We start from the raw sequence: 55,981 nt of genomic DNA on the forward strand, positions 1-55,981 counted from the left end.
AGCCGGGCTGGCGGACCCGGCGGGCCGGGCGCCGCGGGCTCGGGCACCGGGCCGCGCACCGCCGCGAACGCCGGCCGGGTCGACGAGAACGCGCCCGTGGTCTCCTTCCCGTTCCACGTGCTCCCGTTCCGAGAGTTCACGGTCACCGGGGCGGGACGCGCGATCGCGCCCGACTACCTCGGCGTCGCGCTCGCCGAGCTCGCGACCCGGTACGGCGACGCCCTCCCGCCGGTGTACCTCACGAGCCTCGGAGCAAGCTTTCCCGACCAGGTCGACGGCCGCGGCGCCGTCGACGACCCGGCCAGGATCGACTACCTCGCCGAACACCTCGTCGCGGCGCTCAACGCCGTCGCCCCCGGCAAGCCGGCGGCGGCGGTGGATCTCCGCGGGGCCTTCGTCTGGTCGCTGCTCGACGGTTTCGAGTGGACCGCGGGATACACGCAGCGGTACGGCCTGGTGCGGGTCGACTTCGCGGACCCCGAGCGGAAGCGCACGCCGAAGTCCTCGTACCGCTGGCTGCAGCAGGTGCTCTCCGCCCGCTGACCCGCCCCGGGCATCCGTTCGGGGGAGGGTCAGGGGGTGCGGCGGCGGAGCGTGATCGAGCCGAGGACGACGGCACCCACGATCCAGGCCCCGATGATGAGCAGCTCGCCGCCGATGTACGCGGCGTCCTGCGAGTCGGAAGCGACCGCCTGGAGTGCGTCGATCGCGTGCGAGAGCGGCAGCCAGTCGCTGATGATGCGCAAGGTCTCCGGAAGCTGCTCGCGGGGGAGGAAGATGCCGCCGAGCAGGATCTGTGGGAACACGAGCGCGGGCATGAACTGCACGACCTGGAACTCGGTGCGCGCGAACGCGCTCGCGAGGAGCCCGAAGGTCGTGCCGAGCACCGCGTCTGCGACGGCGACCGCGAGCAGCAGCCAGACCGAACCGGCGATCGTGAGGCCGCACACCCAGACCGCGTACCCGACCGCGACGGCGGACTGAATCACCGCGAGCAGCCCGAACGCGAGGGTGTAGCCGAGGATGAAATCACCTTTTCCGAGCGGCATCGAGAGGAGCCGCTCGAGCGTTCCGGTGCGGCGCTCCCTCAGGGTCGTGATGCTCGTCACGAGGAACATCACGATGAACGGGAACAGTGCGATCATCGCCGGACCGATCCTGTCGAACACGGGCGTGTCGGCGAAGATCCAGGCGACCAGGCCGATCAGGAGGCTCGGCACCACGAGCAGCAGCACGATCGTGCGGGGGTCGTGCCGGATCTGGGTGAGCACCCGCCCCGCGGTCGCGAGCGTGCGGCGCGGGTTCACCGGGCACCGCCCGTGCTGGTCGGCCCGTCGACGCCGGGGCCAGCGTCGCCCGGCGACCGGTCTTCCGGTGACGGATGCCGACGGATCAGGCTCAGGAATGCCGCCTCGACGTCGTCGGTCGCGGTCGAGGCGAGCAAGCCGGCCGGGGTGTCGTCCGCGAGGATCTCGCCGTCCCGCATCAGGAGGAGCCGGTCACAGCGGCTCGCCTCGTCCATCACGTGGCTCGAGACGAGCAGGCTCGTCCCCGCGGCCGCGAGCCGGTGGAACAGCTCCCACAGCTCCACCCGGAGCACCGGATCGAGCCCGACGGTGGGTTCGTCGAGCACGAGCAGCTCGGGGGAGCCGAGCAGCGCACCCGCGAGCGACACCCGGCTGCGCTGGCCGCCGGAGAGTGACCCGGCGAGCTGGCCGGCATACCGTCCGAGGTCGGTCGCGTCGATGACCCGGTCGACGTCGCTTGCCGGTGCACCGAGCACCGCGCGGAAGTACTTCAGGTTCTGTCGCACGGTCAGGTCGTCGTAGACGCTCGCATCCTGGGTGACGTAGCCGACCCGGTTCCGGAGCGAGACGGAGCCGGCCGGGCGACCGAGCACCGTGACCTCCCCGGACTGGACGAGCTGGACGCCGACGATCGAGCGCATCAGGGTCGTCTTCCCGCATCCGCTCGGCCCGATCAGGCCAACGACCAGGCCGCGCGGCACGGTGAGGCTCAGGCCGTGCAGCACCGGATTCCTTCCGCGGCGCGCGTGCAGGTCCTTCACGAAGACGGCAGGTTCGGACACGAGGCTCATACCAAGAATTATTCGCCGGTCAGACCCGAATGGAGCCTGGGTAGAGGGTGTTTCTTGGAGTCTGGTGGGAAGCGCATGAGAGTGTCAGGCCGCATCGTTATGATGGCAGCAACGTTCGTACGCCGCCGCGGCCCGCTCGCTCGCCCCGCTGAAACACAAGGAGACGCTGCCATGGAATGGCTCATCCCGTTACTCATCGTTGTTGTGCTCGTCGTCATCGTCGGAATTTACTTCTGGGCGACATACAACACCCTCGTGACCCTCAAGGTGCGAGTGGACGAGGCCTGGAGCGACATCACGGTCCAGCTCAAGCGGCGGGCCGACCTGATCCCGAACCTGATCGAGACGGTCAAGGGCTACGCGGCACACGAGAAGGCCGTCTTCGAGAACGTCGCCAAGGCCCGCGCCGAATCGATCAGCGCGTCGACCCCCGCGGATGCCGCCGTCGCCGAGAACCACATGCAGTCGGCCCTGCGCAGCATCTTCGCGGTCGCGGAAGCGTACCCGCAGCTCCAGGCCAGCCAGAACTACCTGCAGCTGCAGGCCGAGCTCGTCGACACCGAGGACAAGATCCAGGCGTCGCGTCGCTTCTACAACGGCGGCGTCCGCGAGCTCAACACGAAGATCCAGGTCTTCCCGAACAACCTGATCGCGAAGAACCTCGGCTTCACCCAGCGCGACTTCTTCGAGGTCACCGACTCCGCAGCCATCGCGGAGCCGCCTCGCGTCCAGTTCTAGCGGCAGGCCCAGATGTACAGTGCGATCGCGCGGAACAAGCGCAACACGGTCTTCATCATCATCCTGTTCCTGGCGATCATCGCCGGGCTCGGCTGGATCGCGAACGCTGTCTACAGCCCCAAGGGCAGCTACGGCATCCTGATCCTGACGATCGTCGTCGCCGCCGGGTACGCCCTCGTGCAGTACTTCGCGGCCGGGCGCCAGGCGATCGCGATGAGCGGCGGGATCCGGGTAAACAGTAAGGCGGAGCATCCGCGGCTGTGGAACACCGTCGAGAACCTGTCGATCACAACCGGAACGCCGATGCCGGAGATCTACATCATCAACGACCCCGCGCCGAACGCGTTCGCGACCGGTCGCGACCCGCAGCATGCCATTGTCGCCGCGACGACGGGCCTTCTCACCATCATGGACGACTCCGAGCTCGAGGGTGTCATGGCCCACGAACTCGGGCACGTGCGCAACTACGACATCCGGGTGTCGATGATCGTGTTCGGCCTCGTCGTCGCGGTCGGTTTCATCTCGGACATGTTCCTGCGGATGGCGTTCTTCGGCCGCAGTAACAACAACAACGGCAACCCGGTCGTGATGGTCTTCGGCCTGGTCGCCATGATCGTGGCGCCGCTTGTCGCGAGCATGGTTCAGCTCGCCGTCTCGCGCCAGCGCGAGTACCTCGCCGACGCCACGAGTGCGCTGACCACGCGGCACCCGGACGCCCTCGCGAGCGCCCTCGCCAAGCTCGAGACCTACGCGCGCCCGATGCAGAAGCAGAACACGTCGATGGCGCACCTGTGGATCGCCAACCCGCTCAAGCCCGGCATGATGGCGAAGCTGTTCAGCACGCACCCGCCGATCGAGGACCGGATCGACCGCCTGCACGCCATGGGCAACATGTTCTGACGGCTTCGCGTCAGGCGAGGAGTGCGGCGAGGTCCTGCGCGAGCGTGCCCCGCTGCACGACCGTGATCTCGGTGAGCCCCTGCCAGAGGGCGGTCGCACGCAGCACCGGCGCGAGGCGTTCGGCGGTGTCGGCCGGGGCATCCGCTTCGGCCCACGCCGCCTGCACCCGCAGCACCCCGGCCTGCCGGTCGTTCTTGAGGTCGACCCGGCCGACGAGGGTGTCGCCGAGCAGGATCGGCAGCGAGTAGTACCCGAAGACCCGTTTCGGCTCGGGGGTGTAGATCTCGATGCGGTAGTGGAAGCCGAAGAGGCGGAGCGCCCTGGCCCGGTCCCAGACCACGGGGTCGAACGGCGAGAGCACCGCAGCGGCGTCCAGGGCCCGCGGCAGCCGGGCGTCCCGATGCAGCCAGGCAACGCCGGGACCGCCACCCGGGCCCCAGCCGGGCACCGTGACGGGGATCAGTTCGCCGGCGTCCTCGAGCTCATGGATCGCGGCGAGGGTCGCCGGCGTCTTCAGCCGGAAGTAGTCGGCGAAGTCCTTCGCCGTCCCGATGCCGTGCGCCCGCGCCGACCGGCGGACGAGCTCGCGGTGCGCGTCGTCCCGGCTCACCGTGCGCTCGAGCAGTTCACTGGGCAGCACCTGCTCCGGCAGCGCGTAGACCCGCTCGAACCGGCTGCGGCCCGCTGTGACGACGTCGCCCCAGCGGAACAGCGTCTCGAGGCCGCTCTTGACGTCCGACCAGCCCCACCACGGGCCGCTGCGCTTGTTCGCGTCGTGCTCGATCGCACTCGCCGGCAGCGGGCCCGTGGAGGCGAGCTCCGCGAGCAGCCAGTCCAGCATCGGCCGGTTGGACTGCGACCACGCGCCCGGCGTGCGCGCCGAACGTTCGCGGAAGTCGTCCATCCGCCAGGCGAACAGCGGCCGGCTCTCGAGCGGCACGAACGAGGCCTCGTGCGCCCAGTACTCGGTGTAGCGGGCCTGCTTGCCGACCGCGAAGGTCAGCCGGTCGAGTTGCGCCTTGTCGTAGGCGCCGAGCCGGCTGAAGGCCGGCAGATAGTGGCTGCGCTCGAAGACGTTGACCGAGTCGATCTGCAACAGGCCGAGCCTGCTGATCAGGGCGTGCAGCTGGCGGATGCCCGGAGCAGCCGGGGCGGGACGCCCGAATCCCTGGGCGGCCAGGGCCACGCGTCTGGCGAGTGCGGGGGAGAGGGACTGGACCATTCCTCGACCCTAGCGAGGACCGGGGACAGCGACCGCTTCCGATTGCCTAGACTGGTCCGATGACGGAATCCGCGGGTAGGCCGGGCTGGAGCGCACTCCTCACCGGGCGGCGTCGACGTGCCGCCCCGAGCGGCCGGGAACCCGGCAGCGGGCCCGGCACGGGGGCTCGTACCGCAGACGGAAACGCGGCCGGTGCGCGGGCCGGTGCGGCAGCGGCCGCCGCCGTGTCCGCGCCGCCGAACGGCGTCGACGAGAACGTGCCGCCCGGCATCCGTCTCGCCGGTGCCTGGTCGTGGCGACTCCTCGCCCTCTTCGCCGTCATCGCCGTGTTCCTGTTCCTCGTCGTCCAGCTCCGGCTCATCGTCATCCCGTTGCTCATCGCCGTGCTGGTCTCCTCGATCGTCGCGCCCTTCGTGGCCTTCCTCGTGCGGCACCGCTGGCCCAAGGGCCTGGCCATCGCCGTCGCGGTCCTCACCACGCTCCTCGTGCCCGCCGCCCTGATCACCCTCGCCGTGACCCAGCTCGCCGGCGGTCTCGCCGGCCTCAGCGACCGGCTCGCCGGTTCGTACGGAGACCTCAAGGCGCTGCTGCTCGCGTCGCCGCTGCATCTCACGGAACCGCAGATCAACGACTACCTGCAGCAGGCGCTCGCGGCGATCCAGGCCGACAGCCAGGTCTTCCTGAGCGGCGCGCTCTCGCTCGGCACCTCACTCGGCCACGGCCTCACCGGGCTTCTGCTCGCGCTCTTCAGCCTGCTCTTCCTCCTGATCGACGGCCCCGGAATCTGGGCCTGGATCGTGCGGATCTTCCCCCGGCGGGCACGCGCGGCGATCGACGGCGCCGGGCAGGCCGGCTGGACCACCTTAGGCAACTTCGCGAAGGTGCAGATCCTGGTCGCGTCGATCGACGCCTTCGGGATCGGGCTCGGCGCCTTCCTGCTCGGGGTCCCGCTCGCGATCCCGATCGGCGTGCTCGTCTTCCTCGGCTCCTTCATCCCGATCGTGGGCGCCGTCGCGACCGGTGCCGTCGCCGTCGTGATCGCACTGCTGTTCAATTCGTGGCCGATCGCCCTCGCCATGCTCGGCGTCGTACTCCTGGTCCAGCAGGTCGAGGGCCACGTCCTGCAGCCGCTCATCATGGGAACTGCCGTCAAGGTGCATCCGCTCGCTGTGGTGCTCGTCGTCGCTGCGGGGTCGCTGCTCGCCGGGATCCCCGGAGCGCTCTTCGCGGTTCCGGTCGCGGCCGTGCTCAATGTCATGATCAACTACATTCAGGGCGGCAGCTGGCGTGCCGACCTCCCTGAGCTTCCGCGCGGTACCGGTTCGCCGCTCTGGCGGACCGTGCCGCAACGACCCGGCTTCACCAGGACCAGAAGAAACCCGTCAGCCACGACCACTACCGAAGGCATCTCATGACCAACCTGTCTCTCGTCGGGCCGAGCCTCGCCGAGTTCGAAGCCGCCCGCGCCGTGGTGTCCCAGGTCGCCGCCGTGACCCCGATGGAGAGCTCACGCTACCTGAGCGCGGTCCTCGGCGCCGAGGTACACCTCAAGTGCGAGAACCTGCAGCGCACCGGCTCGTACAAGATCCGGGGGGCGTACAACCGCCTCTCGAAGCTCACCGACGAGGAGAAGGAACGCGGCGTCGTCGCTGCCTCGGCGGGGAACCACGCCCAGGGCGTCGCGTTCGCCGCCCGCGAGCTGGGGATCAAGGCCACGATCTTCATGCCCGTCGGCGTCGCCCTGCCGAAGCTCCAGGCCACCAGGGACTACGGTGCGCACGTCATCCTCCGGGGCAGCACGGTCGCCGAGCCGCTGCTCGCCGCCGCCGCGTACGCCGCCGAGACCGGTGCGATCCTGATCCCGCCGTTCGACCACGCGGACGTGATCGCCGGCCAGGGCACGCTGGGCCTCGAGATCCTCGACCAGGTCCCCGACCTGCACACCGTGATCGTCCCGATCGGCGGTGGCGGACTCATCTCCGGCGTCGCGAGCGCGCTGAAGCAGAAGGCACTCCTCGACGGCCGCACGATCCGGATCATCGGCGTGCAGGCCGCCAACGCTGCCGCCTACCCGCCCTCCCTCGAGGCGGGGAAGGCGATCGAGGTGCCGATCCTGCCGACGATCGCAGACGGCATCGCTGTCGCCAAGCCGGGGCTGCTCAACTTCGAGATCATCCGGGACGTGGTCGACGAGATCGTCACCGTCACCGAGGACGACACCGCTCGCGCGCTGCTCGTGCTCCTCGAACGCGCCAAGCTCGTCGTCGAGCCGGCCGGAGCCGTCGCGGTCGCCGCGATCCTCGCCGGCAAGGTCACGGCGGACGGATCGACGGTGGCCATCCTCAGCGGGGGCAATATCGACCCGCTGCTGATGCAGCGTGTCATCAGTCACGGCCTCGCGGCATCCGGCCGGTACCTCACCCTGCGCATCATGCTGCCGGACCGTCCCGGACAGCTCGCGCGCATCTCCGAACTGCTCGCGGAGGCCCACGCCAACGTCGTCGAGGTGCTGCACACCCGGCACGGCGTCGGACTGCAGATCAGCGAGGTCGAGCTCAACGTCAGCGTCGAGACCCGCGGGCCGGACCACCGTCAGCACGTCGTCGACGTGCTCACCTCGGCCGGGTACGACCCCCAGATCGACTAGCGGTCTCGCCGCGGTCGCAGCGGATGCTGCTAGTTGCCGCCCCAGGTTTCGACCGCGAAGATCTCCACGGCGATTTCCTTGCCGTTCGGGGTCGTGTAGCTCGTCTTCGATCCGACCTTGAGGCCGATGATCGCGGCGCCGAGCGGGCTCTGCTCGCTGTAGACGTCGAGGTCGCTGTCGCCGGCGATCTCGCGGCTGCCGATCAGGAAGCGCTCCTCGTCACCGGCGATGGTGGCGGTGATCACGGTTCCGGGCTCGACGACGCCCTTGCTCTCGGGCGCGTGGCCCACCTCGGCGTTGCGGAGCAGCACGACGAGCGTGCGGATGCGCGCCTCCTGCTTGCCCTGTTCGTCCTTCGCCGCGTGGTACCCCGAGTTCTCCTTGAGGTCACCCTCTTCACGCGCGGATTCGATCTTCTTCGCGATCTCGATACGACCCACGGTGCTGAGAGCCTCCAGCTCGGAGGCGAGGCGGTCGTACGCCTCCTGTGTCAGCCAGGTGACGGTGGTTTCTGTAGTCATGGGTGGATCTCCTCCTCATGCTCGAGTCATGCGTGTAGTGCCGGATATGCGTGATCGTGCGGTGTCGTGTGCGTGCTTCCGGGCGGATCGCGGCAGGAAAACAACGCTCGCCCCGGCGAAGAACGTCGGGGCGAATACGTCAGTCTAGGTCAGCCAGCAGCGGTAAATCAATCCGGTGGTGGCCGGCTCGCTCGTCAGCAGCTGCTCCGTGAAGGTACGTGAATACTGGTCACTCGGCGGCAGGTCGATCACCTTCCACCCTACGACCGCGAAGCTCTGGTTGAGCGCCTCGACCGCGCAACTCGCCGATGCCCCGACCGGAATCGACGCCTCGAAGGTGACGGTCACGTTCCGCCCGTCCTGAACGACGTTGCGGATGTCCCTGGTTTCGAGCAGGGGCTGGGAGCCGCCCAGCCCGGCCCAGACGACCCACCCCACCAGGACGACGGCGAACACTCCGGACGTGATCCACAGGGACCGGCGGTCGCGCAGACGCCGGTTCGGGGCGCGGCCGTACCGGGAATCCAGGGTGCCCTCGCTGCGGGTACCGCTGTCGACGTTCCTGCTGCCGGTCACTCAGACTCCACACTCACGGTTCAACGATTAGTCTTGTCCCTAGGTTATCCGCCATTTCTGAGGAGTTCGATGACACTGCGCCTCCTGGCCGTTCATGCCCATCCCGACGACGAGTCGAGCAAGGGGGCAGCGAGCTACGCGTACTACCGGAGCCGTGGGGCCGAGGTCATGGTGGTGAGCTGCACGGGCGGAGAGGGCGGCAGCATCCTCAACGAGGCTCTGGCCGACAATGCCATGGCCCAGCGTGACATGGCCGGCCTGCGCCGGCTGGAGATGCGCCAGGCGCAACTGGCCCTCGGCATCGAGCACCGCTGGCTCGGATATCAGGATTCCGGCATGAACGAGGACGGTTCGGTCCCGGCTAATTCCTTCTCGACCATCGACCTCGAGTTCTCCGCGGAACCCCTCGTGCGGATCATCCGCGAATTCAGGCCACAGGTGCTGATCACGTACGACGAGAACGGCGGGTATCCGCACCCGGACCACATCCGCTGCCACGAGGTCTCGATGGAGGCCTACCGCGCCGCCGCCGACCCCGCCCGCTACCCGGACGACGGCGAGCCCTGGCAGATCGACAAGCTCTATTACGACCGCATCTTCAACCTCGAGCGGATCGACGCCCTCTTCCTCCTGCTCAGCGTCAAGGAACCCGAGTCGCCGCTGCTCGAACCACTCGGCGAAGCCCGGGACTGGATGAAGAACTACCCGGACCTGGCCACGACCCACGTTCCGGTCGGCGACTTCCTGGAGGCACGGGACGCGGCACTGCGTGCCCACGCGAGCCAGGTTTCCCCCACGAGCAGCTTCTTCTTCTGGCCGAATGACCTCATCCGTGAGGCGTGGCCGTACGAGGACTTCCAGCTCGTCGAATCGAAAGTTGACACGGTCATGCCTGAATCAGATCTGTTCGCCGGTATCCAGGACGAGGCATGAACGCCGTGTTCCCACTCTTCACCGACGCCGTGACGGGCTTCGTGCTCGCCAACACGCCGCCGCCCGAATTCAACCCCGACACCGTCACGCCGGGCCCCGCCGGCTTCCTGGCGATCCTGTTCGTCGTGCTCGCCGTCGTGGCGCTCGGTTTCGACCTGGTCCGCCGCATCCGCCGCACGACGTATCGCGCGGAGATCGCCGAGCGCCTGCAGGCCGAGCTCGCGGCGAAGAACGCGGCAGAGGCATCCGTCGCCGAGGGAACCGAGCACCCCCAGGCGTAGCCCCACGGGCAGGCCTCAGGGGTAGAGCGGATGCGTGGCGATGATCAGGATCGCCGCCCAGTGGCAGAGGAACGCGACCACGGTCAGGCTGTGGAAGATCTCGTGGAACCCGAAGACCCCGGGAAACGGGTTGGGCTTCTTGAGGGCGTAGATGACGGCGCCGACCGAGTAGCACAGGCCGCCGATCATGATGAGCGTCATCATCGCGGCGTTCGCCTGGAAGAAGTCGACGATGAACATCAGTGAGCCCCAGCCGAGCAGCAGGTACAACGGCACGTAGAGCCAGCGCGGGGCGGTGATCCAGAACACCCGGAAGGCGATGCCGAGAAGCGCGCCGCCCCAGACGAGGGAAAGCAGGAGCACCGACTTCGACGGCGGCAGCGCGAGCACCGTGATGGGCGTATACGAGCCGGCGATCAGCAGGAAGATGTTCGCGTGGTCGATGCGCTTGAAGACGAGTTTCGTGCGCGGCTTCCAGTTGATGCGGTGGTACAGCGCCGAGTTGCCGAACAGGAGCAGGGAGCTGATCACGAAGACGAGGCAGCTCCACTTCGCGGCCGGGCCCTGGGCGAGGGACAGCAGCACGATCCCCGCGACGATGGTGACCGGGAAGGTACCGGCGTGGATCCAGCCACGCCAGGTCGGCTTGAGGTCCTCGGGCCGGGGCGCCTCCGCCTCGAGCAGCGGCAGCTGGGCGATGAACTCGTCGCCCTGCTCCGCCGAAGGCTGTCCTGCTGTTGCGTTGTCCCCGGTGCTGCTCTCTGCGGCCATGCAGCCAGAATACGACAGCGAACATGCCGGAAGAAGCACGGGCTGTCCGAGTGGGCTAGCGTAAATACGTGCAGAAGAGGCAGGTCCCCTTGGCGCGCGACATCCTCTACCGGTTGTACGAGCGTCGACTTCGGCGCGGGCTGACGCCGGAGAACCTGCCGCGCCACGTCGCGATGATCATCGACGGCAACCGCCGCTGGGCCCGGCAGCTCGGACTCGAGTCCGCCGCACACGGCCACCGCGCCGGCGCGGCGAAGATGCGGGAGTTCCTGCGCTGGTGCGACGACCTCGGCATCTCGGTCGTCACTCTCTACCTGCTCTCCTCGGACAACCTCACCAACCGCCCGAGCGAGGAACTCGCCGAACTCACCAAGATCATCGCCAAGCTCGCCGAGGAGCTCTCGCGCCAGCGCACCTGGCGCGTCCAGCAGGTCGGCACGAAGAAGGGCCTGCCCGAGCCGCTGATCGCGGCGCTCTGCGACGCGGAGACCCGCACCGCCGGCAAGACGGGGATGCACATCAACCTCGCGGTCGGCTACGGCGGACGCACCGAGATCACCGACGCGATGCGCAGCATCGTCGCGGCGCACCTCGAGAACGGGCACACTCTCGCGGACCTCGCCGAGACGCTCACCCCCGAGCTCATCGGCCAGCACCTGTACACGGGTGGTCAGCCGGATCCCGACCTCGTGATCCGCACCTCAGGTGAACAGCGGATCAGCGACTTCATGCTCTGGCAGAGCGCCCACAGCGAGTTCTACTTCGTCGAGGCGCTCGGACCGGACCTCCGCCAGGTCGACTTCCTGCGCGCCCTGCGCGATTTCGCCAAACGCCACCGCCGTTTCGGAAGCTAGGAGACCGGATGACCGAGATCGATGCCTATGCCGCGGGATTCGTCGAAGAGCCCGGCTACCTCGACTACGGCCGCGTCGGACCGCTCTCGGCGACGGTGCTGGCCGAGAGCCTCGGCCAGACCGAGATTCTGTCCCGGGCCCGGTTCGGCAGCCTCGACCACCTCGTCCAGCAGGACGAGCGGATGCGCGAGGCCGTTGCGGCCGTGACCGGTTTCCGGGCCGATCAGGTGGTCTGCGAGCCGAACACCACGACGGGCATTATGCAGGCCATGTTCGGCCTGACCGGTGGCGTCCTGCTCTCGCCCGGCGATTTCCCCACCGTGCCGTACGCGGCCGTGCGGGCCGCGGAGGCGCTGCGCGTCGTGACCCCGATCTGGCTCAAGACCGAACACGGCAGGGTGACCCCCGGCGAGATCCGCGAACAGCTCACGCCCGCGACGGTCGCCGTCGCCGTCTGTCTCGTCGACTCCCGGACCGGGTTCCGGGTCGACCTCGACGGCATCCGCCAGGTGATCGGCGACCGTCTGCTGATCGTGGACGCGATCCAGGGCTTCGGAGTCACCGACGCGGCATACGAGATGGCGGATGTCGTCGCATCCGGTGGTCAGAAATGGGTGCGCTCGGGCTGGGGCACCGGTTTCCTGGCGCTGAGCGACCGCGCGGTCGAAAGGCTCGTCCCGGTCTTCTCGGGCTTCGCGGGCACGGACGTCGCCGAGCCGTGGGACGAGGTGCTGCCGCCGAGCCAGAGCGCCCGCGCATTCCGCGTCAGCAATGGAGACCCCATCGCGCAGGCGCGCTTCTCCGCCGCCCTCGAGGAAATTACCGTGACGGGCATTCATCACATCGAGGCCGCGGTCGCGGACAACGTCTCGCAGCTGATCGACCTCGCAGACGAGTACGCCGTGCCCGTCGTGTCGCCGCGCGACGAACGGGAACGGGCGGGGATCCTCGTGCTCGAGCCCAACCCCGCCCAGCTGAATACGCTCACGATCGCCCTGCACAACCACGGGATCACGGCGACGACCCGCGACGGCCGGGTGCGGCTCAGCGCCCACGCCGTGCTGAGCGTCGACACGGTGGACATGCTGCGCGGGGCATTCACGTCGTATGCGACGGCCGCCATTTACTGAGTCCCAGATGCCGTGCCCATTAACGTCTGGTGACAATGTGTGTGTCGCACTTCCGATATCCGGCCAGGGTAAGTAGCGTCGTGCTCATCAGGTACGGCGCCTGATCGAGACGGCCACATAAGTACGGCTCGAGAACCCCCGTGGCCAGCTCGCCAACACAATCCGCGCCTCTCGGGGCACGGGGTGGGAGTGGTTGTGACCGCTAATCAAACCGACTATCTGGGTTCGAACCAGACGGCTTCCGACACCAAGCAAACCGAGCGCACCTTTGTGCTGGACACCTCGGTGCTCCTGTCGGATCCCAAGGCGATCTTCCGGTTCGCCGAGCATGCCATCGTGCTTCCGGTTGTCGTGATCGCCGAACTCGAATCCAAGCGCAACGACCCGGAGATCGGGTACTTCGCCCGGCAGGCACTGCGGCTCCTGGACGAACTGCGGGTGAAGCATGAACGGCTCGACTTCCCGATCCCGGTCGGGGAGGGTGGCAGCCTGCGTGTCGAGCTGAACCACTCCAACATGTCGGTACTCCCCTCCGGCCTGCAACTCGGCGACAACGACTCGAGGATCCTCGCGGTCGCGATGAACCTCGCCAACGACGGTCTCGCCGTCACGGTCGTCTCCAAGGACCTGCCGTTGCGGGTCAAGGCCGCGTCGATCGGCCTGCTCGCCGACGAGTACCGCCACGAGCTCGCCGTCGATTCCGGCTGGACGGGGATGGACGAGATCACGCTCGGGTCCAACCAGATCAGCGAGCTGTACGACAACGAGGTGCTGAACACCCGTCTGGTGCAGGACATGCCGATCAACACCGGCCTCGTCGTCCACTCCGACCGCGGCTCGGCGCTTGGCCGGGTCACCGGCAAGGGCGAGATGCGGCTCGTGCGCGGCGACCGGGACCTGTTCGGTCTCAAGGGGCGCTCCGCGGAGCAGCGCCTCGCGATCGACCTGCTGCTCGACCCCGAGATCGGGATCCTCTCCCTGGGAGGGCGAGCGGGGACGGGGAAGTCGGCGCTCGCGCTCTGCGCGGGACTCGAGGCCGTGCTCGAACGCCAGCAGCACCGCAAGATCATGGTGTTCCGCCCGCTCTACGCGGTCGGCGGCCAGGAACTCGGCTACCTGCCCGGTGACGCGGGCGAGAAGATGAGCCCGTGGGCACAGGCGGTCTTCGACACCCTCGGCGCTCTCGTGTCCGAGAACGTGCTCGAGGAGGTGCTGGAGCGCGGGATCCTCGAGGTGCTGCCGCTGACGCACATCCGCGGCCGGTCGCTGCACGACGCGTTCGTGATCGTGGACGAGGCGCAGTCGCTCGAGCGCAACGTGCTGCTCACTGTGCTCAGCCGGATCGGGCAGAACTCGCGGGTGGTCCTCACCCACGACGTCGCGCAGCGGGACAATCTCCGGGTCGGCCGCTTCGACGGCGTCGCGTCCGTGATCGAGACGCTCAAGGGACATCCGCTGTTCGCCCACATGACGCTGACCCGCTCGGAGCGCAGCGCGATCGCCGCGCTCGTCACCGAGATGCTCGAGGGCAACGACCCGAACTAGCCCCCACCATCCGGCGACGGTGCCCTTTCCGGTCGAGAGTGACCCGCGGAAAGGGCACCCTCGACCGGAAAGGTAGGGGGACGGGGTGGGCTAGGCGGTGCGCGCGGGCGGACGCGTCATGCTGAGAAGGTCCAGGGCGGTGTCGAGCTGGGCCAGGGTGACCTCGCCGCGCTCCACGAAGCCGAGGTCGATGACGGCCTGGCGCACCGGAACGCCGTGTGCGACGGCGTGCTTGGCGACCTTTGCTGCGGCCTCGTAACCGATCACCCGGTTGAGCGGCGTCACGATCGCGGGAGAGGAGCCGGCGAGGGCCTTCGCCCGGTCGAGGTTGGCCTCGAGCCCGTCGATGGTCTTGTCCGCGAGCACGCGGGTGGCGTTCGAGAGCAGCCGGATCGACTCGAGCAGCGCGGTGCCCATCACGGGGATGGCCACGTTGAGCTCGAACGAGCCGGAGGCGCCGGACCAGGCCACGGTCGCGTCGTTGCCGATCACCCGCGAGCAGACCATCAGCACCGCCTCGGGGATGACCGGGTTGACCTTGCCGGGCATGATCGAGGAGCCGGGCTGCAGGTCGGGGATCTGCAGCTCGCCGAAGCCCGTGTTGGGGCCTGAGCCCATCCAGCGCAGGTCGTTGCAGATCTTGGTGAGGCTGACGGCGATCGTGCGCAGGGCGCCGGATGCGTCGACGAGGCCGTCCCGGTTGGCCTGCGCCTCGAAGTGGTCGCGCGCCTCCGTCACGGGCAGCTCGGTCTCGGCCACCAGGAGCTCGATGACGAGCTGGGGGAAGCCGGCGGGGGTGTTGATGCCGGTGCCGACGGCGGTGCCGCCCAGGGGCACCTCGGCGACGCGGGGGAGGGCGCTGCGGATGCGCTCGATGCCGAGGCGCATCTGGCGGGCGTAGCCGCCGAACTCCTGGCCGAGGGTGACCGGGGTCGCGTCCATCAGGTGGGTGCGACCCGCCTTGACGGCGTCGGCCCAGAGCACGGACTTCGCTTCCAGCGCGACGGCGAGGTGGTCGAGCCCGGGGATGAGGTCGTCGATGAGTGCGCTCGTGACGGCGAGGTGCACGGATGTCGGGAAGACGTCGTTCGAGGACTGCGAGGCGTTGACGTGGTCGTTCGGGTGCACCGGGCGGCCGAGGGTGCGGGTTGCGAGGGTCGCGAGAACCTCGTTCATGTTCATGTTCGAGGAGGTGCCGCTGCCGGTCTGGTAGACGTCGATCGGGAACTGGTCGTCGTAGAGACCGGTGATGACCTCGTCTGCTGCACCGGCGATCGCCTCGGCGATGTCGCCGTCGAGCACCCCGAGCTGCGCGTTGGCGAGGGCCGCCGACTTCTTGATGCGGGCGAGGGCCGAGATCTGCGCGGGTTCGAGGACGGAACCGGAGATCGGGAAGTTCTCAACGGCTCGCTGGGTCTGGGCGCCGTAGAGGGCGTCGAGCGGAACCTGCACCTCGCCCATGGTGTCGTGTTCGATTCGGTAGCCGGCATCTGCGGTTTTTTCCACCACTGTGTGTAAGACCTTTCGATTGTGAGACGGTACTGCCTGGCTCGGTGGGCCAGACGATTCAGACGTTTCCGACGACGACGTCGGGAACGGCCCGGCCTTCGAGCAGTCGGTAGTTGGCGCCGACGATAGCCAATGTACCTGCTGCGACGGCGTCGCTGATCACCTCGGACTGTTCCAGGAGCTCGGTCACGGTGTCGCGCAGGTGTTCCCTGCCCACCCTGAGCGCATCGATGCTCCCGGGGTCGGTCAGTGTCGCATCCGTTGCCGCGACCACGCGGTGCACGGCGGGCACGATCTTGTCGATGATGCGGCCGATGTGCGCGGGCAGGGGCATCGCGTCCGGCGCCTGCGCGTCGACGGCGGCCTGGACCGCGCCGCAGCCGTCGTGGCCGAGCACGAGGATGAGCGGAACCTTGAGCACGGCGACCGCGTACTCGAGGGAACCCAGCACCGAATCGGAAATGACCTGGCCGGCATTGCGCACGACGAAGAGGTCGCCGAGGCCCATGTCGAAGATGATCTCCGCCGCGAGGCGGGAATCGCTGCAGCCGAAAACCGCGGCGGCGGGGGTTTGCGCGGTTGCGAGCTCGGTGCGACGGTCGACGTCCTGGCGCGGATGCTGCGGCTCGCCATCCACGAACCGCTGGTTGCCGCGCTGCAGCCTGCTCCAGACCGCAGCGGGGCCCACCGCGTCGCCGGGTGCGGCAGCCTGGCTGATGAACACGTCTTTTCCTTGCCCGTTCACTGGGTCACCACCGGTCCGTTGGAGCTGATCTGAGGGGCGATCGCGGTTGCGAGTGCCGCGAATTCGTCGTCGTCGGCTGTTCCGACGAGCAGGTAGCTGCTCGTTCCCGCGCTCGTCACGAGGGCGTAGACGAAGTTGCCGCGGTCCTTCTCGGCCGCAGGGTTGCGGTAGACGTCCCAGGTGACGCCGCCGAGTGTGAGCGTCTCCGATGCGGGGGCGTCGTTCAGCTGCTGGCCGATCCAGGTCGGATTGGCGCCGAGAGCCTGGGTGAGGCCGATGAACTCGTTGCGCGGGGTCAGCAAGCCGATGTACCAGGACGGGATCTTGTCGGTGCCGCCGACACGCCATTGCGCGGCGTTCGCCCGCCAGCCATCCGGGAGAGCGGGAACCACGAGGGGCTCATCGATCCCGACCTGCACCTGGCTTGCGACGGCGGCGAAGTCGACGGTGCGGTCGACGGGCCCGTCGCTGCGGGGAACGAGGAGCACGAGCACGAAGACGGCGCCGAGCGTGGCGAGCAGGGACAGGACGAGGTTGTTGACGGTCTTGCGCGATCGGTAGTTCCGCGAGTTCGTCGCCAGGCGGTCGGCCGTCTCCTGGGCGGTCTCCGGCCGGCCGAGCTCGGCCACGACCCGGGGTGGCCGCTTCGCGGTGCTCATTCGGCGCTGGGGCCGGTCGAGGGAGAGGCGGAGTCCAGCTGGCGCGCGCGGGCGGCGTCAAGGCGTGCCTTGGCTCCGATCAGCCATTCCTCGCAGCGCTGGGCCAGTTCTTCGCCGCGTTCCCAGAGGGCGAGGGACTCTTCGAGGGTTGACGAGCCCTGCTCGAGGGCGCTCACGACCCGGACGAGTTCGTCCCTGGCCTGCTCGTAGCTCAGGGTGGCGATGTCGGCGGGAGCGGTCATGGCGTCCATTCTATTGAGTCCTGTCTGTCGTGTTCGGCTCTGTCGCCGGGTCTGCGGCGGGGCCGGCGGTGGCCGCGAGAGTCCCGCTGCCGAGCGTGATCCTGAGCCGGGTGCCGTCCGGAGCGTCGGCGGCGGCGCGCAGCACGTGGCCGTCCGGCACCTGCACGATCGCGTAGCCGCGGTCGAGGGTGCCCTGCGGGGAGAGTGTGCGGAGCCTCGACCGGAGCTCGACGATGACACCGGCGGATGCCTCGACGACGCGTTCCACGAGCTCCGTCCCTCGGGCCACGTAGCGGGTGAGGTCTTCGGCACGGGAATCGACGATCCAGGCCGTGGTGCTGAGCACGGGGCGTGACCGGAGCTGGCCGATCCGGTCGACCTCGGTCGCGAGGATTCCGGTGAGCCGGGTACTCAACCGGGCCCTGGCCTGCTGCACGCGGTTGAGCTCGTCAGAGACGTCGGGGACGACGCGCTTGGCGGCATCCGTCGGGGTCGATGCCCGGAGGTCGGCGACCTCGTCTAGCAGGGGCCGGTCGGCCTCGTGGCCGATCGCGCTGACCAGGGGGGTGTGGCAGGCCGCTGCGGCGCGGAGTACGCGTTCGTCGCTGAAGCCGAGCAGGTTCTGGAAGTCGCCGCCGCCGCGGGCGACGATGATGACGTCGACGTCGGGGTCGGCGTCGAGACGCTGGATCGCCGCGACGACCTCGGCAACGGACCGGTCGCCCTGCATGGCCGCGTATGCGAGGTGGAAATCGACAGCGGGCCAGCGCAACTGGGCATTGCGGATGACGTCCTTCTCGGCGTCGGAGTCCTTGCCGGTGACCAGGCCGATGCAGTGAGGGAGGAAGGGGAGCGGCTTTTTGCGGGAGGCAGCGAAGAGCCCTTCGGCGGCGAGCTGCTTGCGGAGACGCTCCAGGCGTTCGAGCATGTCGCCGAGGCCGACGTGACGCAGGTCGAAGACCTGCATGGTGAGCGTGCCGCCCTTGACCCAGTAGTTCGGCTTGACCAGGGCGATGACCCGGTCGCCCTGCTTGAACTCGTCGCTCAGCCGGGCCTTGACGGAGGACCACACGGTGAAGCCCACGGTGGCGTCCTCGCTGAGGTCCTTGAGCTTGCCGTAGACATTGCCGCCGCTGACGCCCCACTGGGTGATCTCGCCCTCGACCCACGCCGTGCCGAGCCGTTCGATGTACCCGCGGATCTTGTTCGCGAGCAGTGCGACGGGCCAGGGGGCCTCGAGGGTGGGTGGTGCATCGGTCATGAATCGTTCCTCCCACGGCCTGTCCAGTCACGCACCCATAGAATGAGCCGGTGACTATCAGCTCGGATTCAAGCGTTATCGGCCTCGGCATGCCCCGGATTCCCCGGGCACGCAACGTCCTCAAGGATACCCCGGTGGATGGGCCGAAACGGGTGCTGCTCGCGGCACCGCGCGGCTACTGCGCGGGCGTCGACCGCGCCGTGATCGCCGTCGAGAAGGCCCTCGAGCTCTACGGCGCCCCCGTCTATGTGCGCAAGCAGATCGTGCACAACGTGCACGTCGTCTCCGAACTGGAGAAGCAGGGCGCCATCTTCGTCGACGAGGTTGACGAAGTTCCCCGCGGCTCGCACCTCGTGTTCAGCGCCCACGGAGTGTCTCCGGCTGTCGTCAACGCGGCCGCGGCGCGCGGGCTGCGGGCCATTGACGCGACCTGCCCGCTCGTCACCAAGGTGCACCGCGAGGCCGTGCGCTTCGCGCGCGATGATTTCGAGATCCTGCTGATCGGCCACGAAGGCCACGAAGAGGTCGAGGGCACGGCCGGGGAAGCCCCCGAGCACACGACCCTCGTCGGCAGCCCGGACGAGGCGGACACGATCGTGGTGCGCAACCCGGAGAAGGTCGTCTGGCTGTCGCAGACCACCCTCAGCGTCGACGAGACGATGGAGACCGTGAGCCGGCTGCGTGCCCGGTTCCCGCTGCTCCAGGATCCGCCGAGCGACGACATCTGCTACGCCACCCAGAACCGTCAGGTGGCGATCAAGAAGATCGCCGAGGCCTCCGACCTCGTGCTCGTGGTCGGTTCGGCGAACTCGTCCAATTCCGTGCGCCTCGTTGAGGTCGCCCTCGAATACGGCGCCCGCGCCGCCTACCGGGTCGACTTCGCGAGCGAGGTCAAGCAGGAGTGGCTCGACGGCGTCGCGACGGTCGGAGTGACGAGCGGGGCATCCGTGCCCGAGGAACTCGTGACCGAGCTTCTGCGCGACCTCGCCGGTGCCGGCTTCGGCGACGTGCAGGAAGTGAAGACCGCGGAGGAGGACCTGCTCTTCTCGCTTCCGAAGGAACTGCGGAAGGACCTTGCGGGCAACAACGACGCACGGGCCCTCGGTGGGCGCGTGACGCGGACCGAATAGCGCCGATGCGGGTGGGGCGCCGTTCGGGCGCTCCCACGCGGATGCCTAGGGCTGGCTGTAGAAGTTGATCAGCGTCGGGTCTGTCGTCACGACAACCATCATGAATGCGAAGATCACCACGAACGCGATCACGGCGCCGATCAACGGAACGTAGAACGCCCGCTTGCCGCGAGTGAGGAGCAGAATCGATGCGGCGGCGGTGAGCAGCCAGAGGATCGCTTCGGTGATGCCACCCGCCGCGACGAGCCCGGCGACGGAGGAGTCCGGCACATAGGTGCCGAGGTGGGACTGGGTGTACAGCATCTGGATCGCGTCGGGAAGTGCGTTGAGCACCCCGATCGACAGGAAGGTCGCGGCGAGGCCGAGTACAAGCAGGCCGAGGGTGACCCGCCGGTCCCAGACGGGCACGGCGGGCTTCGACGGCCCGGTCAGAGTCCCGAGCGTCGGCGAGGAGTTCGGCTCGCCGGTTGGTGACCGCGGTGACGTGATGCCCGGGTCCCAGCTCCACCCCTCAGGGGCCAGTTCCCCGTAACGGGGCTGGGGCCGGGGGTCCCGGCGGGGGCTTTCAGGGACGTTATCGCTGGGCACGGGGGTCGTTACGTTCACTTGTTTCACTCTTTTTGATTAGGAACAGATGATGTGCCGGGGTGGAATCGTATGAGTCCACCCCGGTGATGCATTCAGTCCTGCGTTGGGCCGGAGATCAGCTCTCCGAGTGTCCAGCGGAACCGAGCTGCTGGGTGGCTTCGACGACGCGGGCGGCCATGGCCGTCTCGGCGACCTTGCCCCAGGCGCGCGGGTCATACAGCTTCTTGTTGCCGACTTCGCCGTCGATCTTGAGCACGCCGTCGTAGTTCTTCAGCATGTAGCCGGCGACGGCGCGCGTGAACGCGTACTGCGTGTCGGTGTCGATGTTCATCTTGACGACGCCGTTGGCGACGGCTTCGGCGATCTCGTCGGCGGTCGAGCCGGACCCGCCGTGGAAGACCAGGTCGAGCGGCTTCGGGCCGGTGCCGTACTTGGCGGCGAGGCCGTCCTGGATCTCCTTGAGCAGCTCCGGGCGCAGCTTGACGTTGCCGGGCTTGTAGACGCCGTGCACGTTGCCGAAGGTCAGCGCGGCCATGTAGCGGCCGTCTTCGCCGAGGCCCAGGGCGTCGATCATGGCGCTCGCGTCGGCGAGGGTCGTGTACAGGTTCTCGTTGATGTCGCCCTCGACACCGTCTTCTTCGCCGCCGACGGCGCCGATCTCGACCTCGAGGATCGCGTTGATGTTCTTGGTGCGCTTGAGGATGTCCTTCGCGATGACGAGGTTCTCGGCGAGCGGGATGGCGGAACCGTCCCACATGTGCGACTGGAAGATCGGGTTGCGCCCGGCCTTGACTTCAGCCTCGGAAGCGGCGATGAGGGGGAGGACGAAGTCGTCCAGGGCGCCCTTGGGGCAGTGGTCCGTGTGCAGGGCAACGGTAACGGGGTAATTGTCGGCGACGGACTGCACGAAGTGAGCCATGGCGAGCGCACCGGATGCGCGGTTCTTGACCGTGTGGCCGGCGAAATAATCGGCGCCACCGGTGGTGACCTGGATGATGCCGTCGGAGCCGGCTTCAGTCAGGCCCTGCAGGACGGCATTAATGCTCTGGGAAGACGCAACGTTGAACGCCGGGTAAGCGAAACCCTGGGTCTTGGCTTTGTTGAGCATCTCTGCATACTGGTCTGGGGTTGCGATGGGCATGTTTCAGCGTCTCCTCGGTTGTACAGATTCGGTCTTCCCATCCTACCGATGGCGGCTGGATGGCTGGACGGGAAACATCAGCCGTTCCCGCTGGGCGGGCGCTAGGCTCTTAAACGGCAGCGCTGGGAAACCGGCGCCGGCCCAAAGCTGGGCCTCGCCACTGCCGCACTCTTCGTCCGGGAAGGACCATCTGTGAACAGCCCCGAAATCGCCCCCAATTTCACCCACCCTGACCGGAACCTGGCCATGGAGCTGGTGCGTGCGACCGAAGCCGCGGCTATTCGCGCGGTGCCGTTCATCGGTCGCGGAGACAAGAACGCCGCCGACAAGGCCGCCGTCGACGCGATGCGGGTCTTCCTCGGTACCGTCAACTTCGACGGAGTCATCGTCATCGGCGAGGGCGAGAAGGACAAGGCTCCGATGCTCTTCAACGGCGAGCACGTCGGGAACGGCACCGGTCCGGCCTGCGACATCGCCGTGGACCCCATCGACGGAACGAGCCTCACTGCCGAGGGTCGCCAGAACGCGCTTTCCGTGATCGCCGTGTCGTCCCGCGGCACGATGCTCGATGCCTCCTCGGTGTTCTACATGGACAAGATCGTCACGGGAGCCGCCGGATTCGGCGTCGTGCACCTCGACCAGCCGATCGGTGACAACCTGCGTGCCCTGTCCCAGGCCACCGGCAAGCCCATCGGCGAGATGGTCGTGGCCGTGCTCAACCGTCCGCGCCACGAGGGCCTGATCGACGCGATCCGGAGCGCCGGAGCGGGAACGCGTCTCATGTCCGACGGCGACGTCGCCGGCGGTATCAACGCGGCCCGCTACGGCACGCGGATCGACATGTGCGTCGGTATCGGTGGCAGCCCGGAGGGCATCACGACGGCGTGCGCGCTCAAGGCGCTCGGCGGGTTCATGCAGGGCCGACTCGCCCCCAAGGACGACGCCGAACGCGCCAGGGCCATCGCGGCCGGCCTCGACGTCGACAAGGTGCTCGACCTCGACGACATGGTGTCGGGCGACAACACCTTCTTCGTCGCCACCGGCGTGACCGACGGCGGCCTCGTGGACGGCGTGCGCCGCAAGGGTCCGATCATCCGCACCGAGAGCATCGTCATGCGCGGCAAGTCGGGTACCGTCCGCCGCGTCGTGGCCGACCACCTCGCCGCCAAGTGGCTGTAGCCCGCGCGCACTGACCGCACCCTGACATCACCCCGCGTCTCCGCACGCGAGAATCGCCGTTCCTGCCCAGCCATCCCGTTTCCCGGGAGACACTCGGTCGGAACGGCGATTGTCGTGCGGCACACTGCCGTGGGGCGCCGAGTCAGTCGGCGCGCTGGGCGGATGCTTCGAGCTCGTCCGCCGCGAGTCCCGCGGCTTCCAGCTCGGTCACGAACTCCCAGGCGACGAGTTCCCGCGGGGACTCCTCGATGCCGGTCAGCGGGGCGAGTACCTTGGATTCGTCGAGGGCGTTGAGCTTGCGCGCCGTCGGCAGGACCTGGCGTTCCATCGACCCGACGAAACCGTTGTAGTCCTTGACGGTGCGCTCGATGGAGCGCCCGAGCTTCTCGATGTGGGTGGCGGTGACGGCCAGCCGGGCGTAGAGCTCACGGCTGAGGTCGAAGAGCAGTTTCGCGTCGTGGGTGAGCACGTCTTGTTGCCAGGTGAACGCGACGGTCTTGAGTACCGACCAGAGCGTCACGGGGGAGGCGAGAGCGACCCGTTTCGAGAAGGCGAACTCCATGATCGAGGGGTCGGCTTCGAGCGCGGACGACACGAGCGACTCGCTCGGGATGAACGCGATCACGATCTCCGGGGACGCCTCGAGGCCTTGCCAGTACGCCTTGCTGCCGAGGGCGGTGATGTGGTCGCGCACGGCTTTGACGTGGGCGCCCAGGAGCGCCGTGCGCCGGGCGCCCTCGGCTCCGGTGGCCGTCGCCGGAATCTGGCTCGCCTCGAGGAATGCGGTGAACGGCACCTTGGCGTCTACGGCGATGTGCTTGCCCCCGGGCAGGTGCACGACCATGTCGGGCCGGCCGGCCCCCGCGTCGGAGCTGATGCTCGACTGCACGTCGAAATCGACGCGCTCGATGAGTCCGGCGGCCTCGACCACGCTGCGCAGCTGGGTCTCTCCCCAGACGCCGCGGGTGTTGTTGGCGCGCAGGGCCGAGGCGAGTGATTCGGCGGTACTGCGCAGGCGCTCCTCTGATTCGGTGGCGCTGCGGAGCTGCTGGCTCAGTTCCCCGTGCTGCAGGCTGCGCTGGGCCTCGAGTTCGGAGACTTTGAGCTTCATGTCGTGCAGGCTTTCGCGCACGGGGGCGAGGGCCTGGAGGACCTTGCTCTCCCGCTGTTCGCGTTCGGTGCGGGCGGCCGCCTCCTCGCGGTGCCGTTCGTCGAACTCGCGCGCCCGGCGCTGCGCCTCGGCGAGCTGCTCGCGGAGGGCATCCGTCGTGGCCTGCACCGACGCGAGTTCTTCGCGCAGGATGGCGGCCACCGCGGCGTCGGCGGACCGCAGCTCGGCGAGGTCGACCTGGTGTCGGGCTTCGAGAACCGCGGGATCGACGACGTATGTACCAGCACCGGAGGTGGCCGCGCCGGACCGGGCGGCGCGGCGTTGCAGCACGATGACCGTGCAGAGGGCGCCGAGTAGCCCACCGAGGACAATGCCGAGAAGAAGTGTGAGCCAGGGATCCATATTTCAACTCTGCCAGCGGCCACCGACACTCAGCGTGCAGGCCCCTGGAGAGTCGCGGGTCAGGCTTCGAGCGTGAGCGCCTGAGCGAGCATCTCCGGGTCGTTCCGGGTGGTCCGGGACACGACGAGGTGCTCCCGGTTGATGCGTTGGGCGAAGAACCCGAGGTAGGGCAGCTGGATGATCGTCGTGAGGCCACCCTGCCAGGCGGTGACGAGCGCGGGGATCACTCGGTTCTCCGGCAGGGCGCCGAGCGGCGCCGGCATCGTCGTGCGCCACATTCCATAGGCTTCGTCGTCGATGCCGGAGTTCCAGAAGTCCGAGGGCCAGGTCGACGTCGAGGTCGCCGCCCAGAGTTGCTCGTCGGTAAGGGTGTCCAGGAGGTGCCGGGTCTCTTCGTCTGGCACGCGCATCGCGGGGTCGGCCGCGTCGAAGTGGGTCCAGGCCCGCCGCCACTCGGCCAGCCAGCGCTGCACGGCGGCGTCGAGGTCGAGGTCGGCCGGGCGGCGGGAGGTGCCCGGGTCCGGTTCGGAATCCAGGCGGGGGACGCTGTCGATGTCGAGGTGCCAGGCGCTGCGCACGAAGAGCAGGAAGGTCAGGGGCGACCAGCACTCCTCGACGTTGATCTGCATGTCCTGGGGCCAGGGGCTCTGCGGCAGCTCTTCGGAGTTCATGACGGCGGCTGTATCGATTCGCGGCTAGTTCAGCGCCATCGGCCCGTGGACCGCGGCTTTCGCTGCGACGGCGACCGGTCCGATGGCTCCGACCGAGACCTTGGTGATCCGGGCCAGGTCTTCGACGGTGTCCGCGCCGTGCCGCTTCGCCGCGTGGATGATGATGGCGGCGCAGGCCTCGGCGTCGGCGAGGGCGTCGTGGTGGGCGAAGTCCTCGAAGCCCGCGGCCATGGCTGCGACCGGGAGCCGGTAGGAATCCAGGTGGTAGGTGCGGCGGGCGACCTGCAGGCTGCACACGTAGCTGAAGTCGGGCACCGGGAGTCCGGCGACCGTTGAGGCGGTCTTGATGACTCCGAGGTCGAAGCCGGCGTTGTGGGCGACGAGGGTGTCACCGTCGGCGAAGGCGACCAGCGCGGGGAGCTGCTGGGCCCAGGTCGGGGCGCCGAAGACATCCGCCGGGTAGATGCCGTGGATCTTGATGTTCCACTTCAGGAACTCGTCGTGCCCGGGTGCGGGCTGGATGAACCAGCCGACCCGGTCCGTCACGACCCCGTCTCGCACCTTCACAAGCCCGACCGAACACGCGGACGCGCTTGAGGAGTTGGCGGTTTCGAAGTCGATGGCGGTGAAGTTGAGGGGCACCCCTTCATGCTCTCACGCGCCACCGACAGGCCCGGCGGGGCCCGCCCGGTACGATGGACTCTCGTGGCTCTTACTATTGCAATCGTCGGACTGCCCAATGTCGGCAAGTCCACCCTCTTCAACGCGTTGACCAAGAACAACGTGCTCGCGGCGAACTACCCGTTCGCCACGATCGAGCCGAACGTGGGGATCGTGAACCTGCCGGATTCCCGGCTCGCCGCGCTCGCCACGATCTTCGGCAGCGAACGCCTTCTCCCGGCACCGGTGTCCTTCGTCGACATCGCCGGCATCGTGCGTGGCGCGAGCGAAGGAGAGGGCCTCGGCAACAAGTTCCTCGCGAACATCCGTGAAGCGGATGCGATCGCCCAGGTCATCCGCGGATTCGCCGACCCAGACGTCGTGCACGTCGACGGCGCCGTGAACCCGGCCGGCGACATGGAGACCATCAACACCGAGTTGATCCTCGCCGACCTGCAGACCCTCGAGAAGGCCATCAGCCGGTTCGAGAAAGAGGTCAAGGGCCGCAAGATGCCCCCGATCGTGCTCGAGACCGCGCTCAAGGCGCAGGCCGTGCTCGACGCCGGCCAGCCGCTGTCGTCCGCGAAGCTCGACATCGAGCCGATCCGCGAACTCGGCCTCCTCACTGCGAAGCCCTTCATCTACGTTTTCAACGTCGACGAGACCGTGCTGCAGGACGCCGAGAAGCTTGCCGTGCTCGCCGCCCTCGTCGCGCCCGCAAATGCTGTGTTCCTCGACGCCAAGCTCGAATCCGAGCTCAGCGAGCTCGATGCGGCCGACGCCGCGGAGATGCTCGCCTCGACCGGTCAGGCCGAGAGCGGTCTCGACCAGCTCGCCCGGATCGGCTTCGACACCCTCGGCCTGCAGACCTACCTGACCGCAGGCCCCAAGGAGACCCGCGCCTGGACGATCCACAAGGGCTGGACCGCCCCGCAGGCCGCCGGCGTGATCCACACCGACTTCCAGAAGGGCTTCATCAAGGCGGAAGTCTTCTCCTTCGACGACCTGATCGCCGCCGGCTCCATCGCAGAGGCCCGCGCCAAGGGCAAGGCCCGCATCGAGGGCAAGGAATACGTCATGCAGGACGGCGACGTCGTTGAATTCAGGTTCAATGTCTGATCGAACCCGCGAATAGCGGTTTTGATCAGTTTCTTTGCTGTTTGGCGTGAGTGTTGGCTGCGCACCTAGGCTATGCACATGCCCCAGAACCTCGACGAGTTGTGGCCTCCGTTCGGGCTGACGATTGCGCTGGGGCCGGTGACCCTGTCGCCCGTCCGTGACGACGACCTCCCCGCTTTGGCGGCTCTCGTTCACGACGGCGTTCATTCGCCCGCAGACATGCCGTTCTCGTTCCCGTGGACCACGGGATCACCAGGCGAGGTCAGGCTGAGGCTCCTGCAGTATCACTGGGCGAAGCGGGCTGCACTGAGTCCTGCGGCGTGGACGCTCGAGACCACGGTTCGCTTCAACGGCGAAATCGTGGGCTGCCAAAGTATCTCGACGACGGACTATCTGGTGACCCGGACCGGCGAGACGGGCTCTTGGCTGGGAATGAAACATCACGGTCGCGGGATCGGGACGCTGATGCGCCAGGCGCTGTGTGCGTTCATGTTCGACCATCTGGGTGCGGCCGAAGTCACCTCGGCAGCGTTTCTGGACAATGCACCGTCACTCGCCGTGTCGAGAAAAGTCGGCTACACGGAGAATGGGGTCGCCCGTTTGAAGAGGCGCGACGGCGAAATGGCCGTGATCCAGAGACTGGTGGTCACAGCTGAAACGCTGAACCGGCCCGAGTTTGAATTGAGGGGGCGAGGCGTGGGCCCGATGCAGGAGCTTCTTGGCTTGATTCACAACCGGGATCCTGCTGAGTCCGGCGTCGACTGAGTCCCTCAGTGAGGGCCTCTGGTGCGCCGAGGTTGTTACATGTAACATCGCTGCATGGCTGTGAGAGATCGGGTCGGCAAGCATCGGGACCGCATGCGGGAGCAGGGCTTCCGTCTGGTTCAGGTGTGGGTGCCGGATGTGCGGTCGGAGCATTTCGCGGCCGAAGCGCATCGGCAGTCGGTCGCCGTGGCATCCGCTGACCGCGGCGGAGATGAGCAGGCCTTCATCGAGGCCGCCTCTGCGCCGTGGGACGAGTGAACCGCGGCGAGATCTGGTCTGTCGCCGGAGGCGTCTACGCTTCGAAGCCTCGGCCGGCGGTGATCCTCCAGGATGACCTCTTCGACGGTACCGACTCGGTGACGGTCTGTCCTTTGACGTCGACGGACGTCGCTGCGCCGCTGTTGCGGATGCCACTTCCTGCGGACGGGACCACCGGGCTCGATGCCGTGAGCTTCGTGACGGTCGACAAGATCACAACGGTGCGCCGCACCAGCGTCACTCAGCGAATTGGCCGGCTCTCCTCGACGCAGCTCGTCGACCTTGAGCGGCTCGTGATGGTATTTCTCGGCCTTGCCGATTGAGCGCTGGTATGGCCGGGCGTTCTTCAGGAACGGAATTCCGTCAGCGCGGGAGTATCTGGTAGTCGCGTCGAAGGAGGACGCGATTTGGCCCTGAGCTGGGGATAAGGCGGGCGTGTTTGGGATTCGGGACGTCGTTAGGCTCTGGGCATGTCCAACCACACGGATGATCCGGATGAACTCCACGCCCTCGCGGCGGTCGCCATGGATCACGCATTTCGGTCAATCCAGCCGCGGGGTCCGCTGATGCCCTTCGCCCTCGTGGAGGACTCATCCGGCACACGGCTGATTCGAGCCGTGGCCGATCGGCTCGAAGAGATGCTGGCCGCCACTCGCTGGCTTGTCTTCGAGAGTCAGGAACCGGCTCGAGCGGTCGTGGCCTGTGACGGTTTCAGTAACCGCACTGGGCGCCGGATGGACGCAATCTTCGTGGAGGCGTATGAAAGTGGTGCAACGGGAGGGATTCTCATCGTGCAACCATACGAAACCAGGGGACTGTTGAAGAAGCGCAACGAAGCCGTGGGTCGGCCTGGCGTACTCGAGCGAGGCCGTCCGCCGTTGTTCTGATCGCGGGGCAGGTGGCCTCTGGTCTGCCGCCTGGGGATTGCGCCGCTGTCAGAGCCGTCCGTGCGGTAGTTTCGGTGGAGTTCCGCTTCACCGTCTAGGCTCCGGCTCCTCGCGTGAATCGTCGCAGCAGCACCAATCGAAGGAGACCATCGTGCCTGTCATCGCCATCATCGGGGCCGGACCGGGGCTCGGCGCGGCCGTTGCGCGACGGTTCGGGCGCGAAGGCTTCGCCATTGCCCTGATATCCAGGAACCAGTCGAAACTGAACGCCATGGCGGCCGAGCTCACCGTCGCCGGCTTCACCGCGCGTGCGTACGCAGCGGATGTCCTGACGCCCGCGTCGCTCGAATCCGCGCTTGCGCGTGCCGCATCAGAACTCGGACCGATCACGGCCGTGCAGTACAGCCCGCTCCCGTCGCGCGACTACCTGAAGCCCGTCCTCGACCTGACGCCGGAGCTGGCGCTGGAGGCACTGCAGTTCTCGGCCCTCGGGCTCATCCACGCGGCGCGTGCGGTGCTCCCCGCGATGCGGGAGTCAGGTGACGGCAGCATCATCCTGATCAACGGCGGCACCTCGGTGAAGGCCCGCGCCGGCTTCGCGGGCACCTCGGTAGCGTTCCCGGCCGAGAGCGCCTACGGCGAGATGCTCCACGATGCCCTTGCGGGTGAGGGCATCCGGGTCAACCAACTGGTGATCCCGGGCGGCATTCCGCAGCTGCAGCTGGACAACGGCATCGACGACGTCGCCGATCGCATCTGGGATCTCCACGCCGTTGCCGGTCCGTTCCGCACCATGCTCATCCCGCTCGAAGACGGTCGGGAGTAGCGCAGGAGCCGCCGGTCCCTGCCTGAGTCCATAGGCATCCGTCGGGGGGAAAGGCTCAGCGTTCGGGCAGGCGGGAGAGTGCCGTGAGGAGTGGTTCCTGCTGGCCGGCCAGGCAGACCCGGATCCAGCCCTCGCCTGCGGATCCAAAGGCGGAACCCGGCGCGACGGCCACCCGCTGCGTGAGCAGGAACGCCTCTGCCCACTCGGCGACATTCCCGCCCGAACAGTAGGAGACGTTGATCCACAGGTAGAAGGCGCCGTCGGGGCGGGAGAACTCGATCCCGCGGGTTGAGAGCGCCGCGCAGGCGGCGTCGGCGTTGCTGCGGTAGTGCTCACGGGCATCCGTGATGGCCGACTGATCGCCCTCGATGGCTGCGACGGCGGCGAGTTGCGCGGGCGTGTTCACACAGCTGACGGTCGCTTCCTGCGCGGCGCGGAACGTGGCGGACACCCCGGGCGGTGTGACCAGGTAGCCGATCCGACCGCCGGTGAGGCCGTAGGTCTTGGAGAGGGAATACACGCCGAAGACCCGGTCGGTGGTGTCCAGGCTCGCCACGCTGGTGAAGGGGCCGGTGAAGGTGAAGTACTCGTACACCTCGTCACTGATGACCCAGAGGTCGTGCCGGGCGGCGAAGTCGAGCAGGGCGCCGAGCACGTCCGGTCCGTAGACGACGCCGAGCGGGTTGGACGGGCTGTTGATCAGTAACACCCGGGTGCGCGGGGTGATCAACTGTTCGAGTTCGGCGAGATTCGGTGCGAAACCGCGGTCGGCCGTGAGCAGATACGGCACCGGTACGGCGCCGACGAGCCGCGAGGCCATCGAGAACGTGGCGTAACCGGGGTTCGGAATCAGGATTTCGTCGCCGGCGTCGAGCGTGAGGCACATGGCCATGTGCAGGGCTTGGGAGCCACCTGCGGTGATGTGCACCTGATCTTCGTCAACGACGACCCCGTTGTGCTCGGCGAGCTTGCCGACGAGGGCGGAACGCAGCAGCATCAGGCCGCTGTTCGGGGTGTAGTTGGTCGTATCGCTGGCCCAGGCCTGCGCACCCGCCGCGAGGATATGCGGTGCGACACGCATCTCCGGTTCACCGACGCTGAGCTGGATCACGTCGTCGAGGGCCGCTGCGAGCTCGAAAATACGACGAATCCCCGACCCGGGGACGGAACGTGCCGTGGCCGAGAGGTGCGGCATGGAGACTCCAAGGGTGGGGGCGGGGAAAGACGGAACCGGCCGCTGGGGCCTGGTCTATTGTCTCAAAGACGATCCGGCCGGCTGGCGACGGGCCGCAGTGGTGTCTCGCGACGTCGTTCTAGAGTTCCTTCGTTAGCCCGCCGTCGATTCTGAAGTCAGCGCCCGTGACATTGCCGGCCCGCCCGCTCGCCAGCAGGAGCACGAGGTCCGCGACTTCCCCCGGTTCGGTGAAGCGGCCGGTGGAGAACCCGCCGCCGGCTTCGATGACGCGCTTGCGTGCCTCGTCGGGCGAGATGCCCATGGCCTTGGCGACCGTCGCCGCCACCCCGGTTTCGCCCAGCCACAGCGGCGTCGAGACCGGCCCGGGGCTGACCGTGTTGAAGCGGATGCCCCGGTCGCCGAATTCCTTGGAGAGCGACTTCGAGAGGTTCCAGACGCCCGCTTTCGCGACCGAGTAGTCAATGACCCCGGGGTCGGGAAGGTAGGCGTTCACGGAGGCGATGGTGACAACGGTCCCGCCTCCTCGCTCGATCAACAGGGGAATCGCCGCGCGCGTTGTGCGCACGACGGCCATCAGATCGAGGTTCAGGGTGCTGAGCCAGTCCTCGTCGGTCACGTCGAGGAATCCCGAGGTGCGCGGAGTGAGCGCACCGACATTGTTGACGAGGATGTCCAGGCCGTCAGCGGCCTCGGCGATCAGCGTATCTGGGCCGGTCGCGGTCGACAGGTCGACGGCGACGAATCTGACCGCATCGCCGAGAGCGTCGAGCTCGGAGGACGACGATCGGGAGCCTGCGATCACTCGCACACCCTCGGCGACAAGGGCAGCGGTTACGGCCAGTCCGATGCCTTTGCTGGCACCGGTGACGACGGCGGTCTTTCCGGCAAGATCGAGATCCATGTTCGGGTTCCTCTTTTCGAAGGTCGACTGGTGAATGTCGTTGCAGCGTGGAGACGGGGTTTCCGGCCCCAGTGGATCACGGAACCACCGTTCGTTCCGGGACGCAACCGGCTGCGGAGCGCGGGAGCGGGAGCTGCGCAGCCTGACCCGCACCGGACCGCGTGCTCAGCCATCAGATGCTGGCTTGCCCGAAGCTGAGGCCGAGAAACTCTGCGCGCCCACCTGTCCTCAACAAAACGTCTTTGACCGGCTTTTCCACAGGCCAACTGTGGGCGTGCGGATGCCGGTGGAATGTCGGTGGTGGTCCGTAGAGTGACCGACATGACAGCTGAAGAACCCTCAGAATCTCACCTGGACAGCACGGCGGAACCACCGCCAGGGACCCCTCCCAGTGCCCCTGCCAACATCCCTCCCGACGTCCCTCCCGACACTTACCTCAACGCGCAGCACTTCAACCTGGTGGAGCCGTCCCTGGCCGAAGTGTATGACGCGATCAAGGAGGCGGACCGGGAGATGAACCGGGCCGCCGCTCGCCGGGCTGATGCGATCTATACCGCGCAGCGGGTACTGGCCGACGTCGGCCGGGCCCGGGCCGAGGCCGCGGTGCAGGCCGGCGGGCGGCGCCCGCCGTGGTCGCCGGAGGAGGCCACGAAGGAAGAGTTCACCTGCGAGGTCGGCGCCCTGCTCCGGCTCCCGCGGCGCACGACGGAGACCCTGATCGAGGCCAGCCGCACCCTGGCCGAGGAACTCCCCGCAACCCGGGAAGCATTGTCCTCCGGGGCGATCAGTTACCGGCACGCGCAGGTGATCATGGATCAGGCCTGGGGCATCCGTATGGGAGATGACCCCGTTTCGGCCGCCCGGGCCCGCGCCGTGTTCGAAGACGTGCTCGTGCCCGATGCGGAGTTCCTGACCGTGGCGAAGCTCGCCGACCGGGCCCGGAGGGTCCGGGAACGCACCCACCCGGAGACCATCACCGCCCGGCACCAGAAAAGCGTCGAGGACCGACACCTGGTGTTCCAGGCCCTCAACGACAGCATGGCGTCCCTGTATGTGACCGGCGACGCGGAGAAGATCCAGGCCGCGTACCACCGCACCCTCGACACCGCCCTCACCNGTACCACCGCACCCTCGACACCGCCCTCACCCTGCAACGCCCGGACGAAACCCGCACGCTGACCCAGCTCGCCGCGGACGTACTCACAGACGTGTTGATCGGCGGGGTCACCCCGGACGGGACCGGTGCCGGGGTCGCCGCGCAGGTGAATGTCACCGTCCCCGTCCTGACCCTCCTCGGGAAGAGTGAAGAACCCGGGTATCTGGCCGGGTACGGGCCGATCGACCCCGACACCGTGAGGCGCCTGGCGGCCGGGGCGCCGAGTTTCACCCGGCTACTCACCCACCCCGAGACCGGGGTCGTGCTCTCGATGGGACGCGACACCTACAAGGTCCCGGCGGCGCTGAAGAGGTGGCTGGAGGTGCGGGATGAAACCTGCACCTTCCCCGGCTGCCGCCGGTCCGCGAAACGCTCCGACGTGGACCACAGCGTGGAATGGCAACACGGCGGGCAGACGGACGCGATGAATCTCGCCCACCTGTGTCCGTATCACCACGCGGTGAAGAGCTACACGAGATGGACACCCCGGCACCTGGGTGACGGTCGTATCGAGTGGACGTCCCCGGCCGGGTACCGCTACATCGTGGAACCCTCCGCCGACATGCGACCACCCCGGACACCCCAACCGCAGCCTAAACCGCCGGCCCCGGCCGTCGGCGTCTGGAACCTCGACCCCGAACCCGACGACCCCGACAACACCACACCGTTCTAGAACTGTCCAGAACCGAGACTGTCCAGAGCCGTGAATCCTCTGATCGGGACTGTTGTGGCCCGGACGATTCTGACCTCAGCGGGACGGTTGTTACCTGGTTGGTTCTGACCTGATCGGGACGGTTCTGATCGGGACGGTTCTGACCTGATCGGGACGGTTCTGACCGGGATGGATCGGACCTGGATGGTTCTGACCTGCACTGTCCAGATGTGCACGGATCTCACCTGCACTGTCCAGCTACGCAGCGTTCTAACCTGCACGGTCCTGATCTGAGCGGTTCTGACCAGCACGGTTCTGACGGGACCGTTCTGTCCGGCCCATATCTGAGGCGATGCTGTCTATCCTCGGCGATGACGCCGACTGTGGATGAGGTACTCGGCGACCGCGAGGTTCAGGACCCAGGCAGCACCCATCAGGACGGCGCGGGAGGGCTCGTCCTTCGCCCCGAAGAGGATCGCTCCCGGGATGAGGAGCAGGGCCTGGGTGCCGGCGGCGACGGCGATCGCGTAGGCACGCGTCATCCACTCGGCGTGCCTGATGAAATCGCGGCGCACGATCGCGCGAATACCGAGCACGAGGCATACGGCCATCGCCGACCCGAAGACGAGCCGGATCACGCCGAGGGCCATGCCGTCACCGGGCGGGTGCGGGTAGAACACCACCATCCACAGGCCGGAGAGCGCGGAGAGCAGGCCGGCGGGGATGAGGACCCGACCTGCCACGCGGTGCCACCTTCCTGCCCTGCGCCGCAGGGCGGGAACGAACTGGAAGGCACCGAGGAGGCAGAAGACGGTCACGCTCACGATGTGCATGATGACCGGCACGGGGGAGTCGAGGAACCGGGCGTTGTCCTCTGTGGCGGCGGCGCCCCCGGTCAGTTCGGTGAGGCGCGCGGCCCCGGCGAGGATCGGAATGAGGCTGAGCAGGATCAGCCCGGCCGGTGCGACCCATTGCCGCCGGTTGGCCCGCGCGCGTGTCCGGGTACGAGCAGCGCCGGGGACCGCAGCATGAGGCTTGACTGGTGTCGCCGCGTTGTGAGTCGCCGCGTCTCGCGTCGCCCTGTCGTTGGACTCTTTGTCGCGTGTCTCTCCGTCGTGTGTCGACATATCTGGTGACGCCGTGGCGTCTGTCAGCCTGTCTCGGGTCGCCGCGTCTCGTGTGATCCTTTCTCTGGTCATCGGTCGGCCCTCGTCAGGACGTTGACCGAGATCAACGTGGCCCCCAGATCACCGACCCGTCTCAGCAACCCGTGCAACGCGGCCTGGTCCACGACCCTGCCGGTGAGGGCCGTTGTCCCGTCGTTCCCCTCGGTCAGCCGGAAGCCGTCGAACCAGTCGGTCCAACCGGCATCCAGCTGCCCCTGGAGTCGAATCTCGTACGTGTCGAATTCACCGCACCCGGGTGGCGTCACGTGTTCGTTCTTCATGTCATTCCTCCTGGGTCGCCCCGGCGAATCCGGGTCAGACCGTCGGCGTCGTGTCGAGGCGAGCGCCGGCGGTGGTGGCCAGCTCGGGTGCCGCAGTCGTCCGCAGGTTCGTCCAGAGGGAGTATCCGAGCCAGATCAGAGCCAGGCCCATCGGGATCGCGGCCATCCGCTCGAGTGCATGCGGGAGAAGGGCGCCTGCGATGGGCGTCACGGCCGCTGCGACGATCAACAGGATGCCGGCACCGCGAGACAGGACACGGGCACGGAGGATGGAAATGCCGAACAGCAGCGCTCCGACAACGTAGAGCAGACCGCCGACCTGGGGGAGCGCCGCGAGAGGGCCGAGGTCGTTCACGGCCGGGTAGCGGCCGAACAGGCCGACGATGTCCACGGCGAGCTGGGGGGCTGCCGTCGCGACGAGCGGCGCGATGAGGGCTTCGGTGAAGTTGAAGGAGGCCTGCAGGATGAAGAAGAATCCGAACATCAGGTAGGCGATCAGGCCGAGCAGCCCGAACTTCTGCAACTGCCGCAGGTAGATTCCGGTGAGGCCGATCATGCCGAGGACGGCCATTCCGAAGCTGAGGACGTGCACGGTGATCCACATCTGGGTGGCGAGCGAGACGACGACGTCGGCGGGGTGGATGAATTGGATGACGATGTAGATGAGCCCGGAGAGCGCGGCCGCTCCGGCGGCCGCGCGGGTGAGGGTGGATGTCGTGATGCTCATGAGTCGCTCCGATGATCTGTGTGACCCAGGCGGTTGCCTGAAGACACCCTGAATCTAGGGAGACATGTGATGACGGGGCATCACCCTGGTTGGTGATCTGTGTGGTGATAACAGCACCGCAGCACCGATTAGACGAGGCCGAGCCCTTCAGCGCGACGGATCGCATCCGCCCGGCTGGTGACCTCGAGTTTGCCGAAGATATGCCGGGTGTGAGTGCGCAGGGTGTTCACCGAGACGTACAGTTCGCGGGCGATTTCCGGCCCGCTCAACTCGGTCGCCAGCAGCCTGAGCACGTGCAGCTCCCGTTCGCTCAGCGCATCGGCGAGCGGCCGGGCGGATGCCCGCGGAACGTCCTCCTGCACGAATGCCTGGCCGAGGCGGCGGGTGTAGGCCGGGGCGATTCCCTCGGCAGCGGCCGTGCGGAGCAGCGCGGCCATCGGCGCACCCTCGTCCAGGAAGAGCCGCAGGTATCCCTCCGGTTCGGCCTGGGCCAGCACACGAGCGAGCGGGCGGAGCGCCAGGGCGGTGTGGCCGGCCGCCGCGTGCGCCATCGCCTGCAGGACCAGGATTTCATTCACCCGACCGGCGCGACCACCGGCATCCGCGGCGGAGAGCAACCGGTCGAGCAGGCCCACTGCGGCATCGAGAGAGCCGGGTCGTGGGTCGGACGCGTACTGTGCGATCGAGAGCCGCGCGAGCGTGAGGTTGTCGAACTCGCGCAGGTACGTCGGCGCATCCGTCGTCGCGAGCCCCTGGCTGTCTGCCCAGCCCTGGGCGTCACCGAGGCGTCCCTGCCTGATCCAGATCCGGGCCTTCAGCGCCGCCAGCGGGCGCACCTCCGGGAAGAACCCGGGCCGGTACAGCTGCTCCGCGGCGCCGAGCGCGTCAACGGCGTCCTCGAGTCGCCCCTCCGCCTCGTCGATCCGGGACATCGCCGCGAACCAGCGATACCGGTTTTCGGGCAGGGACGCCCGCTCGCCGAGTGCCTGGCTCACCAGCAGCTGCTCCCGGGCGGCGGGCAGGTCGGAGCGTTCACGAAGGAGCTCACTGACGGCGACGTGCAGGTCTGCCGTCGACTGGGGAACCGGCTCTCCCTGGTCCGCCGCGAGCCGCAGGGCATCCTCGCAGGCGCGCTGCGCGTCCCGCAGCCGTCCCTGCTGGATGAGGAGGTCGGCCATCACGATCGTGGTGCCGAGCATGTCGGCCAAGTTTCCGGACCGACGGAGGCTCGAGGCGACCTCGCCGAACGCGTCGACCGCGGCGCCGAGGTCACCGACAGCCCAGGACGCCAGTCCGAGGAAACCGGCCGCCGCACCGCGCCCGAAGTGGTCGTCGGGGCCGGTGAGATCGAGCGCCCGTCGTGCCTGCGTCTGGGTGTCAGCGACATCGCCCCGCGCCTGCGCGACGGCGGCCCGGTACAGGGCGATCGTGACGGGGAGGATCCGGAGTTCCTCGCCGGTCGCGGAGTCGTGGACCGGCGTGCCATCGTCCGTCGTCGCGCCGAGCGCGCGCTCCGCGTCCGCCAGCAGGGGTTCGACAGCATCCACTTCACCGGACACGAGCAACGACCAGGCGCGATAGACACCCAGAACGGGCCGACGGGCGATGATGTCACCCGGAAGCACGGCGAGCCAGCCGAGCAGGGTCGCATCCTGCCTGCTCTTGCGCACGCCGGGGACCGTCGACTCGATGACCCGGGCGGCCCGCCCGAAATCGCCGGCGGCGAGGGCATGGGCGACCGCATCTTCCGGCAGCCTATTCTGTTCGAACCATCCGCTTGCGCGTCGGTGCAGGTCCGGTACCCGCTCAGGACCGTCAGCGAGCACCCGGGCGGTCAGCACGTCGGCGAAAAGGTGGTGATAGCGATACCACTCGCGACGGTCGTCCAGGGGAACGACGAAGAGGTTGTCCCGCTCGAGGGCTGCGAGCATCTCGCCGCTGTCGGTGCGACCGGTGACCGCGTCGCAGAGGGGAGCGCTCAACCGGCCGAGGATCGCGGTATCGAACAGGAAGCCGCGGACGTGATCGGGCTGGCGCTGCAGCACTTCTTCGGCGAGGTAGTCGATCACGAACCGGTGGCTGCCGGTGAAACCCTGGATGAAGCCGCCGACATCCGAGCGGTCCCGCATGGACAGTGCCGCCAGTTGGAGGCCTGCGATCCAGCCCTCCGTCCGGGCCTCGAGGGCGGCGACGTGGGCGGGGGAGAGCTCCAGGTGCATGACCTCGTTGAGGAACGCTGCGGCTTCAGCGGGAGTGAAGCGCAGGTCCGCGGCCCGCAGCTCGGTCAGCTCGCCCCGCGCGCGCAGCTTGGCCAGCGGCAGGAGCGGGTCGGAACGACTCATGATGGCCAGATGCAGGTTCGGTGGCGAGTGATCGATCAGGAAGGCGAGCCCCTCGCGGATCGTGCTGTCCTCGATGAGGTGGACGTCGTCGAGGACCAGGATCATCGGGTGCTGCGCTGCGGCGACGTCGTTGATGAGCGCGGCCATCGTGTCCTCGATCGACGAGAGCGGGAGTGCGTGCGCATCCGCGGCGACCGAGGGATCGGCGCGGTGCAGGGCCGCGACGAGATAGGTGAGGAATCGGGAGGGGTCGTTGTCGCTCGCGTCGAGCGAGAGCCAGGCGACCTGGGCGCCGGGTGAACCGTCCCGGGCATCGGCGATCCACTGGCTCGCCAGCGTGGTCTTGCCGAATCCGGCCGGCGCCGACAGGAGAGTCGCGCGGTGACCGGCACGGAGCCCCTCCCACACACGCTCGAGGAGTCGACGGCGGGAGACGGCGTTCGGGCGGGGCGACGGGATGAAGAGCTTCGTGGCCAGAACGGGCAGGGACGATTCGCTCATTCGCTCATCAGAGCACCTCGGCGGGCTTTCGGCAACAGCGGCCCCGCGTCACGCGGCGGGCACGGCGGCGGCAGTGAGCGCCTCGATGTCCGCATAGAGCCGTTCCACTTCCGCACGCTCGACCGGGGCTGCGGCTTCGGCGGCGTCGAGTTCGCCCTGACGCCGCGCTTGGTCGACCTCCGTCGTCGCGAATTCGGCCAGCCTGCCGGCGAGATAGCTGCCGTACGGCTCCCGGCCCGCTGTGCCGTCGGAGCCGACGACGTAGGTGCGGGCGCGGACCTCCGGGGAGAGGGCGTTGTACTCATCGGCCTGCCCGTTGTACCAGGCGCGGTCGGCGGCCAGTTGCGCGCGGTCGGCCTGCAACTGCGCGCTCGCGTCAGCGTTCGCCTGTTCCCGGGCGGTGAGGGCATCCGCTTTCGCGCTGTAGTCGGCCTGGAGTCCGTCCCAGAGGGCGCGGTCGGCGTCGTGGATCGCGACGAGCGCACCGCGGTCGCGGAAATAGGGGGCGTAGTACGCCTCGAGGGCCGGGTCGACCGCATCGGCGATCTCGGTTCCGAAATACGCGAATTCCTCGGTGGACCGGTTCTCGGCCGCCGACCCCACCGAAGAATCGACGCTCGCCTGAATCGAGTCGTCCGCCGCAATGGTGGACCAGCGCGCGTCGAGGAGCGCGTCGAGGCGCGCCTGTTCACCGGATGTGAGCCGGGCATACGCGGCGTGCAGAAACTCGTGGGCGGCCGTCACCGCGATCTGGTCGGCCAGCCGGGCGTCGCTGGGGCGGAAGACGGCTATCCGTCCGAAGTGCTCCCCGAGACCGTAGAAGCACCCGACGGTCGCGAAGTCGCCGTGGACGGTCCCATCCGGGGTCCCGTCGCAGGCCTTGCGAAAATCACCGCTGTCGAGGAGCTGCGGACGAGTGGCCAGGAAGATGTCCCTGCCTTCGTCACTGAACCCGATCCGGTCGGCGATCTGCGCGAGATCCGCCGGGAGCGAGTACGGTGCGATACCCGCGAGCGGGCTCGACGGGAGGTAGGTGGCGGCCAACGTCACACCGGCGACGGTCCCGAGCACGATTCCGAAGACGGTGCCCCGCAGCCGCCACCGGGGCGGTCGCCGCACCGGGCGCGGGGCCCAGCCGGCGTCGGATTCGAAGAGCGTCACCCGCGGAGTATGACACGCGCGCGTGAACCAGGGGGCATCCGCTCCGGTCGGACCGCCCCGCCGGCCCCGAAGGCGGGGTACCGTCGCCGCCGCGCCCGAAACGGCAGCCCGCGCCTGCCGTTTCGGGCGCGGCCTGCCGAAGCGGGCGCGGCGGCGGCGGTGCTGCTGCCGCCGGTGCAGGCACTCACGCGGTCCGTCCGCGCGGGTCTGCCCTGCCGGTGCCACAATGGCCGCATGATGCTGCACCTCACCGGCGACGACGCCGCAGACGCCCTGCTCAGCGAAGACCCGTTCGCCCTCCTGGTCGGGATGCTCCTGGACCAGCAGGTGCCGATGGAGACGGCGTTCGCCGGGCCGGCCAAGATCCGGGACCGGATCGGCACCCTGGACCCGGCGACCATCGCGGCATTCGACGCCGATTCCTTCGTCGGAGTCTTCCGGGCGACGCCGGCCGTGCACCGCTTTCCCGGCTCGATGGCCGGACGGGTGCAGGCGCTCGCCGAGGTCGTCGCGCAGGACTGGAACGGCGACGCCTCCTTGATCTGGACATCCGGGGCCCCGAACGGCACCGAGGTGCTCCGCCGGCTCAGGATGCTGCCCGGCTTCGGCGAGCAGAAAGCGAAGATCTTCCTGGCCATCCTCGGGAAACGGTTCGCTCTCGCAGCACCGGGCTGGCAGGACGCCTCGGCACCATACGGGCAGGACGGCTCGCACGCATCCGTTGCCGACATCGTCGACGCCGAATCGCTCGCGCGGGTACGCGAGACCAAGCGGGCGGCCAAGGCGGCCGCGAAGAAGTCCTAGCCGCGTTGAGGGTCGCTCGCCGACGGCGAGCGGATGCTCAGCATCCGGTAGCCGCGGACATCCGCTTGTCGATACAGTCGAATTCTTCGCACCGGCCGACCGATTGGAACGATCGTGGACCTGACCCACCTCAACTGGCTGGCCATTCTCGCCGCCACCGTCGCGGCCTTCATCGCGGGCGGCATCTGGTTCGGCCCGAAGACGTTCTTCCCGGTCTGGTGGAAGCTGATGGGCAAGGACCCGGCGGCGGTGCCCGGGGCCGGCAGCAACATGGCCGTCGTCTTCGGCTCGACGGCCGTCGCCGCGTTTGTCGAGGCCGTGAGCGTCGCCGTCGTGATCTCCTTCGTCGCGCCGGCCACTCCCGGTTTCGGCCCGCTGCAGGGCGCACTCACCGGCTTCCTGCTCGGCATCGGGCTCGCCGCGGCCTCATCGCTCTCGCACCGGCTCTTCGCCGGGGTCGGGTTCCGGGTCTGGCTGATCGAGGTGTCGAGCGACGTGCTCAACCTCACGATCATGGGCCTGATCATCGGCAGCTGGCGCTGAACGATGGGGCCGCGACCACGCTCGACTACTGTGAGGAAGTGACCGATACCCTGCCCCTGTGCCCCGAATGCTCCAGCGACCTCGCATACGAGATGGGCGCACTCCTCGTCTGCCCGCTGTGCGGGCACGAGTGGGCCGCGGCCGACGCGACCGCGACGAGCGACCCGGGCGAGGCATCCGCCGAGCGCGTGATCACGGATGCCTTCGGGACCGTTCTCGCGGACGGCGACACCGTGACCGTGATCAAGGACCTCAAGGTCAAGGGCAGCTCAGGCGTGGTGAAGGTCGGTACGAAGGTGCGGGGAATCCGCCTGGTCGACGGCGTCGGCGACCACGACATCGACTGCAAGATCGACGGCGTCGGAGCGATGCAGCTGAAGTCGAGTGTGGTCAAGAAGGCCTGACCCGACGACGACAGTCAGTCCTCGACGCTCGTGACGCCTCCCTGCTGCGCCCCCGGCGCCCGGGTGCCGGCCGACCGGGCATCGACGCGGGGACCGATGTTCTGGTTGACGTGGAACACGTTGTCCGGGTCGTATGCGGCTTTGACCTCGGCGAGCCGCGCATAGTTCGGGCCGTAGTTCTGCTGGATCCTGACCTGATCGTCGGCGTCCATGAAGTTGATGTAGCCGCCGGGCTCGGCGAAGGGGTGCAGCGCCTCCCAGTACTCCCGCACCCAGCGGATGTTCGCCGCATTGTCCGCGGGGTCGTGCCACATCCCGGCGATGACCGGCGCGAAGTCCACGTTCCGGTAGGCGAACGCCGTCGCGCCCGGCGCGACCCGCTGCACGGCACCGTCGATCGGGTAGTAGTGGTTCGCGGACTCCATACTCGGGACCCGGCTCCCGAAGTCGACGGCGACCCGCAGCGCGTCGTCGCTCAGCGAGGCGAGGAAGTCCGCCTTCCAGTACGCCTGCATGCCCTTCGGCAGCATCGGGTCGAACAGGCCGTTCAGTACGGGGTACGGGAGCGGTCCGACAAAGGAACCGGCGACGGGCGCGGCGTCGAGGATCGGCTGCCAGCGCTTCTCGCCCTCGTCGAGGGGGCCGGTCCAGGCGCCGACGATGACGCAGACGGGTGTGCCGTGCCACTGCTCGGGCAGGAACGGCACCGGCGGCCCCTGGTGGAAGCCGAGGAACACGCCGAATTCCTCGGGGGCACTCGCGATGAAGTCCCGGTAGAAACGGCCGACGGTCTCTGCCTCCGCGGCAGGGTAGATCACCAGGCCCCCGTAGATCGTGTCGACAGGATGCAGCCGGAATTCGAGCGAGGTGACGACTCCGAAGTTGCCGCCGCCGCCACGCAGGGCCCAGAACAGGTCCGGGTTCTCGGTCTCACTCGCCACGAGGAACCGCCCGTCCGCGGTCACGACATCGGCGGAGAGCAGGTTGTCGCAGGACAGGCCGTACTGCCGCGAGAGGTACCCGATTCCGCCGCCGAGGGTGAGCCCGGACACGCCCGTCGAGCCGATGATCCCGCCGGTCGTCGCGAGGCCGAAGGCGTGGGTCGCGTGGTTGAAGTCCGCCCAGGTCGCCCCGGCCGCCGAGCGGGCTGTTTCCGTGGCCGGGTCCACCCGGACCCCGGTCTGGCCAGTGAAATCGATGACGAGACCGCCGTCGACCGTGCCGAAGCCCGGGGCGCTGTGCCCACCGCCGCGAATCGCGACGGGGAGCTCGTGCTCCCTGGCGAAGGCGACGCTCGTCATCACGTCGGCGACCTGCGACGGCCTGACCACGACGGCCGGGTGCCGGTTGATCATCCCGTTGTAGACCGCTCTCGCGTCGTCGTACCCGGGGTCGTCCGGGCCGACCGCGGATCCGCGGATCTGTTCGCGTAAAGAGTCAAGGGTGAAGGGTGCCATGATTCCTCCTTTGGACGGCATGCCCGGAACCCGTCCGAGCCCTCACGGCATCCGTAATACACCCCCGATGGATCGCGGTCAAGGGAAGCCGCGCCTCATGGTCCGCCGTCACCCGAGGGCGTGAAAGCGGGCTATGACGTCCTCCGGGACGGCGTCCTGCGGGATCTCGGCGAGCAGGAAATCGCCGTCGGGCAGGGCGCCATCGCCCGACAGCCAGAAGGCGGGTGGGACCACGGTTCCTGTGATGGTGGCGGTGCCGGTCCCGACCTCGATGCCGGCCGCGCGCCGCAGGCCCAGGCTCCAGCCGTAGTGGTCGGTGACGTTCGCCACCGGGGAGTAGACCGGGAGGTCGACCCGCTGCGGGGGCGGGGAGCCGGGGAGGTCACGGTCATCGAGGAGGACAGCGGCGACCGGCAGGGCGGCGAACCCCCGGAGCCAGTCCGCAACGTACATGGATGCGTTCTCGGCGTCGTCGGCGTCGAGGTCCGCTGCCGCCGTCGTCGCCGAGGCAGGGTGGGTGCTGGCGAGCCATCGCAGGGGAGATGGAATCTGCAAGACCAGAGGTTCGCGCTGGGTCCTGGCGAAGACCGTCGCGAACTCGATCACGGCACGTGTCGTCCCCGGGTGGGTGAGCAGGGTGCGGAGCGCGTAGCCGGTGCGCGACTTCGCCCGCATGGCCTCCGCCAGCTGTGTGTCGTCGTCGACGCGGTGGGCGTAAAGACGGTCGAGCGGGAGAAGTGCGACATCGGCGGGAAGCACGGCCTGGGCCTGGCGGGCGACATTGGCATACTTCGTCGGCTCGTCCCAGGGCACCGGCTTCCCCTGCAGGAACACCGACCGGGCGTAGTCGAGGCTGTCGACGAGGACGGCCCGGGTCCGTCCGGACGGCGGTCGGCCGATCAGGGTGGCGAAGGGAGTGGACAGGGACGTGGTCACGGGGTCTCCTTGGGGGTGAGTGAGGGGGCGCGATACCCGGGCGGATGCCGCGCACCCGCCGCCGGGCCGTCGACCGGAGTCGAGGGCGCGGCGGCGGGCGCGCGGTGCCGGGGCGGTGCGGGTGGTGGGGTGGCGGGCTGGTCAGGACTTGTGCACGACGGTCTCGCCGTACTTCTGCTCGAGCTCCCGGACCCGCTCCTCGAGGCGGGCGATCTTCAGGACGCGCCGGTCAGGCACCATGATGAGCGGCAGCTCGGCGAGCTTGCCGGAGACCCGTTCCGGCTCGAGGCCGCCCCAGTGCGTCGCGATGAGTTCCTCGTCGTTGTCCTGGCCCCAGGAACCGAAGTAGAGCAGGTCCTTCGGCGGTTCGTCCTGCACGAAGGCGGCCACGAACTCCTTGTACGGTGTGCCGCGTTCAATCCGGGCCTGACGCATCCCCGCACGCAGTGCCGCCGTCTCCGCGGCGTGTACGACGTAGGTGCCCGGCTCCCAGACGACTCCGTACACGTCGGTCGCGACCTGGGCCGAGATCCTGTCCAGTTCGAGGTCGGTCACGACGAGTTCGGGGTCGCGTTCGAGCACGTCGCCGTAGCCGCCGCCCGCACCCTGGGCGATCATGTACAGCTCGCCCTCCTTGGCGACGTCGAACTGGAGTCCCATGTGCGCGGACTGGTAGTCGCCGCCGGCGAAGGGCTGCTCGTTCATCACCCGTTCCATCGACAGGTCGAACTGCGAGGGGTCGTCCTGGATGATGTCGTAGATGTTGATGCCCTTCACGATCGCGAGCGGGTAGACCGGGCAGCCATAGCCGCCGAACATCCCGGGCACGGAGGAGAACTTCGACCCGGACGTCACCGTCATGAATCCCCAGCTCGGCGTGCCGCGCGAGGCGACGATCATCTCGTAGCCCATGCCGCCGCGGAACTTGCCGAAGCCCTGGTTGTCCCGGACGAGTCGCTTGCTGACCAGCTGCAGGAACGGGACCTCCTCCTCCATGACCTCCTGCTCGCCGATGTCGGCCATTGCGCAGAACAGCGGCGCCACGGCGTCCTCGCCGTCGCGGAATGCCTTCGCCCCTCCACCCATCCCGTTGAGGTCGGCGCACAGGTTGCCGACCTGCTCACCGTTCTGCGTGGTGCCGCCCCAGAGGAAGTCGTTGATCTGGTTGAACCAGGGCGCGACGACATTCGAGTACTTCTGTGGCGAAGAGAACTGCATCTTCGCGAACGCCGTCTGCAGGGCGGAGAAGCCCCGGAAGGAGGCCTGCAGCGACTGCCCGACCGGGGCGTCGTAGCCCGCGTCCGCCCAGCTGTGCTCCTCGGTGGTGACCTCGATCGGCGATAGCGCCCCGGTACTGCGCGGCAGGTCAGGCCACCAGTACGACAGGATCGCCTGGGCCATGAAGGACTTCGTCGACGCCAGCGGGGAGTTGATCGCCCGGTTCAGGATCTCCGGCCCGGTCCCGGTGAGGTCGACGATCATCCGCTCGCCCCTGATCGTGATCTTGCAGGCGAACTTGATCAGGATGTTCTCCTTGAGCGTCGAATCGACGAACTGGTTGAACGTGACGGTCCCGTCCGGGAGCTCGCCGATCCGGCGGCGCACCTCGATCTCGACGTCCTCGACGGTGACCCGCAGCGAGGCGACGAAGGTCTCCTGGCCCACCTCGTCGATCAGCCGGTCGACGGTGTCCATGATGCGGCGTACCGCGCCCATCTTGACCTTGATGTCGGCGAGCATGAGCTTCGGGTCCCTCGTGGAGTGCTGCAGGAAGGTCAGCAGGTCGCGGCGCAGGTGTCCCTTCTCGACGATCTTGATCGGGGAGGCCCGGAGGCCGTCGTCGAAGGGGGTCTCGGAGCCGGAGGGCATGCCGCCCGGTTCGCAGGCGCCGTTCTCGCCCTCGTGGATGGTCGCGCCGACCCAGGCGATGATGATCCCGCCCCGGATCACGGGGACGAGCATCGACTGGTCGGTGTTGTGCACCATGCCGAAGCGGGAATCGTTGTGGAAGAACCCGTCACCCTCGTTGATGCCGACGGTGGGCTCGTCCTTCCAGTTCTTCATGATGTATCGGATCGGGTGGTGCAGCACGGCGGAGAAGGCGATCACGCCCCGGTTGGACAGGTAGGTGACGTCGCCTTCCGCGGTGTAGACCGCGCAAGAGAGGTCGGCCCACTTGGCGCCCGGCGCAGCGCCCATGCTCTCGCACATTTCGAACGCCTCGTCGAGCGCCCCGGCGAGGCGCTTGCGGATTCGGTCGATCTCGAGCGGGTCGATGCCCTGGGCGATGCACTCCTCCTCGTATGCCGAGCGGGGCATGATCTCGTGGTGGCGCATGATGGCCGGGTCGGGCCCGAGGAAGAGCGTGGTCTCGTCCATGAACGCGTCGACCCACTGCTGTTCCTGGTCGGTGAGCAGCTGGGCGTCGTCGGTGTTGCCGCTGGTGGGCGCGGACTGGTTGTGTGTCAGTGTCATTGCAGGCTCCTTTGCGTGCGTGAGTGCTTGGGGGACGGTTCGGTCAGTCGCTGAGCAGCCAGACGGCGCCCTGCCTGGTCGGTTCGAGTCGCCACCCGGGTTCGACGAGGTAGGTGGTGTTCTCGGTCGTGACGATGGCCGGCCCGTGGATGACGAAGTGGTGCGCGAGGGCGTCGGCGTCGTAGACGGGGGTGTCGACGGCCCCGTCGATGCTCGTGAAGTGCACCGGCCGATGCGAGACCGGGGTCGGCTTCTCCTTTTCCCCGCCCGTGTGGATCGATTCGAACTCGATCACCTCGCCCTCGATATACGAGGCCACCCGGATCGTCTGCACGCGGATGCCCGCCTCCGGCGCCTGGGTTCCCTCGCCGTAGCGCTCGCCGAAGATCTCCGAGAAGGTCTTGATCAGGTGCAGCACGTCCGCGACTCCGTCGACCCGGTTGATGTCGAATGCGACGGCGGTCGTGACGAGCTGGTTGCCGTAGCGCATGTCCATTTCGAGGCGGTAGCGCACGTCGGCACGGTCGTAGCCCTGCCGTACGAGATCGTCGGCGCCCTTGGCCTCGAGTTCCTCGATGTACCCGTTCATCGCCTCGTACTTGTTGTAGAGGCTCCGTTTGAGAGGCTCGTACAGCACGACGTACGCGCTGCGTTCGTGGATGTGCAGCGGCCGCATGTTGCCGGCGCCGAGGGCAGAGAACACCGAGGCGAACGGGGGGAACAGGATCCGGCTGATGCCGGCGCTCGCCGCGATGCCGCACGCGTGCAGCGGGCCGTTCCCGCCGTACGCGAGCATCGTGTAGTCCTCGATCAGGCCGCCGCGGGAGCGCAGCTCCTTCTCGATGCCGATCGCCATCTGCTCGTCGACCGTGCGCTTGATCACCTTCGCGACCTCGACGGCATCGAGGTCGAGCTCGTCCGAGAGATTTTCGTTGATGACGTACAGAGAGCGTTTCCGGTTGAGGGTGATGTGCCCGTTGGCGTAGTTCTCCGGGTCGAGGTAGCCGAGCACGAGATCCGCGTCGGTGACCGTCGGTCGGAGTCCACCGCGGTCGTAACAGGCCGGCCCCGGGTCCGATCCCGCAGACTCCGGTCCGATCTGGATCGCGTGGTGGATGCGGTTGTACGCGGCGATGGAACCGCCGCCGGCACCGAGGGTGTTGAGGTGGATCATCGGGGCGGAGACCATCCACCGGCCGATGGTCGGCTGGAAATCGTAGTGCCGCACCCCTCCTTCCGGCACGAGGCCGATATCGAAGGACGTTCCGCCCATGTCCATCGAGACGACATCGCCGAGCCCGGTGGATTCCGAGAGGTGCTGGGCCGCGCCGACGCCCGCGATGGGTCCGGAGTGGATCGTCTGCAGCGCATCCGTCGAATTGGGCTGCGCCATGCCGCCCGAATTGTGGATGACGAGCATGGGCTTCTGGTAGCCGGAGTCGCGCAGGTTGTTCGAGAGCTGGTTGAGCGCGTGGAACATGGTCTCGTGCAGGAAGGCGTCCACGATCGTGGCCATGGCGCGAACGTATTCGCCCTTGCGGCCGGAGACCTGGCTGCTGAGGAGCACGGGGATGGATCCGAGCTCGTGGGTGGGGTATTCCTCGAGGATGATCTCCAGGATCCGGTCCTCGTGTGCCGAGTTCTCCGTCGCGTTGGTGAGCGCGACGACGATGGCCTCCGCGCCGTTGTCGACGAGTTCGCGCACCTGTGCGCGCACGTCGTCGTAGCCCAGCGGCACGAGTACCTCGCCCACCGAGTCGATGCGTTCCTTGACCGAGCGGATGAGGCGGCGCGGCACGAGCGGGTCAGGACGCTGGGCGTCCGGCATGTCGCCCTGCTTGACGCCGTCCAGTCCTTCGCCGTAGCCGCGGCCCCTGGACAGCGGGATGGTGTCTTCGAAGCCGTGCGTGACGAGCGCGGCGACCCGCGGGCCCTTGCCCTCGATCAAGGCGTTGGTGCCGAGTGTCGTGGCGTAGCGCACGGAGTCGACTTCCTTGAGCGCTGTCTCCCGGCTGACGCCGGCGCGTTCGCAGGCCCGGTCGAGGGCCTCGTTGAAGCCGAGGGCGAGGTTGTGGTGGGTGGTCAGCGCCTTGGACTCGATGTAGACGTCGTCCCAGACGAAGAAGCAGTCGCTGAAGGTGCCGCCGATGTCGACGGAGATTCGTTTCATGGTCAGTGTGCTCCCTCGCGGTGGGTGTGGCCGGCGTGGCCGGGTTGTGCGTGGCTCACCGAATCGAAGCGGGCGCTCAGATCGGTGACGGCGTTCTCGCCGGGGCCGTAGTTGACGACTTCTTCCGGGTTGCCGCCGTGGGCCTCCCACTTCTCGCGGAGGGAGTCGATGTCCCAGAGCATGTCGACCGTCGGCGGATGCCCCGGCGGCAGGTATTCGGCCTCGATCTGTGTGCCGCAGGTCGGGCAGTAGAACTCCAGGATCCGGCAGAATGCCGGGTCGGGGGAGAAGGTGAACTCGTACTTCTCCGGGTCGATCACGGGCGGGTGGATTTCCCGCGGGTCCCTGTCGTAGACCAGGGTGCCTTCCTTGTAATTGCCGCGGGCGTCGCCGAAGTCGTGGGCGCAGATTCGGCAGATCCACCGTTCGGTGTCGAGGTCGATGAAGAGATATTCCGTCATGGGAACGCGCATTCGATGTGTCCTTCCAGGAGAAACGTGCGGGGTGAGAACGGAGGGGGTGAACGGGATCAGAGGGTGTCGGTCAGCACGAGGTCCCCTGCGGTGGAGACCGTCAGGTTCCAGCCGAGCGGCACCCGTGCGGTGAAGAAGGGCCCCTCGACGATGGCCGGTCCCGGCGCGGTCGCCCCGGGCTGCTGGTCGTCGAGCCGGTAGACGGCGACGCTGTCGACCTGCGTGGCCGACGAGCGCACCCGGCGGGTCCCCGCGGGGACGGCGGCGCTCGTCGCCCCGGGGACCCCGCCCTCGAGGTGCGGGTGCGGGAGGCGGAAGATCGCCGTGAGCGTCAGGATCTCGGTGCCGTCCTCGTGGATGGTCGACCATTCCAGATCGCACTCGGCCAGGTCGTGCCCCTCCTGGAACATGTCGCGGGAGGCGTTCGCCGTCATGGTGCGCCGCGCGACGTCGATTTCCTCGACCGTGCAGCCCGTGACCGGGGTCTCGTAGGACTGCGCGATGTCGGAGAAGCTGATGCCGTACGCCGAGAAGACCGCGGCGAGGCGCGGCACGAGGACCTGGCCTACTCCGGCGGTCCTGGCCGCGGTGCACGCGTTCATCGGGCCGCCGCCGCCGAAGGCCGCGAGGGTGGTGTCGCCGTCCGGGCTGACGAGCGGGGCGAAGGCCTCGGCGAGCCGGGCGGAATAGGTCCCTTCCATCCGCACCAGGGCCTCCTCGAGGGAGATACCGAGGGGTTCGGCGATCGTGCGCGTGATCACGGACCGGGACCGTTCGGCGTCGAGCGCCAGCTCGCCGTTCAGGTAGGTGTCCGGGTCGAGCACGCCGAGCAGCAGGTTGACGTCGGTGATCGTCGCCTGGGTACCGCCGAAACCGAAGCACGCCGGGCCGGGGGCCGCGCCGACGCTTTCGGGCCCGATGGTGATCGCGCCGTCGCGGACGGCGATGACCGAGCTGCCGCCGACGCCGAAGGAATGCACGTTGCTCATCTCGTAGGAGATCGCGACGCCCTGGATGGACCCGCGCCGGTCGACGGTGATGAGCGAATCGGTGACCTCGCCGACGTCGGTCGTCGTGCCGCCGACATCGATCATCAGCACGTGCGGGAGGCCGTAGGCCTCGGCGAGGGCCCGGGTTCCCTCCAGCCCGCCGCGCGGGCCTGACGAGTACGTCTTGAGGGCCACCGACTTGGCGACCCGGGAGGAGGCGCCGTCGTTGCGGTAGATCAGCAGCGGGTTCCGCACCTTGTACTCCCGCAGCCGGTGCTCGGCGCTGTACAGGAAGCGTTCGACCGTCGGGTGCAGGAACGAGTTGAGGATGCCGGACCAGATCTGGCGGGTCCGAGAGGTGTCGGCGGCGAAGTCCCGGGAGAACAGGATCGGCACGGAACCGAGCAGGTGGCGCGGGAAATTCCGCAGCATGGCGCGCTTGTAGAGCTGCTCGCGGTCTGCGCTCCCCGCTGCGATGACGAGCCGTTCGGCGCCGGCAGTCGTCAAGCGGTTGATCTCGGCGACGAGGGCGCCCGCGAGGTCCTCCGGGGTCCCGTCAGGGGAGACGACCGCGACACGGACCCCAACGAGGTCGTCGAAGAGTCCGCCCCGGTCCTCGAGGCCGCGCAGGGTGTCCGCGAGCGAGGGATCGTCGGTGATGAGCCCGATCAGCGGGCCCTTGCGTTCGACGAGCGCGTTGGTGCCCTGCGTCGACGAGTAGCGGATGTGCCGGGTCGAGTGCAGGAGCCCGGCAAGGTCCGCGTGTCCGAACAGTTGTTCGGACGCCTTGGACATTGCATCGAAGAGGCACTGGGACAGGTCGACGGGGGTGGTGAGGGTCTTGGTGAATGTGAAATCGGCGCCGCTGCCGACGACGATGTCGGTGAGGGTGCCGCCGTTGTCTATGTTGATCAATCGTTCCATGAGCGCTCCTTTGCGTAGCTGTCGTGAATGATCGGGCCCTGTCGGGGGCCACGGGAATCAGCGTGCCGCACCCCTCGCCGGGCAGCGTGTCCCAGATTGGGACAGCGGGTGTCCTATCGCTTCCGGTCCGCGTGCCGCATGCTTGTACGATCCACGAAGGAGTGAATATGCAGGAGTCTGCCGACAGGCGTTCCGCCATCAAGCTTGCTCGCGACACGTTCCTGCGCTCCGGGCGCACCGAAACCCGGGCGGTGCCCGACATCGTCGCGGCGTCCTGGCTGCGGTCCTTTTCGGCGGGAGTGGACGCATCCACTGCCCAGGCGATCTATCACAATGACCTCGACGTGACGGGCAGGCTGGTGCGCTGCTCGGAGACCGCCATCGCCCGGCTCGGCGACGAGATGGCCGAGATGCCGCTCAGCATCGTGCTCACCGACCACAAGGCCCGCATCCTGTGGCGCTCGGAGCGGGACCGCGGGATCGGCAGGCTCCTTGACGGCGTCTCCCTGGCCCCCGGGTTCAACTATGCGGAGGATTCCGTCGGCACGAACGGGATCGGTACCGTGCTCGAGTCCGGCCGGCCGCTGTACATCGTCGGCCCGGAGCACTTCCACGAGCAGCTGCAGCCCTTCGCGTGCGCGGGGAGCCCGATCCGGGATCCCCTGACCAATCGTGTCGAAGGCGTCCTCGACATCACCTGCCTGAGCGAATATGCCAGCCCGCTGATGCATTCGCTCGTTCGTTCAGCGGCGCACGAGATCGAGCAGAATCTCCTCGTGGACCGCAGCCAGTGCCAGCAGGCGCTGTTCGAGGCGTTCGTCCGGGTGGATGCCCGCACCCACGCCGCCGTGATGGCGATCGGCGGGACGATGGTGATGGGCAATGCGGCGGCCCAGGGCCTGTTCGAACCCGGCGAGCAGTGGGCCATCCACGAGCACGCCCGCTACCTGATGACGAGCCGGGGAGGGCCTGCCGACCGGATCGAGCTCCCGTCCGGGCGACATGTGCACCTCCGCGGGACCCGGGTCGTCGTGGGGGCCGACGTCGCCGGAATCGTCGTCGTGGTCAGTCTCGTCGAGGCCGGCTCAGCCGTTCCGATGTCGCAGGCACCGGTTCTCGCGCCCGCACTCCAGGCCGGAGCGGGAACGGCCATGGGACCGGAAACGGGCGCGGAGATGAGGGCGGCGGCCCCGGTCGTCGCCGAACAGCCGACGCGGTTCGGCGACGGCAGGTCCCTGCTCTGGAAGCGTGCCTGCGCGGGCATCTCCGAGGCGCTCGTCGCCGCGGAGCCGCTCCTCGTCATCGGGGAATCGGGCTGCGGGAAACGGTCGCTCGTCGCCGATCTCTTCGAACGGGTCGTTGCTGGGGGCCGGACGAGGGAATTCGCCGCCGAAGACCTCGGAGACCTCCACGCCGAAGAAGCCGCTCGTGCCGCGGTCACCGAACGGACGCTTTATATCGTCTCGAACATCAACCGGCTCGACGCCGAGGGTGTCGCGGTGTTCGACTCGTTCCTCGCCGCGCTCGCCGGGAGCGGACGGCCCGTATCCGTCGCCGCGACGGTTTCGGACGCAGACCTCGACTCCGACCTGCCGTTCCGTGCCGTCCTCTCTCATTTCGAGAAGGCTGTCACTGTCGCGCCGCTCCGCCACCGCACCGAAGACATCGCCCTGCTCGTCACGCACCTCCTGCGCGGCTCGCCGGGGCAACGCGGCCCGGGAGTGAGCACCGCGGCGATGCGGGTCCTGTCCCGCTATGACTGGCCGCGGAACATCCGTCAGCTCGAAGAGGCGCTCGCTTTCGCCAGGCTCAAGCGCCCGGTCGGCGAGATCCAGCCGGAGGACCTGCCCGGGTACTGCCACAGCGGGGCTCAGCGGCAGCTGTCGACTCTCGAAGCGGGGGAGCGCGACCTGATCGTGACGGCCCTGCACGACGCGGAGGGCAACCGTGCGCGCACAGCGGCGATGCTCGGGATCGCCCGCTCCTCGCTCTACCGCAAGCTCAAGAGCTTCGGGATCACTGCGGCCTGAGCTGTGGCCGGTCGCTCGGTGCCGACCTGTCCCGTTCGTGCCGAAAGCCGCCGGTGGAACGGGGACTCTCGGTCGAAATGGTGATTCTCAGGCGTCGGGTGGGCGGATGCTGCCGGGCTACTTCGTGCTGCCGATGACCGGTGCCCACACGGCCTGGGCTCCGGTGTCGCCGACGATGACGACAGAGACGACGGAGCCGACGGCGCTGACGGCGACCGCGACCGCGAGGACAACGGTCAGGACGGTGCGGATGGCGGGGGTGGCAATCCGCGCGGCGTACTTCTGTCCCGGCCCGAAATAGCGGAACCACACCCACTGGGCCGCCGCGACGAGGAAGAGTCCGAAGATCCAGAACCGCACGCTTCCGCCGATGGCGACGTGCGCTCCGCTCAGTGCGGTCGGCGTGATCACCTCGGCGAGGGCCTCACCGGCCTCCACGGTCAGGATGGTCGCCCCGAGCGCGACGAACGCGAGCAGCGGCGTCACGATGCCGAGCCGGCGCCTGGCCGTCGGCCAGACCAGGGTCAGGATCGTGCAGAGGGCGGCGAGGGGGATCAGGATCACGCTCGCGTGCACGAGAAGGGGGTGCAGGGGAAGCCCGGCGATCACCCAGTTCATGCCGTAGCCATCCGCTGGATAGACGCTGAGTCGATGTGCCGTGGTTCTCTGATGATCGTGCCCTTCCCGAGTGTGGACGAAGCCAGCCTATCGGCCGGGCGGGTCCCGTCGATCAGCGGGACTGGCGGCGTCCCTTGGGCTTCGGCGCTCCCTTGACCGCGGGCGCCCGGCCCTGGCCCTTGGAGGCCTTGGCCTTGCCGCCTGCTTTCGCCGGCTTCTGCGGGGCGGCTGCCGCAGTGGGCTTCCGCACCACGGGGCGCGCGACCTCGAGCAGCTCGAGTCCGGCGCTCGTCAGGGTGGGCACGTCGTCGACGGTGACGAACAGTTCGCCGCCCACCTCCTCCTCGAGCTTGCGGATGGAGATCAGCAGGGTGGCGCGGGTCATGTTGAGGGTCTTCGCCGCGGCACCCCAGTTGGTGGCTTCGGCGGTCGTGACGAAACGCCGGAGCAGGGTGGTGTCCACAAGAAAGCCCTTCGAACTGCCACCGTGCCGGTCACGGGGCAGTAACAGGCTACGCGGTGCCGGGAGAACAGGCGCAATGAGAACATGGAGCAATGACCGCAACGCTCGTGGCCAAGGGCCTCTCCGGCGGGTACGCGCACCGTACCCTTTTCGATTCGCTCGACCTCACCGTCGCGCCCGGCGACGTTGTCGGGGTGGTCGGGGTCAACGGTTCGGGCAAGTCGACGCTGCTCCGGCTGCTCTCCGGCCGGCTCGCCCCGCAGGCAGGCACCGTCAGTCTCTCCCCGGCGGATGCGTTCGTCGGCTGGCTGCCGCAGGAACCGGACCGCAGGCCGGGCGAATCGATCGCGGACTACATCGCCCGGCGTACCGGTTGCGCCGACGCGAGCCGTGACCTCGATGCCGCCGCCGCCCTGCTCGCCGGCGAGGCGCCCGCTGGGGCGTCCGGGGGCGACGACCGTGACCCCGGCGACGTCTACTCCGCTGCCCTCGACCGCTGGCTCGCGAGCGGTGCCGCCGACCTCGACGAACGGATGCCCGCCCAGCTCGCCGACCTCGGCCTCAGCCTCGCGGCCGACGCGGCGATGACGTCCCTCTCGGGCGGGCAGGCCGCCCGGGTGGGCCTCGCCGCCCTGCTGCTCAGCCGCTTCGACGTCGTGCTGCTCGACGAACCCACCAACGACCTCGACCTCGACGGCCTCGAACGGCTCGAGGCCTTCGTGCACGGGCTGCGGGGCGGGGTGGTGCTCGTCAGCCACGACCGGGAGTTCCTGGCCCGCTGCGTCACCCGCGTGCTCGAACTCGACCTCGCCCAGGGCGCCAACCGGGTCTTCGGCGGCGGCTACGATTCCTACCTCGAGGAGCGCGAGACCGACCGGCGGCACAAGCGCGAACACTACGAGGAGTTCGCAGAGAAGAAGGCCGACCTCGTGGGCCGGGCCCGCGTGCAGCGGGAGTGGTCGAGCCAGGGCGTCCGCAACGCGATGAAGAAGTCCCCGGACAACGACAAGATCCGGCGGAAGGCATCCGCTGAATCGAGCGAGAAGCAGGCGCAGAAGGTGCGGCAGATGGAGAGCCGGATCAAGCGCCTCGACGAGGTCGAGGAACCGCGCAAGGAATGGCAGCTCGACTTCACGATCGGCGAGGCGCCGCGGTCGGGAGCTGTCGTCGCGACCCTCAACGAGGCGGTGTTCAGCCGGGGCGGGTTCACTCTCGGGCCGGTGTCGCTCCAGGTCAACGCGGGGGAACGGATCGGCATCACCGGGCCGAACGGGGCGGGCAAGACGACCCTGCTCGGCGCCCTTCTCGGGCGCCTCGTTCCGGACAGCGGCACCGCGAGCCTCGGGTCGAGCGTGCGGATCGGCGAGATCGACCAGGCCAGGTCGCTGCTGCTCGGGCCCCGGCCGCTCGCCGAGGGCTTCGAGGAGCTCGTGCCCGACCTGTCGACCGCGGAGGTGCGCACCCTGCTCGCCAAGTTCGGGCTCAAGGCGGACCACGTCACCCGGCCGGCCGGTGAGCTGTCGCCGGGGGAGCGCACCCGTGCGGCCCTCGCCCTGCTCCAGGCCCGCGGCGTCAACCTGCTCGTGCTGGACGAGCCGACCAACCACCTCGACCTCGCCGCGATCGAACAGCTCGAGCAGGCCCTCGAGGGCTACGAGGGCACGCTGCTCCTGGTCACCCACGACCGGCGGATGCTCGCCACGGTCCACACGGACCGGCACTGGTCGGTCACCGCGGGCCACGTCACGGAGTCCTGACCGCCCGCGCTCCCCGCATCCGCCCGCCCCGCCCGCACGTCGCCGCACGCCAGCGAGAGCGCACTTGTGGCCCTTAAACCCGGTGCTTAAGGGCACTTTTCGCGCTCTCGCGGGTGGGTGGGCGAGCGGATGCGCGGGCGGGGGTTGGTGAGGGGGCGCGAGCGTGGTTGGGTGGGCGGGTGACCACTCTGCCGATGTTTCCGCTGGGATCTGTGCTCTTCCCGCACATGCCGCTGCACCTGCGCGTCTTCGAGCAGCGCTACCTGATCATGATGGCGCGGGTGCTCGACGCCGACGCCGCGGTCTTCGGCGTGGTGCTGATCGAGCGCGGCCAGGAGGTCGGCGGCGGCGAGCACCGGTTCGGGATCGGGACGGTGGCCAGGATCACGCAGCTCGAGGCCCCCGAGGGGTTCGTCGGCGTCGTAGCGCAGGGCGAGCGGCGCATCGAGGTGCTCGAGTGGCTCGACGACGACCCGCACCCGCAGGC

57 protein-coding genes (1 of these 57 cut by a window edge) are annotated in these 55,981 nt (G+C 68.3%); 26 read left to right on the forward strand and 31 right to left on the reverse strand.

What is annotated here, in order from left to right:
- Positions 1-543, forward strand: a 543-nt coding sequence (locus E3O44_RS14415) for a family 1 glycosylhydrolase (RefSeq protein WP_134535482.1), incomplete at its 5' end; no start/stop codon positions are given.
- Between the two features lie 29 nt (positions 544-572).
- Here the strand turns inward: E3O44_RS14415 and E3O44_RS14420 are convergent.
- Together E3O44_RS14420 and E3O44_RS14425 are read right to left on the reverse strand one after the other, a co-directional pair.
- Positions 573-1,307 (reverse strand): ABC transporter permease, encoded by a 735-nt coding sequence (locus E3O44_RS14420; RefSeq protein ID WP_134535483.1) that lies wholly within the window; start codon positions 1,305-1,307, stop codon positions 573-575.
- A complete protein-coding gene (locus tag E3O44_RS14425) occupies positions 1,304-2,098 on the reverse strand; it encodes an ABC transporter ATP-binding protein (RefSeq protein ID WP_134535484.1) in 795 nt (264 codons plus the stop codon). The genes E3O44_RS14420 and E3O44_RS14425 overlap by 4 nt, the downstream gene beginning before the upstream one ends.
- A gap of 171 nt (positions 2,099-2,269) precedes the next feature.
- Here E3O44_RS14425 and E3O44_RS14430 point away from each other — a divergent pair, with 171 nt between their 5' ends.
- Both E3O44_RS14430 and E3O44_RS14435 read left to right on the forward strand, forming a co-directional pair.
- Positions 2,270-2,836, forward strand: a complete 567-nt coding sequence (locus E3O44_RS14430; RefSeq protein ID WP_134535485.1) for a LemA family protein — start codon at positions 2,270-2,272, stop codon at positions 2,834-2,836.
- 12 nt (positions 2,837-2,848) lie between these two features.
- Complete coding sequence (locus tag E3O44_RS14435) at positions 2,849-3,736, forward strand: M48 family metalloprotease (protein WP_134535486.1); 888 nt, start codon at positions 2,849-2,851, stop codon at positions 3,734-3,736.
- 10 nt (positions 3,737-3,746) lie between these two features.
- Here E3O44_RS14435 and E3O44_RS14440 read toward each other — a convergent pair whose 3' ends face one another.
- Complete coding sequence (locus E3O44_RS14440; RefSeq protein ID WP_134535487.1) at positions 3,747-4,958, reverse strand: winged helix-turn-helix domain-containing protein; 1,212 nt, start codon at positions 4,956-4,958, stop codon at positions 3,747-3,749.
- 59 nt (positions 4,959-5,017) lie between these two features.
- Here E3O44_RS14440 and E3O44_RS14445 point away from each other — a divergent pair, with 59 nt between their 5' ends.
- Positions 5,018-6,373: an AI-2E family transporter gene (locus E3O44_RS14445; RefSeq protein ID WP_134535488.1), complete on the forward strand. Its 1,356-nt coding sequence runs from the start codon at positions 5,018-5,020 to the stop codon at positions 6,371-6,373.
- Positions 6,370-7,605: a threonine ammonia-lyase gene (gene ilvA / locus E3O44_RS14450; protein WP_134535489.1), complete on the forward strand. Its 1,236-nt coding sequence runs from the start codon at positions 6,370-6,372 to the stop codon at positions 7,603-7,605. Before E3O44_RS14445 ends, ilvA begins: the two co-directional genes overlap by 4 nt.
- Before the next feature lie 29 nt (positions 7,606-7,634).
- Here the strand turns inward: ilvA and greA are convergent, their stop codons facing one another.
- Both greA and E3O44_RS14460 read right to left on the reverse strand, forming a co-directional pair.
- Positions 7,635-8,126 carry a transcription elongation factor GreA gene (greA, locus tag E3O44_RS14455; protein ID WP_134535490.1) on the reverse strand — a complete coding sequence of 164 codons (492 nt, stop codon included), beginning with the start codon at positions 8,124-8,126 and terminating at the stop codon, positions 7,635-7,637.
- Between the two features lie 144 nt (positions 8,127-8,270).
- A complete protein-coding gene (locus E3O44_RS14460) occupies positions 8,271-8,702 on the reverse strand; it encodes a DUF4307 domain-containing protein (protein ID WP_134535491.1) in 432 nt (143 codons plus the stop codon).
- Between the two features lie 69 nt (positions 8,703-8,771).
- On the opposite strand from E3O44_RS14460, the gene mca reads away from it, so the two are divergent.
- On the forward strand, positions 8,772-9,635 hold the full coding sequence (gene mca, locus E3O44_RS14465; protein WP_174775086.1) for a mycothiol conjugate amidase Mca: 864 nt from the start codon (positions 8,772-8,774) through the stop codon (positions 9,633-9,635).
- Positions 9,632-9,916 carry a hypothetical protein gene (locus tag E3O44_RS14470; protein WP_134535492.1) on the forward strand — a complete coding sequence of 95 codons (285 nt, stop codon included), beginning with the start codon at positions 9,632-9,634 and terminating at the stop codon, positions 9,914-9,916. Before mca ends, E3O44_RS14470 begins: the two co-directional genes overlap by 4 nt.
- Positions 9,917-9,931: 15 nt before the next feature.
- Here E3O44_RS14470 and trhA read toward each other — a convergent pair whose 3' ends face one another.
- Positions 9,932-10,687, reverse strand: a complete 756-nt coding sequence (trhA, locus tag E3O44_RS14475; RefSeq protein ID WP_134535493.1) for a PAQR family membrane homeostasis protein TrhA — start codon at positions 10,685-10,687, stop codon at positions 9,932-9,934.
- Positions 10,688-10,755: 68 nt separating this feature from the next.
- On the opposite strand from trhA, the gene E3O44_RS14480 reads away from it, so the two are divergent.
- The 3 genes from E3O44_RS14480 (at position 10,756) to E3O44_RS14490 (ending at position 14,216) form a co-directional block, all read left to right on the forward strand.
- The gene (locus E3O44_RS14480; RefSeq protein ID WP_134535494.1) at positions 10,756-11,541 is read left to right on the forward strand and encodes an isoprenyl transferase; all 786 of its coding nucleotides are present in this window, start codon (positions 10,756-10,758) and stop codon (positions 11,539-11,541) included.
- 8 nt (positions 11,542-11,549) lie between these two features.
- On the forward strand, positions 11,550-12,671 hold the full coding sequence (locus E3O44_RS14485) for an aminotransferase class V-fold PLP-dependent enzyme (protein ID WP_134535495.1): 1,122 nt from the start codon (positions 11,550-11,552) through the stop codon (positions 12,669-12,671).
- Between the two features lie 195 nt (positions 12,672-12,866).
- Positions 12,867-14,216 carry a PhoH family protein gene (locus E3O44_RS14490; protein ID WP_420897932.1) on the forward strand — a complete coding sequence of 450 codons (1,350 nt, stop codon included), beginning with the start codon at positions 12,867-12,869 and terminating at the stop codon, positions 14,214-14,216.
- A gap of 90 nt (positions 14,217-14,306) precedes the next feature.
- Here the strand turns inward: E3O44_RS14490 and E3O44_RS14495 are convergent, their stop codons facing one another.
- From E3O44_RS14495 to xseA, 5 genes are all read right to left on the reverse strand, one after another.
- On the reverse strand, positions 14,307-15,722 hold the full coding sequence (locus E3O44_RS14495; RefSeq protein ID WP_420897933.1) for a class II fumarate hydratase: 1,416 nt from the start codon (positions 15,720-15,722) through the stop codon (positions 14,307-14,309).
- Positions 15,723-15,783: 61 nt separating this feature from the next.
- Positions 15,784-16,449 (reverse strand): carbonic anhydrase, encoded by a 666-nt coding sequence (locus E3O44_RS14500; protein WP_277612636.1) that lies wholly within the window; start codon positions 16,447-16,449, stop codon positions 15,784-15,786.
- Positions 16,450-16,466: 17 nt separating this feature from the next.
- Positions 16,467-17,129, reverse strand: a complete 663-nt coding sequence (locus E3O44_RS14505) for a DUF4245 domain-containing protein (protein ID WP_134535497.1) — start codon at positions 17,127-17,129, stop codon at positions 16,467-16,469.
- Positions 17,126-17,371, reverse strand: a complete 246-nt coding sequence (locus tag E3O44_RS14510) for an exodeoxyribonuclease VII small subunit (RefSeq protein ID WP_420897934.1) — start codon at positions 17,369-17,371, stop codon at positions 17,126-17,128. Before E3O44_RS14510 ends, E3O44_RS14505 begins: the two co-directional genes overlap by 4 nt.
- Before the next feature lie 10 nt (positions 17,372-17,381).
- Entirely contained in the window at positions 17,382-18,632 is a 1,251-nt protein-coding gene (xseA, locus tag E3O44_RS14515; protein ID WP_134535499.1) for an exodeoxyribonuclease VII large subunit, read from the reverse strand.
- Between the two features lie 89 nt (positions 18,633-18,721).
- On the opposite strand from xseA, the gene E3O44_RS14520 reads away from it, so the two are divergent.
- Positions 18,722-19,762: a 4-hydroxy-3-methylbut-2-enyl diphosphate reductase gene (locus E3O44_RS14520; protein ID WP_134535584.1), complete on the forward strand. Its 1,041-nt coding sequence runs from the start codon at positions 18,722-18,724 to the stop codon at positions 19,760-19,762.
- 45 nt (positions 19,763-19,807) lie between these two features.
- On the opposite strand, the gene E3O44_RS14525 is transcribed toward E3O44_RS14520, so the two are convergent.
- Entirely contained in the window at positions 19,808-20,368 is a 561-nt protein-coding gene (locus E3O44_RS14525) for a DUF6264 family protein (protein WP_134535500.1), read from the reverse strand.
- Positions 20,369-20,465: 97 nt separating this feature from the next.
- Positions 20,466-21,491, reverse strand: a complete 1,026-nt coding sequence (gene fbaA / locus E3O44_RS14530) for a class II fructose-bisphosphate aldolase (RefSeq protein ID WP_134449498.1) — start codon at positions 21,489-21,491, stop codon at positions 20,466-20,468.
- Positions 21,492-21,737: 246 nt separating this feature from the next.
- Between fbaA and glpX the strand changes: the two genes are divergently transcribed.
- Positions 21,738-22,670 carry a class II fructose-bisphosphatase gene (glpX, locus tag E3O44_RS14535; protein WP_134449619.1) on the forward strand — a complete coding sequence of 311 codons (933 nt, stop codon included), beginning with the start codon at positions 21,738-21,740 and terminating at the stop codon, positions 22,668-22,670.
- A 142-nt stretch (positions 22,671-22,812) separates the two neighbouring features.
- Here the strand turns inward: glpX and E3O44_RS14540 are convergent, their stop codons facing one another.
- Genes E3O44_RS14540 through E3O44_RS14550 form a run of 3 tightly spaced genes read right to left on the reverse strand, consistent with a single transcriptional unit; the run spans position 22,813 to position 25,496 of the window.
- Positions 22,813-24,183 carry a DNA recombination protein RmuC gene (locus E3O44_RS14540; RefSeq protein WP_134535501.1) on the reverse strand — a complete coding sequence of 457 codons (1,371 nt, stop codon included), beginning with the start codon at positions 24,181-24,183 and terminating at the stop codon, positions 22,813-22,815.
- 59 nt (positions 24,184-24,242) lie between these two features.
- Positions 24,243-24,854, reverse strand: coding sequence for a hypothetical protein (locus tag E3O44_RS14545; RefSeq protein ID WP_134535502.1), 612 nt, complete (start codon positions 24,852-24,854; stop codon positions 24,243-24,245).
- A 24-nt stretch (positions 24,855-24,878) separates the two neighbouring features.
- Positions 24,879-25,496 carry an exonuclease domain-containing protein gene (locus E3O44_RS14550; protein ID WP_134535503.1) on the reverse strand — a complete coding sequence of 206 codons (618 nt, stop codon included), beginning with the start codon at positions 25,494-25,496 and terminating at the stop codon, positions 24,879-24,881.
- A gap of 63 nt (positions 25,497-25,559) precedes the next feature.
- Here E3O44_RS14550 and ychF point away from each other — a divergent pair, with 63 nt between their 5' ends.
- The 6 genes from ychF (at position 25,560) to E3O44_RS14580 (ending at position 29,369) form a co-directional block, all read left to right on the forward strand.
- Positions 25,560-26,633, forward strand: coding sequence for a redox-regulated ATPase YchF (ychF, locus tag E3O44_RS14555; RefSeq protein ID WP_134535504.1), 1,074 nt, complete (start codon positions 25,560-25,562; stop codon positions 26,631-26,633).
- Positions 26,634-26,711: 78 nt separating this feature from the next.
- Positions 26,712-27,398 carry a GNAT family N-acetyltransferase gene (locus tag E3O44_RS14560; RefSeq protein WP_166792671.1) on the forward strand — a complete coding sequence of 229 codons (687 nt, stop codon included), beginning with the start codon at positions 26,712-26,714 and terminating at the stop codon, positions 27,396-27,398.
- A 54-nt stretch (positions 27,399-27,452) separates the two neighbouring features.
- The gene (locus E3O44_RS14565; protein WP_134535506.1) at positions 27,453-27,656 is read left to right on the forward strand and encodes an antitoxin MazE family protein; all 204 of its coding nucleotides are present in this window, start codon (positions 27,453-27,455) and stop codon (positions 27,654-27,656) included.
- Positions 27,653-27,979, forward strand: coding sequence for a type II toxin-antitoxin system PemK/MazF family toxin (locus E3O44_RS14570; protein ID WP_134535585.1), 327 nt, complete (start codon positions 27,653-27,655; stop codon positions 27,977-27,979). The genes E3O44_RS14565 and E3O44_RS14570 overlap by 4 nt, the downstream gene beginning before the upstream one ends.
- Positions 27,980-28,126: 147 nt before the next feature.
- Positions 28,127-28,543 (forward strand): hypothetical protein, encoded by a 417-nt coding sequence (locus E3O44_RS14575; protein ID WP_134535507.1) that lies wholly within the window; start codon positions 28,127-28,129, stop codon positions 28,541-28,543.
- A 151-nt stretch (positions 28,544-28,694) separates the two neighbouring features.
- On the forward strand, positions 28,695-29,369 hold the full coding sequence (locus E3O44_RS14580; RefSeq protein WP_134535508.1) for an SDR family NAD(P)-dependent oxidoreductase: 675 nt from the start codon (positions 28,695-28,697) through the stop codon (positions 29,367-29,369).
- Between the two features lie 55 nt (positions 29,370-29,424).
- Here E3O44_RS14580 and E3O44_RS14585 read toward each other — a convergent pair whose 3' ends face one another.
- Positions 29,425-30,564, reverse strand: coding sequence for a pyridoxal phosphate-dependent aminotransferase (locus E3O44_RS14585; protein WP_134535509.1), 1,140 nt, complete (start codon positions 30,562-30,564; stop codon positions 29,425-29,427).
- A gap of 118 nt (positions 30,565-30,682) precedes the next feature.
- The gene (locus E3O44_RS14590) at positions 30,683-31,465 is read right to left on the reverse strand and encodes an SDR family oxidoreductase (protein WP_134535510.1); all 783 of its coding nucleotides are present in this window, start codon (positions 31,463-31,465) and stop codon (positions 30,683-30,685) included.
- 513 nt (positions 31,466-31,978) lie between these two features.
- Between E3O44_RS14590 and E3O44_RS14595 the strand changes: the two genes are divergently transcribed.
- Positions 31,979-32,644, forward strand: a complete 666-nt coding sequence (locus tag E3O44_RS14595) for a DUF222 domain-containing protein (protein WP_478213356.1) — start codon at positions 31,979-31,981, stop codon at positions 32,642-32,644.
- Positions 32,645-32,673: 29 nt separating this feature from the next.
- Positions 32,674-33,294 carry an HNH endonuclease signature motif containing protein gene (locus E3O44_RS19810; RefSeq protein WP_255454401.1) on the forward strand — a complete coding sequence of 207 codons (621 nt, stop codon included), beginning with the start codon at positions 32,674-32,676 and terminating at the stop codon, positions 33,292-33,294.
- Between the two features lie 338 nt (positions 33,295-33,632).
- Here E3O44_RS19810 and E3O44_RS14605 read toward each other — a convergent pair whose 3' ends face one another.
- The 5 genes from E3O44_RS14605 to E3O44_RS14625 form a co-directional block, all read right to left on the reverse strand.
- Entirely contained in the window at positions 33,633-34,400 is a 768-nt protein-coding gene (locus E3O44_RS14605; protein WP_134535513.1) for a DUF2306 domain-containing protein, read from the reverse strand.
- A 68-nt stretch (positions 34,401-34,468) separates the two neighbouring features.
- Positions 34,469-34,720 carry a hypothetical protein gene (locus E3O44_RS14610; protein ID WP_134535514.1) on the reverse strand — a complete coding sequence of 84 codons (252 nt, stop codon included), beginning with the start codon at positions 34,718-34,720 and terminating at the stop codon, positions 34,469-34,471.
- Positions 34,721-34,754: 34 nt separating this feature from the next.
- Complete coding sequence (locus E3O44_RS14615; RefSeq protein WP_134535515.1) at positions 34,755-35,447, reverse strand: hypothetical protein; 693 nt, start codon at positions 35,445-35,447, stop codon at positions 34,755-34,757.
- Between the two features lie 128 nt (positions 35,448-35,575).
- A complete protein-coding gene (locus tag E3O44_RS14620) occupies positions 35,576-38,290 on the reverse strand; it encodes a winged helix-turn-helix domain-containing protein (protein WP_134535516.1) in 2,715 nt (904 codons plus the stop codon).
- Between the two features lie 48 nt (positions 38,291-38,338).
- Positions 38,339-39,451, reverse strand: coding sequence for a hypothetical protein (locus E3O44_RS14625; protein ID WP_134535517.1), 1,113 nt, complete (start codon positions 39,449-39,451; stop codon positions 38,339-38,341).
- Positions 39,452-39,685: 234 nt separating this feature from the next.
- Here E3O44_RS14625 and E3O44_RS14630 point away from each other — a divergent pair, with 234 nt between their 5' ends.
- The 3 genes from E3O44_RS14630 to E3O44_RS14640 all read left to right on the forward strand — a co-directional run bounded on the left by E3O44_RS14630 (position 39,686) and on the right by E3O44_RS14640 (position 41,202).
- Positions 39,686-40,255, forward strand: a complete 570-nt coding sequence (locus E3O44_RS14630) for an HhH-GPD-type base excision DNA repair protein (RefSeq protein ID WP_134535518.1) — start codon at positions 39,686-39,688, stop codon at positions 40,253-40,255.
- Between the two features lie 114 nt (positions 40,256-40,369).
- A complete protein-coding gene (locus tag E3O44_RS14635; protein ID WP_166792673.1) occupies positions 40,370-40,798 on the forward strand; it encodes a DUF1761 domain-containing protein in 429 nt (142 codons plus the stop codon).
- Positions 40,799-40,836: 38 nt separating this feature from the next.
- Positions 40,837-41,202: a zinc ribbon domain-containing protein YjdM gene (locus tag E3O44_RS14640; RefSeq protein WP_134535520.1), complete on the forward strand. Its 366-nt coding sequence runs from the start codon at positions 40,837-40,839 to the stop codon at positions 41,200-41,202.
- Positions 41,203-41,216: 14 nt separating this feature from the next.
- Here E3O44_RS14640 and E3O44_RS14645 read toward each other — a convergent pair whose 3' ends face one another.
- The 6 genes from E3O44_RS14645 to E3O44_RS14670 all read right to left on the reverse strand — a co-directional run bounded on the left by E3O44_RS14645 (position 41,217) and on the right by E3O44_RS14670 (position 50,626).
- Complete coding sequence (locus E3O44_RS14645) at positions 41,217-42,659, reverse strand: FAD-binding oxidoreductase (RefSeq protein ID WP_134535521.1); 1,443 nt, start codon at positions 42,657-42,659, stop codon at positions 41,217-41,219.
- 108 nt (positions 42,660-42,767) lie between these two features.
- Positions 42,768-43,595 carry a hypothetical protein gene (locus tag E3O44_RS14650; RefSeq protein WP_198415939.1) on the reverse strand — a complete coding sequence of 276 codons (828 nt, stop codon included), beginning with the start codon at positions 43,593-43,595 and terminating at the stop codon, positions 42,768-42,770.
- A gap of 141 nt (positions 43,596-43,736) precedes the next feature.
- A complete protein-coding gene (locus E3O44_RS14655; protein WP_134535522.1) occupies positions 43,737-46,070 on the reverse strand; it encodes a hydantoinase B/oxoprolinase family protein in 2,334 nt (777 codons plus the stop codon).
- 43 nt (positions 46,071-46,113) lie between these two features.
- Complete coding sequence (locus tag E3O44_RS14660) at positions 46,114-48,240, reverse strand: hydantoinase/oxoprolinase family protein (RefSeq protein ID WP_134535523.1); 2,127 nt, start codon at positions 48,238-48,240, stop codon at positions 46,114-46,116.
- 2 nt (positions 48,241-48,242) lie between these two features.
- On the reverse strand, positions 48,243-48,701 hold the full coding sequence (locus tag E3O44_RS14665) for an acetone carboxylase subunit gamma (protein ID WP_241976347.1): 459 nt from the start codon (positions 48,699-48,701) through the stop codon (positions 48,243-48,245).
- 68 nt (positions 48,702-48,769) lie between these two features.
- Entirely contained in the window at positions 48,770-50,626 is a 1,857-nt protein-coding gene (locus E3O44_RS14670) for a hydantoinase/oxoprolinase family protein (protein ID WP_134535525.1), read from the reverse strand.
- Positions 50,627-50,793: 167 nt separating this feature from the next.
- Between E3O44_RS14670 and E3O44_RS14675 the strand changes: the two genes are divergently transcribed.
- Entirely contained in the window at positions 50,794-52,656 is a 1,863-nt protein-coding gene (locus E3O44_RS14675; protein WP_134535526.1) for a sigma-54-dependent Fis family transcriptional regulator, read from the forward strand.
- Between the two features lie 117 nt (positions 52,657-52,773).
- Here E3O44_RS14675 and E3O44_RS14680 read toward each other — a convergent pair whose 3' ends face one another.
- Complete coding sequence (locus tag E3O44_RS14680) at positions 52,774-53,274, reverse strand: DUF2231 domain-containing protein (RefSeq protein WP_134535527.1); 501 nt, start codon at positions 53,272-53,274, stop codon at positions 52,774-52,776.
- 112 nt (positions 53,275-53,386) lie between these two features.
- Positions 53,387-53,737: a LysR family transcriptional regulator gene (locus E3O44_RS14685; RefSeq protein WP_134535528.1), complete on the reverse strand. Its 351-nt coding sequence runs from the start codon at positions 53,735-53,737 to the stop codon at positions 53,387-53,389.
- Between the two features lie 92 nt (positions 53,738-53,829).
- On the opposite strand from E3O44_RS14685, the gene E3O44_RS14690 reads away from it, so the two are divergent.
- Together E3O44_RS14690 and E3O44_RS14695 are read left to right on the forward strand one after the other, a co-directional pair.
- A complete protein-coding gene (locus E3O44_RS14690; protein WP_134535529.1) occupies positions 53,830-55,494 on the forward strand; it encodes an ABC-F family ATP-binding cassette domain-containing protein in 1,665 nt (554 codons plus the stop codon).
- Positions 55,495-55,688: 194 nt separating this feature from the next.
- Positions 55,689-55,981 carry the start of an LON peptidase substrate-binding domain-containing protein gene (locus E3O44_RS14695; protein WP_166792674.1) on the forward strand. It continues 295 nt past the right edge of the window, so 293 of the gene's 588 nt are visible here — the first part of the coding sequence; its start codon is at positions 55,689-55,691; its stop codon lies off the right edge, out of view.

Source organism: Cryobacterium algoricola, from assembly GCF_004402485.1.
GTDB classification, from domain to species: Bacteria; Actinomycetota; Actinomycetes; order Actinomycetales; family Microbacteriaceae; genus Cryobacterium; species Cryobacterium algoricola.

Excerpts from the sequence above, each read along its gene's own strand:
- E3O44_RS14425 (WP_134535484.1), bottom strand. The coding sequence starts at position 2,098 with ATGAGCCTCGTGTCCGAACCTGCCGTCTTCGTGAAGGACCTGCACGCG.
- E3O44_RS14430 (WP_134535485.1), top strand. The coding sequence starts at position 2,270 with ATGGAATGGCTCATCCCGTTACTCATCGTTGTTGTGCTCGTCGTCATC.
- E3O44_RS14435 (WP_134535486.1), top strand. The coding sequence starts at position 2,849 with ATGTACAGTGCGATCGCGCGGAACAAGCGCAACACGGTCTTCATCATC.
- E3O44_RS14440 (WP_134535487.1), bottom strand. The coding sequence starts at position 4,958 with ATGGTCCAGTCCCTCTCCCCCGCACTCGCCAGACGCGTGGCCCTGGCC.
- E3O44_RS14445 (WP_134535488.1), top strand. The coding sequence starts at position 5,018 with ATGACGGAATCCGCGGGTAGGCCGGGCTGGAGCGCACTCCTCACCGGG.
- ilvA (WP_134535489.1), top strand. The coding sequence starts at position 6,370 with ATGACCAACCTGTCTCTCGTCGGGCCGAGCCTCGCCGAGTTCGAAGCC.
- greA (WP_134535490.1), bottom strand. The coding sequence starts at position 8,126 with ATGACTACAGAAACCACCGTCACCTGGCTGACACAGGAGGCGTACGAC.
- mca (WP_174775086.1), top strand. The coding sequence starts at position 8,772 with ATGACACTGCGCCTCCTGGCCGTTCATGCCCATCCCGACGACGAGTCG.
- E3O44_RS14470 (WP_134535492.1), top strand. The coding sequence starts at position 9,632 with ATGAACGCCGTGTTCCCACTCTTCACCGACGCCGTGACGGGCTTCGTG.
- trhA (WP_134535493.1), bottom strand. The coding sequence starts at position 10,687 with ATGGCCGCAGAGAGCAGCACCGGGGACAACGCAACAGCAGGACAGCCT.
- E3O44_RS14485 (WP_134535495.1), top strand. The coding sequence starts at position 11,550 with ATGACCGAGATCGATGCCTATGCCGCGGGATTCGTCGAAGAGCCCGGC.
- E3O44_RS14505 (WP_134535497.1), bottom strand. The coding sequence starts at position 17,129 with ATGAGCACCGCGAAGCGGCCACCCCGGGTCGTGGCCGAGCTCGGCCGG.
- E3O44_RS14510 (WP_420897934.1), bottom strand. The coding sequence starts at position 17,371 with ATGACCGCTCCCGCCGACATCGCCACCCTGAGCTACGAGCAGGCCAGG.
- xseA (WP_134535499.1), bottom strand. The coding sequence starts at position 18,632 with ATGACCGATGCACCACCCACCCTCGAGGCCCCCTGGCCCGTCGCACTG.
- E3O44_RS14520 (WP_134535584.1), top strand. The coding sequence starts at position 18,722 with ATGCCCCGGATTCCCCGGGCACGCAACGTCCTCAAGGATACCCCGGTG.
- fbaA (WP_134449498.1), bottom strand. The coding sequence starts at position 21,491 with ATGCCCATCGCAACCCCAGACCAGTATGCAGAGATGCTCAACAAAGCC.
- glpX (WP_134449619.1), top strand. The coding sequence starts at position 21,738 with ATGGAGCTGGTGCGTGCGACCGAAGCCGCGGCTATTCGCGCGGTGCCG.
- E3O44_RS14540 (WP_134535501.1), bottom strand. The coding sequence starts at position 24,183 with ATGGATCCCTGGCTCACACTTCTTCTCGGCATTGTCCTCGGTGGGCTA.
- E3O44_RS14545 (WP_134535502.1), bottom strand. The coding sequence starts at position 24,854 with ATGAACTCCGAAGAGCTGCCGCAGAGCCCCTGGCCCCAGGACATGCAG.
- E3O44_RS14560 (WP_166792671.1), top strand. The coding sequence starts at position 26,712 with ATGCCCCAGAACCTCGACGAGTTGTGGCCTCCGTTCGGGCTGACGATT.
- E3O44_RS14565 (WP_134535506.1), top strand. The coding sequence starts at position 27,453 with ATGGCTGTGAGAGATCGGGTCGGCAAGCATCGGGACCGCATGCGGGAG.
- E3O44_RS14575 (WP_134535507.1), top strand. The coding sequence starts at position 28,127 with ATGTCCAACCACACGGATGATCCGGATGAACTCCACGCCCTCGCGGCG.
- E3O44_RS14585 (WP_134535509.1), bottom strand. The coding sequence starts at position 30,564 with ATGCCGCACCTCTCGGCCACGGCACGTTCCGTCCCCGGGTCGGGGATT.
- E3O44_RS14590 (WP_134535510.1), bottom strand. The coding sequence starts at position 31,465 with ATGGATCTCGATCTTGCCGGAAAGACCGCCGTCGTCACCGGTGCCAGC.
- E3O44_RS14605 (WP_134535513.1), bottom strand. The coding sequence starts at position 34,400 with ATGTCGACACACGACGGAGAGACACGCGACAAAGAGTCCAACGACAGG.
- E3O44_RS14610 (WP_134535514.1), bottom strand. The coding sequence starts at position 34,720 with ATGAAGAACGAACACGTGACGCCACCCGGGTGCGGTGAATTCGACACG.
- E3O44_RS14615 (WP_134535515.1), bottom strand. The coding sequence starts at position 35,447 with ATGAGCATCACGACATCCACCCTCACCCGCGCGGCCGCCGGAGCGGCC.
- E3O44_RS14620 (WP_134535516.1), bottom strand. The coding sequence starts at position 38,290 with ATGAGCGAATCGTCCCTGCCCGTTCTGGCCACGAAGCTCTTCATCCCG.
- E3O44_RS14630 (WP_134535518.1), top strand. The coding sequence starts at position 39,686 with ATGATGCTGCACCTCACCGGCGACGACGCCGCAGACGCCCTGCTCAGC.
- E3O44_RS14645 (WP_134535521.1), bottom strand. The coding sequence starts at position 42,659 with ATGGCACCCTTCACCCTTGACTCTTTACGCGAACAGATCCGCGGATCC.
- E3O44_RS14655 (WP_134535522.1), bottom strand. The coding sequence starts at position 46,070 with ATGACACTGACACACAACCAGTCCGCGCCCACCAGCGGCAACACCGAC.
- E3O44_RS14660 (WP_134535523.1), bottom strand. The coding sequence starts at position 48,240 with ATGAAACGAATCTCCGTCGACATCGGCGGCACCTTCAGCGACTGCTTC.
- E3O44_RS14665 (WP_241976347.1), bottom strand. The coding sequence starts at position 48,701 with ATGACGGAATATCTCTTCATCGACCTCGACACCGAACGGTGGATCTGC.
- E3O44_RS14670 (WP_134535525.1), bottom strand. The coding sequence starts at position 50,626 with ATGGAACGATTGATCAACATAGACAACGGCGGCACCCTCACCGACATC.
- E3O44_RS14675 (WP_134535526.1), top strand. The coding sequence starts at position 50,794 with ATGCAGGAGTCTGCCGACAGGCGTTCCGCCATCAAGCTTGCTCGCGAC.
- E3O44_RS14680 (WP_134535527.1), bottom strand. The coding sequence starts at position 53,274 with ATGAACTGGGTGATCGCCGGGCTTCCCCTGCACCCCCTTCTCGTGCAC.
- E3O44_RS14690 (WP_134535529.1), top strand. The coding sequence starts at position 53,830 with ATGACCGCAACGCTCGTGGCCAAGGGCCTCTCCGGCGGGTACGCGCAC.